At 75.4% G+C, this 57,095-nt stretch carries 53 protein-coding genes (1 of these 53 running past the window's edge); 26 read left to right on the top strand and 27 right to left on the bottom strand.

Going from position 1 to position 57,095, the window contains the following annotated elements:
- The 3 genes in view from ACYVOF_RS01315 to ACYVOF_RS01305 are tightly spaced (each overlapping or abutting the next) and all read right to left on the bottom strand, a layout consistent with a single transcriptional unit that may run on beyond the window.
- Positions 1-717, bottom strand: partial view of an iron-containing alcohol dehydrogenase family protein gene (locus tag ACYVOF_RS01315; protein WP_460863568.1) — the 5' portion only. The gene continues 429 nt to the left of window position 1, outside the view; 717 of the gene's 1,146 nt are visible here — the first part of the coding sequence; it begins with the start codon at positions 715-717; the stop codon falls past the left edge of the window.
- Entirely contained in the window at positions 714-2,219 is a 1,506-nt protein-coding gene (locus tag ACYVOF_RS01310; protein ID WP_460863566.1) for an aldehyde dehydrogenase family protein, read from the bottom strand. The genes ACYVOF_RS01315 and ACYVOF_RS01310 overlap by 4 nt, the downstream gene beginning before the upstream one ends.
- The gene (locus tag ACYVOF_RS01305; RefSeq protein ID WP_460863564.1) at positions 2,216-3,331 is read right to left on the bottom strand and encodes a mandelate racemase/muconate lactonizing enzyme family protein; all 1,116 of its coding nucleotides are present in this window, start codon (positions 3,329-3,331) and stop codon (positions 2,216-2,218) included. The genes ACYVOF_RS01310 and ACYVOF_RS01305 overlap by 4 nt, the downstream gene beginning before the upstream one ends.
- A 170-nt stretch (positions 3,332-3,501) precedes the next feature.
- On the opposite strand from ACYVOF_RS01305, the gene ACYVOF_RS01300 reads away from it, so the two are divergent.
- Positions 3,502-4,311, top strand: coding sequence for an IclR family transcriptional regulator (locus tag ACYVOF_RS01300; protein WP_460863562.1), 810 nt, complete (start codon positions 3,502-3,504; stop codon positions 4,309-4,311).
- A 4-nt stretch (positions 4,312-4,315) separates the two neighbouring features.
- On the opposite strand, the gene ACYVOF_RS01295 is transcribed toward ACYVOF_RS01300, so the two are convergent.
- Entirely contained in the window at positions 4,316-4,918 is a 603-nt protein-coding gene (locus tag ACYVOF_RS01295; protein WP_460863560.1) for a TetR/AcrR family transcriptional regulator, read from the bottom strand.
- A 96-nt stretch (positions 4,919-5,014) separates the two neighbouring features.
- Between ACYVOF_RS01295 and ACYVOF_RS01290 the strand changes: the two genes are divergently transcribed.
- Complete coding sequence (locus ACYVOF_RS01290) at positions 5,015-6,472, top strand: cytochrome P450 (protein ID WP_460863660.1); 1,458 nt, start codon at positions 5,015-5,017, stop codon at positions 6,470-6,472.
- Positions 6,473-6,487: 15 nt separating this feature from the next.
- Here ACYVOF_RS01290 and ACYVOF_RS01285 read toward each other — a convergent pair whose 3' ends face one another.
- The 3 genes from ACYVOF_RS01285 to ACYVOF_RS01275 are packed head-to-tail and all read right to left on the bottom strand — an operon-like array spanning position 6,488 to position 9,498.
- Positions 6,488-7,255 (bottom strand): crotonase/enoyl-CoA hydratase family protein, encoded by a 768-nt coding sequence (locus ACYVOF_RS01285; protein ID WP_460863559.1) that lies wholly within the window; start codon positions 7,253-7,255, stop codon positions 6,488-6,490.
- A 1-nt stretch (position 7,256) separates the two neighbouring features.
- Positions 7,257-8,888 (bottom strand): acyl-CoA dehydrogenase family protein, encoded by a 1,632-nt coding sequence (locus ACYVOF_RS01280; protein WP_460863558.1) that lies wholly within the window; start codon positions 8,886-8,888, stop codon positions 7,257-7,259.
- The gene (locus ACYVOF_RS01275) at positions 8,830-9,498 is read right to left on the bottom strand and encodes a TetR/AcrR family transcriptional regulator (RefSeq protein ID WP_460863556.1); all 669 of its coding nucleotides are present in this window, start codon (positions 9,496-9,498) and stop codon (positions 8,830-8,832) included. The genes ACYVOF_RS01280 and ACYVOF_RS01275 overlap by 59 nt, the downstream gene beginning before the upstream one ends.
- A 102-nt stretch (positions 9,499-9,600) precedes the next feature.
- Here ACYVOF_RS01275 and ppc point away from each other — a divergent pair, with 102 nt between their 5' ends.
- The 3 genes from ppc (at position 9,601) to ACYVOF_RS01260 (ending at position 14,209) form a co-directional block, all read left to right on the top strand.
- Complete coding sequence (ppc, locus tag ACYVOF_RS01270; protein ID WP_460863555.1) at positions 9,601-12,411, top strand: phosphoenolpyruvate carboxylase; 2,811 nt, start codon at positions 9,601-9,603, stop codon at positions 12,409-12,411.
- A gap of 147 nt (positions 12,412-12,558) precedes the next feature.
- A complete protein-coding gene (locus tag ACYVOF_RS01265) occupies positions 12,559-13,365 on the top strand; it encodes an alpha/beta fold hydrolase (protein WP_460863553.1) in 807 nt (268 codons plus the stop codon).
- 25 nt (positions 13,366-13,390) lie between these two features.
- On the top strand, positions 13,391-14,209 hold the full coding sequence (locus tag ACYVOF_RS01260) for a DUF1206 domain-containing protein (protein ID WP_460863551.1): 819 nt from the start codon (positions 13,391-13,393) through the stop codon (positions 14,207-14,209).
- A 36-nt stretch (positions 14,210-14,245) separates the two neighbouring features.
- Here ACYVOF_RS01260 and ACYVOF_RS01255 read toward each other — a convergent pair whose 3' ends face one another.
- From ACYVOF_RS01255 to ACYVOF_RS01245, 3 genes are read right to left on the bottom strand one after another with little or no spacing between them, the layout of a single operon-like run.
- Positions 14,246-15,121: an NAD(P)-dependent oxidoreductase gene (locus ACYVOF_RS01255; protein WP_460863550.1), complete on the bottom strand. Its 876-nt coding sequence runs from the start codon at positions 15,119-15,121 to the stop codon at positions 14,246-14,248.
- A 10-nt stretch (positions 15,122-15,131) separates the two neighbouring features.
- Complete coding sequence (locus ACYVOF_RS01250; protein ID WP_460863548.1) at positions 15,132-15,692, bottom strand: homing endonuclease associated repeat-containing protein; 561 nt, start codon at positions 15,690-15,692, stop codon at positions 15,132-15,134.
- Positions 15,689-16,045 carry a PPOX class F420-dependent oxidoreductase gene (locus ACYVOF_RS01245; protein ID WP_460863658.1) on the bottom strand — a complete coding sequence of 119 codons (357 nt, stop codon included), beginning with the start codon at positions 16,043-16,045 and terminating at the stop codon, positions 15,689-15,691. The genes ACYVOF_RS01250 and ACYVOF_RS01245 overlap by 4 nt, the downstream gene beginning before the upstream one ends.
- Positions 16,046-16,100: 55 nt before the next feature.
- Between ACYVOF_RS01245 and ACYVOF_RS01240 the strand changes: the two genes are divergently transcribed.
- The 3 genes from ACYVOF_RS01240 to ACYVOF_RS01230 all read left to right on the top strand — a co-directional run bounded on the left by ACYVOF_RS01240 (position 16,101) and on the right by ACYVOF_RS01230 (position 18,074).
- Entirely contained in the window at positions 16,101-16,595 is a 495-nt protein-coding gene (locus ACYVOF_RS01240; protein ID WP_460863546.1) for a GNAT family N-acetyltransferase, read from the top strand.
- Complete coding sequence (locus tag ACYVOF_RS01235; protein ID WP_460863544.1) at positions 16,592-17,338, top strand: 4'-phosphopantetheinyl transferase family protein; 747 nt, start codon at positions 16,592-16,594, stop codon at positions 17,336-17,338. Before ACYVOF_RS01240 ends, ACYVOF_RS01235 begins: the two co-directional genes overlap by 4 nt.
- 124 nt (positions 17,339-17,462) lie before the next feature.
- A complete protein-coding gene (locus ACYVOF_RS01230; RefSeq protein ID WP_460863543.1) occupies positions 17,463-18,074 on the top strand; it encodes a PadR family transcriptional regulator in 612 nt (203 codons plus the stop codon).
- A gap of 7 nt (positions 18,075-18,081) precedes the next feature.
- Here the strand turns inward: ACYVOF_RS01230 and ACYVOF_RS01225 are convergent, their stop codons facing one another.
- The 4 genes from ACYVOF_RS01225 to ACYVOF_RS01210 form a co-directional block, all read right to left on the bottom strand.
- A complete protein-coding gene (locus ACYVOF_RS01225; protein ID WP_460863542.1) occupies positions 18,082-18,657 on the bottom strand; it encodes a ribulose-1,5-bisphosphate carboxylase/oxygenase large subunit in 576 nt (191 codons plus the stop codon).
- A complete protein-coding gene (locus ACYVOF_RS01220; RefSeq protein ID WP_460863540.1) occupies positions 18,654-18,932 on the bottom strand; it encodes a DUF6191 domain-containing protein in 279 nt (92 codons plus the stop codon). The genes ACYVOF_RS01225 and ACYVOF_RS01220 overlap by 4 nt, the downstream gene beginning before the upstream one ends.
- A 5-nt stretch (positions 18,933-18,937) precedes the next feature.
- Positions 18,938-19,420 (bottom strand): DUF309 domain-containing protein, encoded by a 483-nt coding sequence (locus ACYVOF_RS01215; protein WP_460863538.1) that lies wholly within the window; start codon positions 19,418-19,420, stop codon positions 18,938-18,940.
- Positions 19,421-19,521: 101 nt separating this feature from the next.
- Positions 19,522-20,442: a cytochrome c oxidase assembly protein gene (locus ACYVOF_RS01210; protein WP_460863537.1), complete on the bottom strand. Its 921-nt coding sequence runs from the start codon at positions 20,440-20,442 to the stop codon at positions 19,522-19,524.
- 105 nt (positions 20,443-20,547) lie between these two features.
- Between ACYVOF_RS01210 and ACYVOF_RS01205 the strand changes: the two genes are divergently transcribed.
- The 6 genes from ACYVOF_RS01205 (at position 20,548) to ACYVOF_RS01180 (ending at position 25,637) form a co-directional block, all read left to right on the top strand.
- On the top strand, positions 20,548-21,066 hold the full coding sequence (locus ACYVOF_RS01205) for an OsmC family protein (protein ID WP_460863535.1): 519 nt from the start codon (positions 20,548-20,550) through the stop codon (positions 21,064-21,066).
- A gap of 1 nt (position 21,067) precedes the next feature.
- A complete protein-coding gene (locus ACYVOF_RS01200; protein ID WP_460863657.1) occupies positions 21,068-22,420 on the top strand; it encodes a DNA polymerase IV in 1,353 nt (450 codons plus the stop codon).
- Positions 22,421-22,431: 11 nt separating this feature from the next.
- Entirely contained in the window at positions 22,432-22,680 is a 249-nt protein-coding gene (locus ACYVOF_RS01195; RefSeq protein WP_460863534.1) for a zinc ribbon domain-containing protein, read from the top strand.
- 127 nt (positions 22,681-22,807) lie between these two features.
- Positions 22,808-23,845 carry an amidohydrolase family protein gene (locus tag ACYVOF_RS01190; protein WP_460863533.1) on the top strand — a complete coding sequence of 346 codons (1,038 nt, stop codon included), beginning with the start codon at positions 22,808-22,810 and terminating at the stop codon, positions 23,843-23,845.
- Positions 23,845-24,615, top strand: coding sequence for an iron-sulfur cluster assembly protein (locus ACYVOF_RS01185; RefSeq protein ID WP_460863531.1), 771 nt, complete (start codon positions 23,845-23,847; stop codon positions 24,613-24,615). Before ACYVOF_RS01190 ends, ACYVOF_RS01185 begins: the two co-directional genes overlap by 1 nt.
- Entirely contained in the window at positions 24,612-25,637 is a 1,026-nt protein-coding gene (locus tag ACYVOF_RS01180; protein WP_460863530.1) for an NAD(P)-dependent alcohol dehydrogenase, read from the top strand. Before ACYVOF_RS01185 ends, ACYVOF_RS01180 begins: the two co-directional genes overlap by 4 nt.
- Before the next feature lie 50 nt (positions 25,638-25,687).
- Here the strand turns inward: ACYVOF_RS01180 and ACYVOF_RS01175 are convergent, their stop codons facing one another.
- Entirely contained in the window at positions 25,688-27,112 is a 1,425-nt protein-coding gene (locus ACYVOF_RS01175) for an AAA-type ATPase lid domain-containing protein (RefSeq protein WP_460863528.1), read from the bottom strand.
- A gap of 132 nt (positions 27,113-27,244) precedes the next feature.
- Between ACYVOF_RS01175 and ACYVOF_RS01170 the strand changes: the two genes are divergently transcribed.
- Positions 27,245-28,141 (top strand): SGNH/GDSL hydrolase family protein, encoded by an 897-nt coding sequence (locus ACYVOF_RS01170; protein WP_460863527.1) that lies wholly within the window; start codon positions 27,245-27,247, stop codon positions 28,139-28,141.
- A gap of 24 nt (positions 28,142-28,165) precedes the next feature.
- Positions 28,166-29,383: an MFS transporter gene (locus ACYVOF_RS01165; protein ID WP_460863525.1), complete on the top strand. Its 1,218-nt coding sequence runs from the start codon at positions 28,166-28,168 to the stop codon at positions 29,381-29,383.
- Between the two features lie 14 nt (positions 29,384-29,397).
- Here the strand turns inward: ACYVOF_RS01165 and ACYVOF_RS01160 are convergent, their stop codons facing one another.
- Complete coding sequence (locus ACYVOF_RS01160) at positions 29,398-31,206, bottom strand: acyl-CoA dehydrogenase (protein ID WP_460863523.1); 1,809 nt, start codon at positions 31,204-31,206, stop codon at positions 29,398-29,400.
- A 304-nt stretch (positions 31,207-31,510) separates the two neighbouring features.
- Between ACYVOF_RS01160 and ACYVOF_RS01155 the strand changes: the two genes are divergently transcribed.
- The gene (locus ACYVOF_RS01155) at positions 31,511-32,665 is read left to right on the top strand and encodes a hypothetical protein (protein ID WP_460863522.1); all 1,155 of its coding nucleotides are present in this window, start codon (positions 31,511-31,513) and stop codon (positions 32,663-32,665) included.
- 187 nt (positions 32,666-32,852) lie between these two features.
- Positions 32,853-34,640, top strand: a complete 1,788-nt coding sequence (locus tag ACYVOF_RS01150; RefSeq protein ID WP_460863520.1) for a M28 family peptidase — start codon at positions 32,853-32,855, stop codon at positions 34,638-34,640.
- A gap of 437 nt (positions 34,641-35,077) precedes the next feature.
- Here the strand turns inward: ACYVOF_RS01150 and ACYVOF_RS01145 are convergent, their stop codons facing one another.
- The 5 genes from ACYVOF_RS01145 to ACYVOF_RS01125 form a co-directional block, all read right to left on the bottom strand.
- A complete protein-coding gene (locus ACYVOF_RS01145) occupies positions 35,078-35,656 on the bottom strand; it encodes a peroxidase-related enzyme (RefSeq protein WP_460863519.1) in 579 nt (192 codons plus the stop codon).
- 10 nt (positions 35,657-35,666) lie between these two features.
- Positions 35,667-37,340: a monocarboxylate uptake permease MctP gene (mctP, locus tag ACYVOF_RS01140; protein WP_460863518.1), complete on the bottom strand. Its 1,674-nt coding sequence runs from the start codon at positions 37,338-37,340 to the stop codon at positions 35,667-35,669.
- Positions 37,340-37,615, bottom strand: a complete 276-nt coding sequence (locus ACYVOF_RS01135; RefSeq protein WP_460863516.1) for a DUF3311 domain-containing protein — start codon at positions 37,613-37,615, stop codon at positions 37,340-37,342. The genes mctP and ACYVOF_RS01135 overlap by 1 nt, the downstream gene beginning before the upstream one ends.
- 83 nt (positions 37,616-37,698) lie before the next feature.
- Positions 37,699-39,561: a hypothetical protein gene (locus tag ACYVOF_RS01130; RefSeq protein WP_460863515.1), complete on the bottom strand. Its 1,863-nt coding sequence runs from the start codon at positions 39,559-39,561 to the stop codon at positions 37,699-37,701.
- Positions 39,562-39,623: 62 nt separating this feature from the next.
- On the bottom strand, positions 39,624-40,262 hold the full coding sequence (locus ACYVOF_RS01125) for an HAD family hydrolase (RefSeq protein WP_460863513.1): 639 nt from the start codon (positions 40,260-40,262) through the stop codon (positions 39,624-39,626).
- Positions 40,263-40,357: 95 nt separating this feature from the next.
- Between ACYVOF_RS01125 and ACYVOF_RS01120 the strand changes: the two genes are divergently transcribed.
- A complete protein-coding gene (locus ACYVOF_RS01120; RefSeq protein ID WP_460863511.1) occupies positions 40,358-41,632 on the top strand; it encodes a hypothetical protein in 1,275 nt (424 codons plus the stop codon).
- A 1-nt stretch (position 41,633) separates the two neighbouring features.
- Complete coding sequence (locus ACYVOF_RS01115; protein WP_460863509.1) at positions 41,634-42,587, top strand: Abi-alpha family protein; 954 nt, start codon at positions 41,634-41,636, stop codon at positions 42,585-42,587.
- Positions 42,588-42,831: 244 nt separating this feature from the next.
- Here ACYVOF_RS01115 and ACYVOF_RS01110 read toward each other — a convergent pair whose 3' ends face one another.
- The 5 genes from ACYVOF_RS01110 to asnB all read right to left on the bottom strand — a co-directional run bounded on the left by ACYVOF_RS01110 (position 42,832) and on the right by asnB (position 51,123).
- The gene (locus ACYVOF_RS01110; RefSeq protein ID WP_460863507.1) at positions 42,832-44,670 is read right to left on the bottom strand and encodes a phosphoenolpyruvate carboxykinase (GTP); all 1,839 of its coding nucleotides are present in this window, start codon (positions 44,668-44,670) and stop codon (positions 42,832-42,834) included.
- Positions 44,671-44,936: 266 nt separating this feature from the next.
- Positions 44,937-45,677, bottom strand: coding sequence for a DUF6802 family protein (locus ACYVOF_RS01105; protein WP_460863505.1), 741 nt, complete (start codon positions 45,675-45,677; stop codon positions 44,937-44,939).
- A 111-nt stretch (positions 45,678-45,788) separates the two neighbouring features.
- Positions 45,789-47,645 (bottom strand): dynamin family protein, encoded by a 1,857-nt coding sequence (locus tag ACYVOF_RS01100; RefSeq protein WP_460863504.1) that lies wholly within the window; start codon positions 47,643-47,645, stop codon positions 45,789-45,791.
- Positions 47,646-47,656: 11 nt separating this feature from the next.
- On the bottom strand, positions 47,657-49,168 hold the full coding sequence (locus tag ACYVOF_RS01095; protein ID WP_460863502.1) for a dynamin family protein: 1,512 nt from the start codon (positions 49,166-49,168) through the stop codon (positions 47,657-47,659).
- A 74-nt stretch (positions 49,169-49,242) separates the two neighbouring features.
- A complete protein-coding gene (gene asnB, locus ACYVOF_RS01090) occupies positions 49,243-51,123 on the bottom strand; it encodes an asparagine synthase (glutamine-hydrolyzing) (RefSeq protein WP_460863501.1) in 1,881 nt (626 codons plus the stop codon).
- 115 nt (positions 51,124-51,238) lie between these two features.
- On the opposite strand from asnB, the gene ACYVOF_RS01085 reads away from it, so the two are divergent.
- Together ACYVOF_RS01085 and mscL are read left to right on the top strand one after the other, a co-directional pair.
- Positions 51,239-51,718 (top strand): MarR family winged helix-turn-helix transcriptional regulator, encoded by a 480-nt coding sequence (locus tag ACYVOF_RS01085; protein WP_460863500.1) that lies wholly within the window; start codon positions 51,239-51,241, stop codon positions 51,716-51,718.
- A 75-nt stretch (positions 51,719-51,793) separates the two neighbouring features.
- Complete coding sequence (gene mscL, locus ACYVOF_RS01080) at positions 51,794-52,282, top strand: large-conductance mechanosensitive channel protein MscL (RefSeq protein WP_460863498.1); 489 nt, start codon at positions 51,794-51,796, stop codon at positions 52,280-52,282.
- Here mscL and ACYVOF_RS01075 read toward each other — a convergent pair.
- A complete protein-coding gene (locus ACYVOF_RS01075; protein ID WP_460863497.1) occupies positions 52,279-52,740 on the bottom strand; it encodes a hypothetical protein in 462 nt (153 codons plus the stop codon). The two genes, mscL and ACYVOF_RS01075, sit on opposite strands and share 4 nt — an antisense overlap.
- A gap of 281 nt (positions 52,741-53,021) precedes the next feature.
- Between ACYVOF_RS01075 and ACYVOF_RS01070 the strand changes: the two genes are divergently transcribed.
- The 4 genes from ACYVOF_RS01070 to ACYVOF_RS01055 all read left to right on the top strand — a co-directional run.
- Positions 53,022-53,288 (top strand): hypothetical protein, encoded by a 267-nt coding sequence (locus ACYVOF_RS01070; protein WP_460863496.1) that lies wholly within the window; start codon positions 53,022-53,024, stop codon positions 53,286-53,288.
- A gap of 31 nt (positions 53,289-53,319) precedes the next feature.
- Positions 53,320-54,027, top strand: a complete 708-nt coding sequence (locus ACYVOF_RS01065) for a tRNA (guanine(46)-N(7))-methyltransferase TrmB (RefSeq protein ID WP_460863494.1) — start codon at positions 53,320-53,322, stop codon at positions 54,025-54,027.
- 20 nt (positions 54,028-54,047) lie between these two features.
- On the top strand, positions 54,048-54,713 hold the full coding sequence (locus tag ACYVOF_RS01060; protein WP_460863491.1) for an NYN domain-containing protein: 666 nt from the start codon (positions 54,048-54,050) through the stop codon (positions 54,711-54,713).
- Positions 54,714-54,721: 8 nt separating this feature from the next.
- Positions 54,722-57,095, top strand: a 2,374-nt coding sequence (locus tag ACYVOF_RS01055) for an MMPL family transporter (protein ID WP_460863489.1), incomplete at its 3' end; no start/stop codon positions are given.

Below are 57,095 nucleotides of genomic sequence, written 5' to 3'. Positions count from 1 at the left end.
GTCGGCGACCGCGGCGCGCAGCGCGGGCACGGTGAGCCGCAACGACTCCCGCGCGAACGACCGCGACACCGGGGTGGCGCCCCGGGACAGCAGCGACTCCACCCCGTGGACGACGGCGTCGAACCCGGTGGCGGCGGTGGCCCCGGGCGGCAGGCCCAGCGTCAGCTCCGGGTCGAGCACCACGGCGACGGGCACGGTGCTCACGTCGCCGAGGTAGACCTTGCGGTGCGCCGCGTCCTCGCACACCCCGAACCCGTTGGTCTCCGCGCCGGTGCCTGCCGTGGTCGGCACCGCGACGACGGGCAGCCCGGGCGGGCCCGCCGTCCCCCGGGCCAGCTCCTCCGCCGAGCCGGCCCGGGTGACCAGCAGCGCCACGGCCTTGGCCGCGTCGAGCACCGACCCGCCCCCGACGGCGACGACCAGCTCCACCCGCGCCTCCCGGGCGTCCGCGGCGGCGACGTCCAGCGCCGCGGTGCTGGGGTTGGCGGGCACCCGGTCGTGGGTGGTGACGACCCGGGTGGCGAGCAGGGCCTCGACGCGGTCGACGATGCCCGCGGCGCGCACCCCGGGGTCGCTGAGGAGCAGGACCCGGTGGGCGTCGCCGACGAGCTCGTCGAGCCGGGCCAGGGTGCCCGGACCGGCGACGACCCGGCCGGTGGCGGGCTCGTCCCACCGGGCGTCGGCCAGGGCTGTGCGCGGCACCGCCGGGGCGGTCACGGTGCGCCCCAGCGGATCCAGGTGGTCTTGCGGGCGGAGTAGGCGTCGAGCGCGTGCAGCGACTTGTCCCGGCCCGCCCCGGTGTCGCCGAACCCGCCGAACGGGGTGACGATGCTCGACTCGTCGAAGGTGTTGACCCACACCACCCCCGCCCGCAGCCGGGCCGCCACGCGGTGGGCGGTGCCCAGGCGCTGCGTCCACACCGAGGCGGCGAGGCCGAAGCGGCTGTGGTTGGCGATCCGCACCCCCTCGTCCTCGTCGTCGAACGTGCTCACGGCCAGGACGGGGCCGAAGACCTCCTCCTGGGCGAGCTCGGCGTCCGGGTGCACGCCGGTGACGACCGTGGGCTCGTAGTAGCTGCCGCCCGCGACGGGGTCCGCGCGCCGCCCGCCGAGCACCACCCGGCCGGCGGCTCGCTGCACGTACCCGTCCACCGCGGCGAGCTGGGTCTCGTCGACGAGCGCGCCGAGGACGGTCGTCGGGTCGAGCGGGTCGCCGGGGACGAACGTCTCGCGGGTCAGCGCGCACACCCGGTCGACGAGCTCGTCGGCCAGCGAGGCGTGCACGACGAGCCGGGAGCCGGCGTTGCAGGTCTGCCCGGCGTTGTAGAAGATCCCCCACGCCACGGCCGAGGCCACCGCGTCCAGGTCGGTGTCACCGCCGACCGCGTCGGCGAGGACGAGCTGGGGGGACTTGCCGCCGGACTCGACGGCGACCTGCTTGCCGTTGGACTCCCCGGCGTAGCGCTGGAACAGCCGGGACACCGCCACCGAGCCGGTGAAGGCGATCTTGGCGACGCCGGGGTGCAGGCCCAGGGCGCGCCCCGCGGTCTCCCCGTGCCCGGTGACGACGTTGAGCACGCCGTCGGGGATCCCGGCCGCGGCCGCGGCCTCGGCGAGGACCAGGGCGGAGAGCGGGGACTGCTCGGCGGGCTTGAGCACCACCGTGTTCCCCGCGGCCAGCGCGGGTGCGATCTTCCAGGCCGCGATCATCGACGGGTAGTTCCACGGCACCACTGCGCCGACGACGCCGAGGGGCTCGCGGGTGACGAGGCCGAGCCGGCCCGCCGGGGTGGGGGCGACCTCGTCGTAGGTCTTGTCGACGGCCTCGGCGTACCAGCGCAGGGTCGCCGACACCGCGGCCGCGTCCACCCGCAGCGCCTCGGCGACCGGCTTGCCGGTGTCGAGGGTCTCGGCCAGCGCGACGTCGTCGGCGCGCAGGTCGACCTCGTCGGCGAAGCGCAGCAGCAGGGCCTTGCGGACGGCCGGGTCGACCGCGGCCCAGGCGGGGAAGGCCCGGGTGGCGGCGGCGACGGCGCGGTCGACGTCGACGGTGTCCCCCGCGGCGACGTCGGCCACGTGCCGGCCGTCGATCGGCGACGTGCTGGCGAAGGTGGCCCCGTCGGCCGCGGGGACGAAGGCCCCGTCGACGAACAGGCTGCGCCGCAGCGTGTGCGACGCGGCCCGGGCGTGCCAGTCGGTGGGCGCCAGCGTGGCGGTCACGCGTCCACCGCCATCGCCGCGACCGCGTCGTCGTCGAGCTCGATGCCGAGACCGGGGGCGTCGGGCACGCGCACGCACCCGTCGCCGTCGATCCCGAGGGGCCTGGTGAGCATGGCGTCCCTCCGCTCCGGGGTCCACCCGGGTGGGTCGTGGGGGTACTCGAAGTAGGGCCCGCCGCCGACGCCGGCGCAGACGGCCAGGTTGGCCAGCACCCCGATGCCGTTGGTCCAGCTGTGCGGGGTGAAGCGGCGACCGGCCAGCAGGGCCCGCTCGGCGACCGTGCGGGCCCGCGACATGCCCAGGGCCAGGACGACGTCCATCTGGTAGACGTCGAGCACGTCGTCGTCGAGCCAGCGGCCCACCTCGGTCAGCGAGTCCTGCATCTCCCCGGCGGCGACGCGGACCCCGGTCTCGGCGCGGAGCCGGCGGAAGCCGTCCGCGTCGGCGTAGGGCAGCGGCTCCTCGACCCAGCACACGTCCAGCTCGGCCAGCGCGGTGACCAGGCGGCGGACCGCGGGGTAGTCGGGGGCTTCGCGCAGGTCGCCGGCCATCCGCCACGACGAGTTGAGGTCGACCATGATCTCCATGGTGTCCCCGACCGCGTCGCGGGTGGCGGTGACGACGGCGAGCCCCTCCGCGGCCCGGTGCGGGTCGACGCGCAGCTTGAGCGCGCGGAACCCCTGCTCGCGCAGGACTATCGCGGACTCCGCCCGTTCCTGCGGCCCCTTGAACTCGCCGGTCGAGGCGTAGGCCGGGACCCGGTCGGCCGCCCCGCCGAGCAGGGTGGCGACGGGCAGCCCCGCGACCTTGCCGAGCAGGTCCCACAAGGCCACCTCCAGCGGCCAGTACCGGCCGCCGTGGGTGTGGATCGACTCCAGCGTGCGGACGTGGCGGCCGATCGCCAGCGGGTCCTCGCCGACGAAGAGGTGGGCGTGCGCCTCGAAGCCGGCCATGGTGTCGCCGGAGCCGATGCCCGTCACCCCCTCGTCGGTCTCGACGAGGACCACGGTGGCGTCGGCGTGGCGGCGGGGCACGGGGTCCCACGCCGCGAGGAAGGGCGGGTCCTCCAGCGGCACGCGCAGGCGCAGCAGCCGGATGTCGGTGATCTTCACGGGTGGTCCAGACGCAGGGGATCGGTGACCGCGTCCACGCTGACAGCGACGACCCGGGTGTGCAACGCTGGTTGCACGAGGATCAACCGCATCCCGCCGGCTCGATGCCGTCGTGGGCCCGCCGGGGGTGCATCGCGCCCGCGGGACGTGGTGACGAGGGGAGGGGTGCGGTGCCGAGCGGACGGAGCTACGGCTCGGGGCTGCGGCGCGACGCCGACCTGCTCGACGTGCTCGCCGACGCCCCGCCCGACGGCCTGGGGGTGACCGCCGTGGCGGAGCGCGCCGGCCGCGACAAGGCCCAGGTCTCCCGGGCGCTCGCGGCGCTGGCCGAGGCCGGGCTCGTCGACCGCGACCCCGACACGCTCACCTACCGCGTCGGCTCGCGGCTGTGGGCGATCGCCTCGCGGTCGGTGGAGACCCAGCTCGAGCGGGTGGCGGCCCCGTTCCTGCGCGAGGTCGTCGACGGCCTGCACGAGACCACCCACCTGTGCGTGCTGCGCTCGGGCGCGGTGCTCACGGTGCGCAGCGAGCTGCCCGCGCACGCCTTCCGCGGCCGCGGCTGGGAGGGCACCAGCGTCGACGCCCGGGCCACCTCCGCGGGGCACGCCCTGCTCGCCGACCTGGGCGGGACCGAGCTCGCCGCGTGGTGGGAGCGCCACCCCGCTCCCACCCCCGTCGTCGCGGGTCCGTCGGTGCTGCCCGCCCGCCCCGGGGCGCGGCCGGTGACCCTGGCCCGGCTCACCGAGCAGGTCACCGCAGTGCGCGCCCGCGGGTTCGCCGCGGTGGACGAGGAGTTCGAGCCCGGCCTGGTCGGTGTCTCCGCCCCGGTGCGCGACTTCCGGGGCCGCGTGGTGGCCGCGCTCAACGTCGCCGCGCCGAAGCCGCGCCTCGGTGAGCACCTCGACGTGGCGGGCGCCTTCACCGCACGGGTCGCGGCCCGGCTCTCCGCCGCCCTGGGCGCGGGCCGGGCAGCCCCGTGAGGTCCTACGCCGGCAGCAGGGACTCCACCGCGGCGAGCAGGCTGCGGGCGCAGAGCTCGCGGACCTCGTCGCGGGTCAGGGTGCGGCGCTCCAGCCAGTCGAGGCTGACGGTGACGACGAACGCCAGCCACCCGCGCACGGCGACGCGGACCACCTCGCTCTCCCCGTCAGGCAGCATCCCGGCCGCGCGCAGGCTGCCCAGGATGGTGTCCTCGTGCAGCCGGTTGTTCGCGGCGACGATGCGGCGGACGTCGAGGTCGGCGGCCAGCGAGGCCCCGTAGACCGCGCGGTAGCCGTCGGCGTGGCCCTCCACGTAGTCGAGGTAGCCGTCCAGGCCGCTGCGCAGCTGCTCGGCCACGGGCAGCGTGGGGTCGACGACGAGCAGCTCGCGCAGCGCGTCGGCCTCGGCGGCGATCATGGCGACGACGAAGTCCCGCTTGGTGGGGAAGTACCGGTAGAGCAGCCCGCGCGAGACCCCGGCGCGCTCGGCGATCTCCTCGATGCGCACCTGGCTGAACGGGGTACGGCTGAACAGCTCGGCGCCCAGGGTCAGCAGCTGGGCACGCCGGGCCTCGGGGGTCAGGCGGGTGCGTCCGGTGCGGGTCATGGCCCGCCGAGCGTACGGCCCCACCACCGTGCTTGACACGCGTTCAGCAGGGCAGCACGATCGTCCCTACTAGTGGACGCGCGTTCAACGAGGAGCCTGCCGGTGGACACCAGCACCCTGCCCCACCCGCCGCACCGGCTGCCGCTGCTGGGCGACGTCCTCGGCGCCCGCGCCTCGACCCCCGTGCAGGGCTCGATGTACTGGGGCTCCCGGCTCGGCCCCGTCTTCGTCCGCCGCATCATCGGCCAGGAGATCGTCTTCGTCTGCCGCGCCGACCTCGTGGCCGAGCTGTGCGACGAGCGACGCTTCGGCAAGGTCGTCGCCCTCGGGCTGCGCGGTCTGCGCCCCGTCGTCGGCGACGGCCTGTTCACCGCCCACACCCGCGAGCCGGCGTGGCGCGCCGCGCACGAGGTGCTGGCCCCCGCCTTCACCAAGCCCGCCATGCAGCGCTACCACGCGACGATGGTCGACGCGGCCCGCGAGCTGACCGACCGGTGGGACGCCGCCGAGGCCGCGGGCCGCCCGGTCGACGTCACCGCCGACACCACCCGGCTGACGCTGGAGACCATCGGCCGCACCGGGTTCGGCTACGACTTCGGGTCGTTCCACCGGGAGGACCCGCACCCCTTCGTCGCCGCCATGGTGCGCACCCTCGGCCACGCCCAGCGCACGTCGCACCAGCTGCCCGGCGCCCGCTGGCTCGCCCGCCGCGCCGAGGCCCGCAACCGGGCCGACATCGCGCTGATGAACGGCGTCGTCGACGAGGTGGTCGACGCGCGGCGCCGCGACGGGGCCACCCACACCGACGACCTGCTGGGCCGGATGCTGAACTCCCCCGACCCGCGCACCGGCGAGCTGCTCGACCCGGTCAACGTGCGCAACCAGGTCATCACGTTCCTCGTCGCGGGGCACGAGACCACCTCGGGCGGGCTGTCCTTCGCGCTCTACTACCTGGCCCGCCACCCCGAGGTGCTCCGCGCGGCGCAGGCCGAGGTGGACGCGACGTGGCCCGGGGAGTGCACGCCGGGGTTCGCGCAGGTGGCCAAGCTGCGGCTGGTGCGCCGGGTGCTCGACGAGGCGCTGCGGCTATGGCCCACCGCCCCGGCGTTCTTCCGGCAGGCCAAGGAGGCCACCGACGTCGGGGAGCTGCACTTCGAGCGCGGGGACTGGGCCAGCGTGCTGATCCCGCTGCTGCACCGCGACCCGTCGTGGGGCCCCGACCCGGAGACGTTCGACCCCGACCGGTTCCTGCCCGCCGCGGTGAAGGCCCGGCCCGCGCACGTCTACAAGCCGTTCGGCACCGGGGAGCGGGCGTGCATCGGACGGCAGTTCGCGCTGCACGAGTCGGTGCTGGTGCTGGCGACGATCCTGCACCGCTACGACCTGACGCCCGAGCCGGGCTACACGCTGCGGGTGCAGGAGCTGCTGACCCTCAAGCCGGAGGGCTTCCGGCTCACCCTGACCCGACGCTCCCGCCCCGCCGCCACCACTGCCACCGCATCGCGCGGGCTCGACGTCGCTGCGGAGCCCGCTGGGGTGCATCCAGCCCGCTGAACGCAGCGAGCGGGCCTACCGTGCGGCCCCGTGGCGGCCCCGTCCGCCGACGAACGACGCGGCCCCGGCCAGGGTGTCGGCGGCGAGCGAGCGCTGCCCGTGCTCCCACTCGTTCTCGATCGCGCCCGCGACGTCCAGCGCGCCCTGCTCGAGCACCGACGCCCGGTCCTCGCGCAGGCACGTCTGGGGCAGCGCGGCGAGCTGCTCGGCCAGCGCCACCGCCTCGGCCAAGGCCTGCCCCGGGGCGCTGACCCGGTTCGCCAACCCCATCCGGTGCGCCTCGTCCGCGCCGACCGCCCGGCCGGTGAGCACCAGGTCGAGCGCGTGGGACTGCCCGACGAGCCGCGGCAGCCGCACCGTGCCGCCGTCGATCAGCGGCACGCCCCAGCGGCGGCAGAACACGCCGAACACGGCGTCCGGGTCGGCCACCCGCAGGTCGCACCACAGCGCCAGCTCGAGCCCGCCGGCCACGGCGTGCCCCTCGACCGCGGCGACGACGGGCTTGCCCAGCGCGAGCCGGGTGGGACCCATGGGCGCAGGCCCGGGCTCCTGCGGTGCCCGCGCCGTCATCCGGCCCTCGGCCACTGCGCCGAGATCGGCCCCGGCGCAGAAGGTCCCGCCTGCCCCGGTCAGCACCGCGACGTGTGCGCCCGCGTCGGCGTCGAAGGCCAGGAACGCGTCGTGCAGCGCCTCGGCGTGCGGGGTGTCGACCGCGTTGCGCACCTCGGGACGGTCGATCGTCACGACCGTCACCGGCCCGCGGCGCTCCACGTGGACGGTCACCTCAGCCGACCTTCGGGGTGTGGCGGGCGATGATCGACGTGGTGTCGACCCCACGGGGCAGGGTGCCGTAGACCCCGGAGTGGTCCCCGGTGAGCCGGCTGGCGCAGAACGCGTCCGCGACCGCCGGGTGGCCGTGCCGCACCAGCAGCATCCCCTGCAGCGCGGTCGCCATGAGCCCCACCACCCGCCGGGCCCGGTGCTCGAGCCCGTCGAGGTCGGCCAGCTCGGTCTTGAGCCGGGCCACCCCCTCGTCGAGCCGCGCGTCCCCGCCCGCCGCGGAGTCCAGCTCGTCGAGCAGCACCGCCACCGTCTCCGGGGAGCGCGCCATGGCCCGCAGCGCGTCGAGCGCGGCCACGTTGCCCGAGCCCTCCCACACGCTGAGCAGCGGCGCCTCCCGGTACAGCTTCGGCATGCCCGACGCCTCGACGTAGCCGTTGCCGCCCAGGCACTCCAGCGCCTCCGCCGCGTGCCCGGGGCCCCGCTTGCACACGTGGTACTTGCTCACGGCCAACGCGATCCGGCGCAGCACCGCAGCCCGGTCGTCGCCCACCAGCGCCGCGTCGGTCAGCCCGGCCAGCCACATCCCCACCGTCGTGGCCGCCTCGGACTCCACCGCGAGGTCGGCGAGCACGTTGGCCATGAGCGGCTGGTCGACGAGCTGGCGGCCGAACGCGGCGCGGTGGGTGGCGTGGTGGACGGCCTGCTGCGCGCCCACCCGCATGCCCGTGGCCGAGCCGAGCACGCAGTCGAGCCGGGTCTGGTTGACCATCTCGATGATGGTGCGCACCCCGCGGCCCTCCTCGCCGACCAGGTGCGCGACGGCCTCGTCGTACTCCACCTCCGACGAGGCGTTGGAGTGGTTGCCCAGCTTGTCCTTCAGCCGCTGCAGCAGCATCGGGTTGCGGGTGCCGTCGGGCAGCACCCGGGGCAGCAGGAAGCACGACAGACCGCCCGGGGCCTGGGCGAGGACGAGGAACAGGTCCGACATCGGCGCGGAGGTGAACCACTTGTGCCCGGTGAGCCGCCACGACCCGTCGGCCTGCGGCACGGCCCGGGTGGTGCCGGCGCGGACGTCGGAGCCGCCCTGCTTCTCCGTCATCGACATGCCCGCGGTCAGCCCCGACTTCGCCAGCGGCGCAGCGCTGCTCGGGTCGTAGCGCCGCGAGGTCAGCAGCGGCTCGTAGGCCGCGGCCAGCCCGGGGTCCGCGCGCAGCGCCGGCACCACGGCGTAGGTCATCGAGATGGGGCAGGAGTGCCCGGCGTCGACGGAGCCCCACACGAGGAACTTCGCCGCCCGCGCGGCGTGGGCGGCCGGGCGCTCGTCGGCCCACGGGGCGCCGTGCAGGCCGTGGCCGACGGCGGTGGCCATGAGCCGGTGGTAGGCCGGGTCGTACTCCACCCGGTCGACGCGGTGGCCGTAGCGGTCGTGGGTCGCCAGCACCGGGGGGTGCGCCTCGGCGAGGTCGCCCCAGCCGCGCGCCTCCTCGCTGCCGGCGAGCCGACCGAGCTCGTGCACCTCGTCGGCGGCCCAGCCGGCCCCGGCGCGGTGCAGCGCCTCGAGCAGCGCGGGGTGCTCAGCCTCGTCGTGCCCCAGCAGCGGCGGCACCTGGTTGGTGACCTCGTGGGTGATCATCGTGGCGGCCTCCGATGGCGCGGGTGGTGAACAGGGTGAGCGAGTCGACGGTGCCGGGGGTGGCGCCGGGCCCGGCGTGCCCGGCGGCGAGCGGGGCCACCAGCGCCTCGGCGATCGCGCCGATCACGCCTGCCGCCGTGGTCGCCGTGTCCTGCGCGGGCACCTGCCCCGCGGCGACGCCCGCGTCGAGCAGGGTGGTGAGCAGGTCCCGGTAGGCGGCGCGGAACGCGAGGCGCTCGACGTCGACGAGCGGGTCCACGGGCTCGACGAGCAGGGCGTGGGCCAGCCGGGGGGCGGCCAGGGCGCGTCGGGCGAAGGTCCCCACCGCCGCGGTCAGCCGGGTGCACACGCAGCCGTCGACCTCCGCGGCGTCGGTGAACGCCCGGACCTCGCGCGCACACGCCACCCGGAACACCTCGGCGAAGAGCTCCCCCTTGCCGGGCCAGAAGCGGTAGACGGTGCCCGTGCCCACCCCGGCGCGGGCGGCCAGCGCGGTCACCGTGCACCCGGCGTAGCCGTGCTCGGCCACCAGCGCGTGGGCGGCGGACAGCAGCTCGGCCCGGGTGGCGTCGAGCCGCGCCTGCACCGCGGGGGTGCGTCGGTAGGCCACGCCAAGCAGTGAACCACGATTCCGAGCTTGCGAGGAACCCCTGAACCCGGGTTCCGATCTTGCGTCACCTGCTCGTCACACGGTCCCGCGAGACTGGGGCCCATGTCAGCCCCGAACAGCCTCCCGCTGCGCCAGGACTCCGACTCCCCGGACACCGACGTCCCGCTGCGCGACGACATGCGCCTGCTCGGCGAGGTCCTCGGCCGCGTGGTCCGCGAGCAGGCGGGCGAGGAGGTCTTCGACCTCGTCGAGACCACCCGCGTCGAGGCCTTCAAGGTCCGTCGCAGCGAGGCCCAGCGCGAGGGCCTGGCCGCCACGCTGGCCGAGCTCAGCGCGCCCGACGCGGTGCACGTGATCCGCGCGTTCAGCCACTTCTCGCTGCTGGCCAACCTGGCCGAGGACCTGCACCACGAGCGCCGCCGCACCCACCACCGCCGGGCGGGCTCGCCGCCGCAGCAGGGCACCCTGGCCGCGGCCTTCGCCGCCATCGACGCCGCCGGGGTCGACGAGGCCACCGTGGTCCGCGAGCTCGCCGGCGCGCTGGCCGCCCCCGTCATCACCGCCCACCCCACTGAGGTGCGCCGCCGCACCGTGTTCGGGGTGCAGCGCCACGTCACCGAGCTCATCCGCCGCCGCGACGCGGGCCTGGTCGAGCCCGACGACCAGGACCGGTGGGACGCCGACCTGTGGCGCAGCGTGCTCACCCTCTGGCAGACCGCGCTGCTGCGGCTGTCCCGGCTGCGGCTGACCGACGAGATCGAGGAGGGCCTGCGCTACTACGGCCTGTCGCTGTTCGAGGTCGTCCCGGCCATCAACGCCGACCTGCGCGCCCAGCTGGCGCAGCGCTGGCCCGACGCCGACCTGCTCCCGCAGCCGATGCTGCGGCCCGGCTCGTGGATCGGCGGGGACCGGGACGGCAACCCCAACGTCACCGCCGACGCCGTCACCCACGCGACCCGCCGCGCCGCGGCCACCGCGCTGGAGCACCACCTCGGCGAGCTCGAGGCCCTCGGCGCGGAGCTCTCCATCTCCGACCGCCTGGTCACCCCCACCCCCGAGCTCGTCGCCCTGGCCGAGGTGTCCGGGGACGACTCCCCCTTCCGCGTCGACGAGCCCTACCGCCGCGCGCTCAAGGGGATGGGCGCCCGGCTGCGCGCGACCGCGGCCGTCGCCGCCGGGCAGGAGCCCGAGACCGACCCCAGCCGGGAGACCGTCTCCGCGCCCTACGCCACACCCGGGGACCTCATCGCCGACCTCGACGTCATCGCCACCTCGCTGCGCAGCCACGGGGCGGGACCGCTGGCCGACGACCGGCTCACCCGGCTGCGCTGCGCGGTGGAGGTGTTCGGCTTCCACCTCTCCAGCCTCGACCTGCGCCAGGGCGCGGAGGTGCACGAGGAGGTCGTCGGTGAGCTGCTGGCGTGGGCGGGGGTGTGCGCGGACTACGCCGGGCTCGACGAGGACGCCCGGGTGGCGCTGCTGGCCGAGGAGCTGACGCTGCGCCGACCCCTGGTGCGGGAGGACGCCGAGCTCAGCGACCTCGCCACCAGCGAGCTGGCCATCGTCCGGGCCGCGGCGCGCGCCGTCCGGGTGCTCGGCCCGCTGGCCGTGCCCACCTACGTGATCTCCATGTGCTCGTCGGTCTCCGACCTGCTGGAGGTGGCGGTGCTGCTCAAGGAGGTCGGCCTGCTGGTGCCGGGCCTCGGCGACGCCCCGCCGACGTGCTCGGTGGCCATCTCCCCGCTGTTCGAGACGATCGAGGACCTGCGCTCGGCCGCCCCCACCCTGCGCGCCGCGCTCGAGCTGCCGCTCTACCGCGCGCTCGTCGGCTCCGGCGCGGACCGCCAGGAGGTGATGCTCGGCTACAGCGACTCCAACAAGGACGGCGGCTACCTGGCCTCGACGTGGGCGCTGTACCGGGCCGAGCTGGAGCTGGTGGAGGTGGCGCGCGAGCACGGGGTCCGGCTGCGGCTCTTCCACGGCCGCGGCGGCGCGGTGGGGCGCGGCGGCGGGCCCAGCTACGAGGCCATCCTCGCCCAGCCGCCCGGGGCGGTGGCGGGGTCGCTGCGCATCACAGAGCAGGGCGAGGTCATCGCGGCCAAGTTCGCCGAGCCCGGCCTGGCCCGGCGCAACCTCGAGGCGCTGGTCGCCGCGACGCTGGAGTCCTCGCTGCTCGACGTCGAGGGCCTCGGCGACACCGCGGAGGACGCCTACCGGGTGCTCGACGACCTGGCCGAGCGGGCCCGGCTGGCTTACCGGGGGCTGGTGCACGAGACGGACGGGTTCGTCGAGTTCTTCAAGGCCGCCACCCCGCTGACGGAGCTGGGCGAGCTCAACATCGGCAGCCGGCCGCCGTCGCGCAAGAAGGGCGACCGCATCGAGGACCTGCGCGCCATCCCGTGGGTGTTCTCCTGGTCGCAGGCGCGGATCATGCTGCCCGGCTGGTACGGCACCGGCACCGCGCTGCAGGACTGGGTCGACGCCGAGGGCCCGGACGCCGCCGACGCGCGGCTGGCGCAGCTGCGGGACCTGCACGGCCGCTGGGGGTTCCTGCGCACGGTGCTGTCCAACATGGGCATGGTCATGGCCAAGACCGACCTGGGCATCGCCGCGGAGTACGCCGGGCTGGTCGAGGACCCGGCGCTCCGCGAGCGGGTGTTCGGGGCGATCACCGCCGAGCACGAGCGGACCCTGCGGATGTACCTGGCCATCACCGGCGACGAGCACCTGCTGGCGGACAACCCGGCGCTGCGCCGCTCCATCCACAACCGGTTCCCCTACCTCGAGCCGCTGAACCACCTGCAGGTGGAGCTGTTGCGGCGGTGGCGCTCCGGGGACCAGTCGGAGAAGGTCAAGCACGGCATCCACCTGTCGATCAACGGCCTGGCCACGGCGCTGCGCAACTCCGGGTAGGCGCCGGCCGTCGTGCTGCCGAGCGCCGGTGTGTCGCGGGCCTGAGGCGGTCCTCGGCGCCACACACCGGCGCTCGACCAGCCCGCCGGGCAGGCTCCCCGGCCGGCTCACAGGCCACGGCCAGGAACCGTCCCTACCGTGGGCCCCGTGAGCGCCTCCCCCGTCCTGCTGCTGCACGGCCAGCCCGGCTCCGGTGCCGACTTCGCCGAGGTCGTCGACGCCCTGCCCGCCGGCACCCGGGTGCTGGCCCCCGACCGCCCGGGCTACGGCGACAACCCGCTGCCCGCCGCGGGGTACGAGGCCAACGCGCGCTGGGCGCTGGCGCAGCTCGACGCGGCCGGCATCGAGCGGGCCGTCCTCGTCGGGCACTCCTGGGGCGGCGGGGTCGCCGTCACCGCCGCGGCCCTGGCCCCGGAGCGGGTGCAGGGACTGGTGCTGCTCGCCTCCGTGGGGCCGGGCTGCGTGGCGCTGAGCGACCGGGTGCTCGCCGGGCCCGTCACCGGCGAGGTCGCCGCCGTCGTCGCGTGGCGGCTGACGCCCTGGCTGGCCCGCCGGGTGGTGCGCCGGCGCGTGCAGAGCCTGGGGCGTCCGCTGGAGGCGCACGAGGACGTCTACTCGCAGACGTGGGCCGAGGCCGGGCACGCCCACGGCGCGGTGTGGCGCAGCTTCCTCACCGAGCAGCGCGAGCTCGTCGCCGCCGAGGCCACCCTCGGCGCCCGCCTCGCCGACGTCCGCGCGCCCACGCTCGTCCTCGGGGACCCCGACGACCAGGTCGTCCCGCACGCCGCGGCCCGCGCGCTGCACGAGGGCATCGCCGGGTCACGGCTGCGGGCCACCCCCGGGTCCGGGCACCACGTGCCGCGCCGGGCCCCGGTCGAGGTGGCCCGGGCGGTCGCGGACGTCACTGCGGTCGCTGCGGACTCTGCGGCCGCTGACGCCCGCACCGCGCCCTGACCGCGGCGCACGGCATGCTGCGGGGGTGAGCGAGGGCCGGGACCTGGGGGAGCGGGCCCACGCCCTCACCGAGACCGACGCCTTCGAGACCGTGGCCCGTGTCGGGTACGCGGTCCGCGGTCTGGTCAACGTGCTGCTCGGCGTCATCGTGGTGCGGGTGGCGCTCGGTGCGCGCGCCGACGAGGCCGAGCAGTCCTCGGCCCTGGAGCAGGTGGCCGGCGCACCGTTCGGCCGGGTCGCGCTCGTCGTCGGCGTCGTCGGTCTGCTGGCCCTGGGCCTGGAGCGGCTGACGGAATCCGTGTGGGGCACCCGCGACCTGCAGGGCTGGCGACGGGTGCTGCGCGGCACCCGCACCGCCGCGAAGGGCGCGGTCTACCTGGCGCTGTCCGTGGTCACCGCGTCGGTCGCGGTGCGCGGCCGGGGCGACGGCTCGCAGCAGACCGTCGACCTGACCACCGTCGCCCTGGCCCAGCCCGGCGGGCGGCTGCTCGTCGGCGCGGTCGGCCTCGGCGTGCTCGGGGTCGCGGTCTACCTGGTGGACAAGGGCGTGCGCCGCCGCTTCCTGCGCGACCTCGCCGGGGGCACCACCGGCGACCTCGGTCGGGTGACGGTCGTCGTCGCCACGGTCGGCTACCTCGCCAAGGGGGTGGCGTACGGGATCGTCGGGGTGCTCGTCGTGGTCGCGGCCGTGCAGGCGGACCCGACGGAGGCCAGCGGCACCGCCGGGGCGGTCGCGGTGCTCGACCGGGCCCCCGGCGGGACCGTGCTGCTGGCCGTGGTCGGCGTCGGCTTCGTCGCCTACGGGCTGTACTGCGCGGTCAGGGCGCGCCACGCCCGGATGTGAGGCTGTGAACGGAACCTCGCGTCCTGGGTCCAGTTGTCACACACGGAAGCCCTCGACGACGGCGGCCATGTCGTCCCCGCCGCGGCCCGCGTCGGACGCCGCGGCCAGCGCCTCGACCACCCCGGCCATGACCCCGCCCTGCAGCGCGTGCGCGGCCAGCGCGTCGTGGATGAGGCGGGCGTCCTTGAGCGCCCCGTCGACGCTGAACGCGACGTCGCCGTAGCCGTCCCCCGCGGCCGCCGCAGCCATGGCCCGGCCCTTGAGCTGGGCGTACTCGCTGTTCTGCGGGCCGCGGGAGATGGCGTCGAGGAACTGGGCCGGGTCGAGGTCGAGCGCCCGGGCCAAGGCCACGGACTGCCCGGTGGCGGCGGTGATGCTGGCGATCCAGGCGTTGCACACGAGCTTGAACCCGCTGGCCGTGCCCGCGTCGGGACCGAGCCACACGGTGCGCTGGCCGATCGCGTCGCACACCGGGGCCACCCGGGCCTCGAGGTCGGGGTCACCGGAGCAGAACACCTGCAACGCGCCCTGCTCGGCGGGCCCGGCCGTGCCCAGGACGGGCGCGTCGACGAAGGCCACGTCGTGCTCGGCGGCGAGCGCGGCCAGCCGGGCGGTGCCCTCGAGGCCGGCGGTGGTGGTCTGCAGCCACACCGCCCCCGCGGGCCAGGCGCCGTCGCCGAGCGGACCGGCCAGGGTGTCGGCCACGGTGGCCGCGTCGAACAGCATGGTGACGACGACCTCGGCGCCGTCCAGGGCCGTCGCCAGGTCGGCCGCGACCCGTGCGCCGTCGTCGGCGAGCGGCGCCGCCTTGTCCGCGGTGCGGTTCCAGGCGGTGACGTCGTGCCCGGCGCGCAGCAGCGAGTTCACCATCCCGGTGCCCATCACTCCGGTGCCCAGCAGGGTGACCCTCATCGCGTGCTCCTCAGCTCTCGTCGTGGCCGGCGGCGAGCGCCGCGGCCTTGGCCTGCGACCAGGTGCCCACCTGGTTGCGCAGCGTCTGCCCGCTCGGGGCGCCCGGGGTGCGCCGCGCCCACGCCTGGTAGTCCACGTAGGACCCGGTGGCGGCGGGGTCGTCGAGGTAGCGGACCACCGCGGCGAGCACCGTCTCCCGGGTGAAGCCGCCCGACCCGCGGGCGCGGCCCTCCCGGACGGCGAGCCCGGCGGCCGCGCAGGCGGCGTTCCAGGACCCGGCGCGCTGCACCACCCGGGCGCTCGACGGTCCACCGTGGACGTCGGCGGCGGCGTCGTAGCGGGCCACCGAGAGCGGCTCCCCCAGGGCGGCCGCGGCCCGGCGCAGCGCGGCGTGCACGTCGGCGTCGGTGAAGTCGGCGGCCCGGGCGCGCACGTCGGTGAGCAGCCGGCCCGCGTCGTCGCCCAGCGCGGCGGTGACGTCCTCGGGGGCGACGCCGAGGGCCTGCGCGGCGGCGGCCCGCGTGGTCCCGGGGTGGGCCCGGACCCAGGCGCGGACCTGCTCGGCCGTCACAGGCTGATCGCGAGGCCCACGGTGCCCGCGCTGCCGCGCCGCAGCCGCGACGCCGTCATGACCAGGAACCCGCGCAGCCCGTACTTGGCCCGGATCGCGCGACGGGCCCGCTCGGTGCCGTCGGCGTCGAGCACCCGCGCGGTGCCGCGGACCTCCGGGCCCTCGGGGGTGCCGCGCACGCTGCACCGGGCCAGGGTGACCTCGCCGGAGCGGCGGACCCGCTTGACCTTGCCGGAGTCGGCGACGGTCCAGACCAGCAGCTCGTCGCCGTCGCGGGCCGCCCACACCGGGGTGGGCACGGCCGCGCCGCTGCGCCGGAACGTCGTCAGCAGCACGTACTCCGCCGCCGCCATGCTCGCCAGGTCCTCGGCCACGGCCCCGATGCTAGGCGTCACTACGGTGGGCGGCGTGACCCGCGCCCCCGCCCCCGAGACCGGCGTCGTGCTGCGCGAGGTGGCCTTCGACGACCCCGCCGCGCGGGCGCTGCGCGACGCGATGGACGTCGAGATGGGCGCGGTGTACGCCGACCGGGCGGCCGGCATGTCCGAGGCCATCCGGGACGCGCTGCACGTCGAGCCGGCGACGGTGGTGCTGACGCTGCTCGCCGAGCTCGACGGCGAGGCCGTGGGGCACGCGGCGCTGCGGCGGCTGCCCGACGGGTCACCGGAGGTCAAGCGGGTGTTCACCACCGCGGCCGCGCGCGGGCGCGGGGTGGCCGACCTGCTGGTGGCGGCGTGCGAGGACGCGGCCCGGCGCGGCGGCGCGGCGCGGGTGGTGCTGCAGACCGGGGACCGCCAGGAGCCGGCCGAGCGGCTCTACCGCCGGCGCGGCTGGACCCCGATCCCGATCTACCCGCCGTACGAGGCCATCACGTTCTCCCGCTGCTACGAGCTGCGGCTGTGACCGAGCCGCTCGCCGTGCCCGCCCCCGTCACGGTCACCGTCGACGTGGCCGAGCCGGACCCGGCCGACGAGGCCGTGCTGGCCCTGCTGCCCGCGGCCGAGGCGCAGCGGGCCGCCCGGTTCCGCCGCCCCGCAGACCGCGCCCGCTTCCTCACCGCACAGGCCCTGCTGCGCCGCGTCGTGGCCCGCGAGCTCGGCGTCGGGGCCGTCGAGCTCGACCGGCGCTGCCCCGGGTGCGGGTCGACCGTGCACGGCCCGCTGGCGGTCACCGGGCCCGACGCCGCCCGCGTCTCGGTCAGCTCGTCGCACAGCGGCGGGCGGGTGGTGGTCGCCGCCGTCGTCGTCGCCGCGGGGACCGCGCCGTCGGTGGGGGTGGACGTGGAGGAGGTGGGCGCGCGGGAGGGCACGCTCTCGGTCGCGCCCACGGTGCTCACCGCGGGCGAGCTGGCCGGGCACCGGGCTGCGGCGGACCCGCACGCCGACCTCATCACCCGCTGGTCGCGCAAGGAGGCCGTGCTCAAGGCGACCCGGCAGGGCCTGACCGTGCCCATGGTCGACGTCGCGGTGAGCGAGCCCGCGGCCGCGCCGGCGGTGCTCGACTGGACCGGGACGCACCGCCCCGCCGGGGTGGGGCCGTCGACGATCGCGCTGGCCGACGTCGACGCCGGGCCCGGCCACCGCGCGGCCGTCGCCGTGCTCACCGACCGCCCGCTGCGCGTGGTCGTGCGTGATGGTCGTGCGTGATTACTGCACCCAGGACGCGAGGTTCCGTCCACAGCCTGGTCAGTCAGGAACAAAAGATATATCGTGATCGTTCATCGAGTAGTGCTCCGGCTGTCGGGGCACCCGATGACCAGGAGGTCACCCCATGATCGGCAACCCTGTGCACCACCCCCACCACCACCCGGAGCACGGCCCGGAGCACGACGGGCCGCACGGCCCCGGCCCCCGCGGTCGCGGCGGGCCGCGGCGCCACGGACCCGGCCGGCCCCACCGCCGCGGACCGGGACGCGGCCGCGCCCAGCGCGGTGACGTCCGCGCCGCCGTCCTGCTGCTCCTGGCCGAGCAGCCCATGCACGGCTACCAGCTGATGCAGGCCATCAGCGAGCGCACCGACGGCACCTGGCGGCCCAGCCCCGGCGCGATCTACCCGACGCTGTCCCAGCTCGAGGACGAGGGCCTCGTCGAGGTCACCCGCGAGCACGGCCGCAAGCAGGCCACCATCACCGACGCGGGCCGGGCCTGGGTCGAGGAGCACCAGCCGGAGGACCCGTTCGCCGCGGCGACGGAGCAGAACACCGACCGGCCCGACCTGCGCGGCCTGCTTGAGGACGTCCACGCGGCGACACGTCAGCTCGGCCGCCGCGGCAGCGACGACCAGGTCGCGGCCGCCGCCGAGGTGCTCACCACCGCCCGCCGCGCGCTCTACCTGCTGCTCGCCGACGGGCCGCAGCCCGGCACCACCACCCCGGAGGCCTGAGCCCGGGTCACTCCTCGGCGCGCTCCTCCGGCTGCTTCTCCGGGTCGATCTTGTGCTCGCCGCGCTTGCGGAAGAACGAGAACCCGGGGATGCCGATGACGGCCTCGCGGACGTCCTTGGCCACGTCGAGCAGGTTGTGGATGTCCGGGCCGACCCGGTCCAGCGTGCCCAGGATCGGCATGATGTCGTCGACCATCGCCTCGGTGAGCGCGGGCAGCTGGTCGACCATCCGGATGGCCGCCTCGAGCTCGTCGGCGTCGAACTCCTCGACGAACCGGCCGAGCATCGGGGCCCCGCGCCGGGCGATCGGCTCGTAGAGCGCCAGCAGCTCCTGCGCCGCGTTCGACGTCTCGTTCGCCGCGAGCACCACCTGCCCCGCCGCCCGCGCCACCCGCTGCGCGTCGCCCACGGTCACCGACGCCTCGTCGACCACGCGGTCCACCTTGGCCAGCAGCGCCTCGACCTGGCTGATCAGCGCGGCCACCCGCACCGGGAGCAGCGCGACGAACACCGCCGCGTCCAGTGCGTACCGGGCCGACCCGCGGGCGGTGACGACGACCTCGCGGGGCGCGGGCAGCCTCACGCGTCCGCCGGGTCGTCGGGCTCGGCGGGGTCGTCGACCGGCACCGCGGGGTCGTCCCCGGTCTCGTCGGACGCCTCGGCGGCGGTGTCGGGCTCGGTATCCACGGTGGACTCCGGGGCGGGCTCGCGGCGCGGCAGGGTCACCGTCATCCGGTCGAGGTCGACGCCGAACGGCGGGGCGCCGGAGTCGGCGTCGTCCACCCGAGTGTGGGCCCGCTCCCGCTCCTCCTGCACGTGGCGCGCGCTGGGGTTGAAGAAGATCTCGAGCCCGGTCACCTGCGTCACTGTCCCCTTGTCGGCCGTGCTGCGCCAGCACGGCCGGGGCGGCGCAGCGCGGGCACGGTGATCCCCGCCGGGTCGGTGCGCGCCCACGCCACGAGCCCGGCGACGTCGACGCCGTGGGGCGGGTCGGCCGCGAACGGGCCGATCGCCGCCGCGCCGCGGGCCAGCAGCGACGACGCCCCGACCGGGTTGCCGCGCCGGGCGTGGGTCAGCCCGACGGCCAGCTGGGCGAGGCCCTGCCACAGCGCGCGCTCGGGGCCCGCGGCGGCCTTCCACGCGTCCTCGAGCACCTCGTGGGCGTGGAACGGCAGACCGTCGTCGAGCAGCTGCTGGGCCAGCTCGAGGGTCTCGCCCGGGGTGCGGACCACCCCCTCCGGCTGACGGGGCACGCCGGGCACGCCGCGGGGCAGGGGGCGGCCCAGCCCGTCGCGCGGCCGGTCGTTGCGGGCCCGCCCGTCCTCGTCCCGCGCCCGGCCCGTCACCCGGCCCACCCTCCCACCCCAGCTGCGCCATTGGAGTGCCAGTGGTCGTCACCGGGGCCTGGAACGCGCCAATGGCACTCCAACGGCCAGGTGAGGGGCCGTCAGCGGCGGCGGAAGCGGGCCGCGATCTCGGGGTCGGCCTCCCACCACAGCGCCGGCGCGGCAGCCTCCCCGGCTGCGGCCGGGGCGGGGACGGCCTCGTCGAGCTCCCGGTCGGCGCGGCGCGCGGCGCGCTCGTCGTCGTGCACCCAGCGCAGGAACAGCACCCCCAGGAACGGCAGCCCCGCCACGTCCCCGCCGATCCACAGCACGCCCGCCCCGATGACCTGGTCGGTGCGCAGGTCCGGGCCCCAGCCCCGGGCGACGCCCGCGTAGTGCGCCGCCGCGATGAGCGGGCCCAGCCACACCACCAGCCCGAGCACCCCGTCGACGACCTGTTCGACGAGGCTGATGGCGAACGACCCCAGGTGCGAGCCCGGCCGCGGCACCGGGTCCACCTGCAGCCGCGTCCAGAAGTAGACGAACCCGCAGCCGACCAGCAGCACGCGCGCCGCCGCGTCGGCCACCGGCGAGTCCAGCGTGGCCGGGTAGGCCGCGGTCAGGTACAGCACCGGCAGCGGCCCGACGAGCAGCACGGTCACCACCGCGGGGAAGGTCAGCCGCCGCGCCCACGCCGAGCGGCCCGCCGCCCGCAGCCGTGCCGCGACCACCGGTGGTGCCGCGGCCAGCACCACCGTCACCGGCCGGCCCAGCGCCAGCAGCAGCGGGACGACGAGCAGCAGCAGCACGTTCTGCAGCGCCCGCACCCAGAACAGCGTGTCCTGGTACACCCCGAGGACCGACGCCCCGACCAGCGCGAGCACCCCGCACCCGGCCAGGAACGACACCACCGCGCGCCGGTCGACCGCACCCGTCTTCCGGACGGCCACGAGGTACGCGACGGCCAGGAGCGCGGCGGGCACGGTGACGGCGGGCTGCGGCGTCCAGGAGGTCAGCAGCGCGACACCGGTCAGGGGAGGCACGGCCCCGATGGTCCTCGCGCGGTGTGAGGTGGGCAGCAGGGAGCAGGATGGGGTGCGACACACCGAGCACCAGCGCGCACCCACCCGCGCAGCGAGGAGAGCACCGTGGACAGGGACACCCTGCGGGCCACCCAGGCCCCGCTCAAGGACCGCTACCGCGACGACGCCGGCTCGGCCGTCGTCACCCTGCAGGCCACCGGCACGCTCGAGGGCGCCGGCATCGCGTGCTCCGTGCAGACCGGCCGTGCGCTGGTGGAGGCGGGCCTGCACCCGGCCTCCGGCGGCGACGGCACCCAGGCCTGCTCCGGGGACATGCTGCTCGAGGCGCTCGTCGCCTGCGCCGGGGTGACGCTGCGCTCGGTGGCCACCTCGATGGAGGTCGACGTCCGCTCCGGCACCGTCCGCGCCGAGGGCGACCTCGACTTCCGCGGCACGCTCGGGGTGAGCAAGGAGGCCCCCGTCGGGCTGCGCGACGTGCGGCTGAGCTTCGAGCTCGACACCGACGCCGAGCCCGCCACGGTGGACAAGCTCGTCGAGCTGACCGAGCGCTACTGCGTCATCTACCAGACCCTGGCGAACCCGCCGCAGCTCTCGGTCTCCCACACCGCCACCGCGGGGGTCTGACCTGGGGATCGTCCACCTCGACGCCGACGCGTTCTTCGCCAGCGTCGAGCAGCGCCAGAAGCCCAGCCTGCGGGGCCGGCCCGTGCTGGTCGGCGGGGTGGGCGGGCGCGGGGTCGTGGCCACCGCCAGCTACGAGGCCCGCGTGTTCGGCGTCGGCTCGGCCATGGCCACCGAGACCGCGCGGCGCCGCTGCCCCGACGGGGTGTTCCTCGCCCCCCGCTTCCCCGCCTACCGGGCCCACTCGGTGGCGATCATGGCGGTGGCGGCACACTTCTCGGAGCGCCTCGAGCAGGTCAGCGTGGACGAGGCCTACCTGGACCTGGGCCGCCGCGACCCCGCCGAGGTCGTCGCCCCGCTGCGGGAGGCGGTCCACGCCGCGACGGGGCTGTGGGTCTCCGTCGGCGGCGGGCGCAGCAAGCTGACGGCCAAGCTGGCCTCGGAGGCGAGCAAGCCCCGCGGCGCCCTGGTGGTCCACCGCGCCGACGAGCGCGCCTTCCTCGACCCGCTGCCCGTCGGTGCGCTGCCCGGGGTGGGCCCGGTGGCCGCGGCCAAGCTCGTCGAGCTCGGCATCGGCACCGTGGCCGAGCTGCGGGCCGTCGGGGCGCACACCCTGGGCCGGGTGCTCGGCCAGGCCAACGGCGCGGCCGCCGCGGCCATGGCGGTGGGCGAGGACCCCCGCGCGGTGACGACGGACCGGGTCGCGAAGTCCATCTCCGCCGAGCACACGCTGCCCCACGACGAGACCGCCGACCGGCTCGTCCCGCACCTGCGGGAGACCGTCGCCCAGGCCCACCGCCGCCTCGTCGCCGCCGGGTCCGCGGCCCGCACCGTGACCGTCAAGCTGCGGACGGCGGAGTTCGCCTCGCTCTCCCGCGCGGTCTCGCTGCCCCGCGCCACCACCGACCTCGCCGCGCTGCGGGGCGCGGCCGACGCCGCGCTCGACGCGGTGGTCACGGCGGCCGGGGTGGCGCTCGACGTGGAGGACACCCGACCCGGGGTGCGGCTGCTCGGCGTGGCCCTCGGCGGGCTCTCCGACGAGGAGCAGCTCCTGCTGCCCGGCCTGCTCCCCGGCCGGCTCCCCGACGGTGCGCCCGAGCCGGACCCGGGCACCACCACGACCGACGAGCCGGCCGAGCCCCCGGCGCCCCGGCTGGCCCCCGGCGCCGACGTCGAGCACGCGGTGCACGGGCGGGGGTGGGTGGTGCGCAGCAGCGAGCCCGACGAGACGCCCGCCGTCGTCACCGTCCGCTTCGAGCACACCCGCAGCCGCAGCGCGGTGCAGCGCCGACTGCCGCCCGCCGAGGTGATGGCCGCGGCACCGGAAGACCCTCTGCCGGCCGAGCCCACCCCGTAGCGTCGGCAGCCGTGATCCTCTTCGGGTGGCGCACCACCGTCTCGGTCGTCCTGTCCCTCGTGCTGGGCTGCGGGCGCTGCGGCCGCACCGCGGCGCACCACCTGGAGAAGCGCCGCCGGTGGTTCACGCTCTTCTTCGTGCCGCTCATCCCGCTGTCGACGAGCTACGTCGACACCTGCCTCACCTGCGGCTTCCAGCACGCAGTGCCGAAGGCGGAGGCCGAGGGCGCGGTCGCCGCGCACCGCCCGCAGGCCGCCTGAGGCACCGGTCCGGGTGTCTCAAGGTGAGACACCCCGGCCCCCTCGACGTGACCGCCGCCACAGCTAGCGTCGGCCCGGGCGCCAGCACCGACGCAGCGCCGGGCAGGCCAGGGGCCGAGGAGGACCGATGTACAGCAAGGACGGCGAGAGCTACTTCATCGTGGACAGCCACATCGCGCTGTGGGACGCACGACCGGAGAACCAGCGCAACATCCACGGCAAGCAGTTCATCGACTGCTTCTACGACTACCACCGCAACCTCAGCCCCGAGTCCGAGGTGTGGTCCTACGAGGACTACCTGTACCAGGGCGGCGAGCGGCTGAAGAAGGACCTCTTCGTCGACGGCTACGTCGACCACGCCATCTTCCAGCCGGCCTACCTCCACGAGTTCTACGAGACCGGCTTCGGCCAGTCCGAGGAGGCCTACGCGCTGGCCAAGGCCAACCCCGACAAGCTCACCTACAACCACAACTTCGACCCCCGCAACGGCGAGCAGGGCCTCGACCAGCTGCGTGCGGACCACGAGCGCTTCGGCGGGCTCAAGGGCGTCAAGCTCTACACCGCCGAGTGGCACGGGGAGTCCCGCGGCTGGAAGCTCGACGACCCCTGGGCCTACCGGTACTTCGAGCTGTGCCGCGAGCTGGGCATCAAGAACATCCACGTCCACAAGGGCCCCACGATCCGCCCGCTGGACCGCGACGCGTTCGACGTGGCCGACATCGACCACGTGGCGAGCGACTTCACCGACCTGAACTTCGTCGTCGAGCACGTCGGCCTGCCCCGGCTCGAGGACTTCTGCTGGATCGCCACGCAGGAGCCCAACGTCTACGGCGGCCTCGCGGTGGCCATGCCGTTCATGCACACCCGGCCCAAGTACTTCGGCCAGATCATGGGCGAGCTCCTCTACTGGATCGGCGAGGACCGCATCATGTTCTCCTCCGACTACGCCATCTGGACCCCCAAGTGGCTGGTCGAGCAGTTCGTCGACTTCCAGATCCCCGCCGAGCTCACCGAGTACGCGCCCATCACCACCGACCAGAAGCGCAAGGTGCTGGGGCTCAACGCCGCCAAGCTCTACGACATCCCGGTGCCCGCCCACCTGCAGGTGGCCGACGCCGCCGAGACGGCCACCGGCCCGCGCGAGCCCGAGGCGGCGATGGCCTGATGACGGCGACGCTGAGCGCGGTCACCGAGGAGGCGGTCCGCGCCGCCCTGGACGCCGTGGTCGACCCGGAGCTCGACGAGCCCGTGACCGACCTGGGCTTCGTCCGCTCGGTCACCGTGGACGGGGCCGACGTCGAGGTGCACCTGCGCCTGCCCACGTCGTTCTGCGCCCCGAACTTCGCCTGGCTCATGGTCTCCGACGCCCGCGACGCCGTGCGCGGCGTCGCCGGGGTCGGCCGGGTGACGGTGGCGCTCGACGACCACCACGACTCCGACCTCATCAACCGCGGCCTGGCCGCGGACGAGGACTACCGCGGCACGTTCGGCCACGAGGCCGACGTCGGGCTCGACGAGCTGCGCGCCACCTTCCACCGCAAGGCGCACACCGCCGCCATGGAGCGCTGCCTGACGGGCTGGCTGCGGGCCGACCCGGCGCGCGGCGAGACCGAGGTGGGGGAGGTCGTCCTCGGCGACCTGCCCGACGAGCCCACCACCGAGGCCCTGCTGCGCCACCGGCAGAACCTCGGGCTGCCGGTCACGGCCGGCTCGCCGGTGCTCGTCGCGGCCGACGGCAGCCGACCCGAGCCCGAGGCCGTGGCGATCACGCTGCGCAAGGCCCGGTCGGTGCGGATCTCGGTGGACGGCAACGCCCACTTCTGCCGCGGCCTGCTCACCACCCGCTACCCCGGCAGCGAGGACGACCAGGCCCCCCGGCACGGGTCGCGTCCGCTGCTCCCCCTCATCGTCGAGAGAGAGAAGGTCGCGCCATGAAGGCGGTCCGCGTCACCGGGTACCACCAGAAGCTGGAGATGACCGACGTCCCGGAGCCGACGGTCACCGGCCAACACGACGTGGTCGTCAAGATCGGCGGGGCGGGGGTGTGCCGGACCGACCTGCACATCCTCGAGGGGCAGTGGGCGGAGAAGTCCCAGGTCGAGCTGCCGTACACGATCGGGCACGAGAACGCAGGCTGGGTGCACGCCGTCGGCGACGCCGTCACCAACGTGGCCGTCGGCGACAAGGTGATCCTTCACCCGCTGGCCACCTGCGGGCTGTGCCGCGCCTGCCGGGCGGGTGACGACGTGCACTGCGAGAGCTCGGACTTCCCCGGCATCGACAGCGACGGCGGGTACGCCGAGTACCTCAGGACGACGGCGCGCAGCTGCGTCAAGATCGACGACTCCCTCGAGCCGGCCGACGTGGCCGCGCTGGCCGACGCCGGGCTGACCGCGTACCACGCGGCGGCGAAGGCGGCGGCCCGGCTCCGGGCCGGCGACCGCTGCGTCATCATCGGGGCGGGCGGACTGGGGCACATCGGGATCCAGGTCATGCACGCCATCTCGGCCGCCGAGCTGGTCGTCGTCGACCGCAACGCCGACGCGGTCAAGCTGGCGCTGACCATGGGGGCCGACCACGCGGTCGTCGCCGACGGCAGCCAGGTCGACCAGGTCATGGAGCTGACCGACGGCAAGGGCGCCGAGGTCGTCATCGACTTCGTCGGCGAGGGCGGCTCCACCGCGCAGGGCATCGCCATGACCCGGCAGGGCGGGGACTACCTCATCGTCGGCTACGGCGAGAACATCGACGTGCCGACGATCGACCTCATCTCCACCGAGATCAACATCGTCGGCAACCTGGTCGGCTCCTACAACGACCTCGTCGAGCTCATGGCGCTGGCGGCGCAGCAGAAGGTCACGCTGCACACCCAGAAGTACGCGCTCGACGACTTCCAGTCGGCGATCGACGACCTCGACGGGGGCCGCGTCCGCGGCCGGGCGATCCTCACGCCCTGACCCCCGCACCGCAGCACGGCACGCACGGTGGCCCGCTGCCGCCCGGCCCCTCAGTGGGCCAGGCGGTAGTGGGCCACCTTGCGGTACAGGGTCGCCCGGCTGATCCCCAGCTGGCGGGCGGCCCCGGCCATCGTCTGCCCCGGGGTCGCGAGGACCCGGGCGATCTCGTCTCGCTCCACGTGCTCGATGCGCGACAGGCCGCGCCGCGGGCCGTGCACCACCTCGGCGGGCAGCAAGGCCACGTCCACCACGTCGGCGTGCGCGGCGGCCTCGGTGACGACGTGGCGCAGCTGGGTGACGTTGCCGGGCCAGGGGTACGCGGTGAGCGCCCGGGCGGCCGCGGCCGTCAGCGGCACCTCCCGGCCCCGCGCCTGCGCGACGAGGTGCGTGGCCAGCGGCAGCACGTCCTCGGGGCGCTCCCGCAGGGCGGGCACTTCCACCACCGTCTCGACCAGGGCGGCGAGCCGGGCGGGCACGTCGGCGAAGCGCTGCGCCGTCAGGGCCAGCGTCACCGCCGTCCCGCGGGTCTCCACGACGGCCCGCAGCCGCTCGGCCACCGACGCGGACAGCGCGTCGGCGTCGCGCACCACCACCGCGGTGTGCGGCGCGTCGAGCTCGGGGCGCCACAGGTCGAGCCACGCCTCGGTGTCGTGCTCGGCGGGCGGGCGCGCGCTGAGGATCCGGTCGTGCGGGGCGGCGCGGCGCTGCGCCTGGGCGAGCAGGCAGGCCCGGCCCGACCCGCGCTCCCCCACCGCGAGGACCACCCGGCCGTGGTCCAGGGCGTCCTCGACGCGGCGGCGGGCGTCGGTCCACGCCGCGGAGAGGCCCACCAGCGAGCCCGTGCCCGGCTCCAGTCCGGCGCCCATCACGCGGAACACCTCGCCGCGCGGGGTCGGCCGGGCGGTGCGCCCGCGGGAGCGCGCCAGCATCAGCGCGGCGGTGCTGCTGGCCGCCGACTGGGCCAGGGCGAGCAGCAGCCCGGACGACGACTGCGACCACGTCGTCAGGTTCACCGCACCCTCGAGCCGGCCGGTGATCGGGTCGAGCACCGGGACCGCGGCGCAGGTGTAGACGCACAGGCTGGTGTTGTAGTGCTGTGCGGCCGCGACGACGGCCGGGGCCCGGTCGGCCAGGGCCAGGCCGAGGCCGTTGGTGCCCGCCTCGCGCTCGGAGAAGGCGAAGCCGGGGGCCAGGTGCACCGCGTCGAGGGCGCGCAGCAGGGAGGTGTCGCCGCTGCGCCGCTCCAGGACCAGGCCGTCGGCGTCGGTGAGGACGAGACTGACGGGCTCGTCGAGCAGGGTGCGGTGCAGGTCGGTGATGACCTCGCGGCCGCAGTCGAGGAACAGCGACTCGTCCGGGTCGGTGCCGGCGAACACCGGCTCGACGACCTCGCGGGTGACGCCGTAGGCCTCGCTGCGCTGCCAGGACGCGGCGAGGCGCCCGCTCGGCACCAGCCCGCTGCCGGGTCGTCCCATGCCCACCCCCTTGTGTGACCCAGGTTACGCGCCGGTGACGGCGGTCACGAGGTGTCGGGTGTACCTTCCGCCTGAGCTCGACCGGTCGGCCGCCCGCGCCGCCGGGGGTGGGTAGGGGCAAGGGAGCCTGGCATGAGGATCGGACGCGCCCTCGGCGCACTCGTGGTGTCGCTCGGCCTTCTCACGGCCGGGGCCTCCGTCGCCCAGGCCCAGACCACCGGCGCGCCCGCGCCGTCGACGTACTACCTGTCGCTGGGTGACTCGCTGTCCCAGGGCTACCAGCCCACCGGGACCGAGGTCGGGTCGCCCGGGGTGAACACCGACAACGGCTACGCCGACGTCCTCTACCAGCGCCTGCTGCCTGCCGAGCCCGGCCTGGTGCTGGAGAAGGACGGCTGCTCCGGGGAGACCACGACCTCGATGCTCAACGGTGGGCCCTACTGCGCGAACCAGCCCGGCGGCCCGCAGTACGCCGGCACCCAGGTCGCGAAGGCCGTGCAGTTCCTCACGGACCACAAGGGCCAGGTGACGCACCTGACGCTCGACATCGGCGCCAACGACGTGCAGAGCTGCGCCACCTCGGCCGGCATCGACTTCGCCTGCGTCGGCCAGGGCCTGGTCGCCATCAGCCAGAACCTGCCGAAGATCCTCGCCCAGCTGCGCGCCGCGGACCCGGCCGTCCACATCACCGGGTCGACGTACTACAACCCGTTCCTCGTCTACTGGCTGGGCAGCGGCTCGACGGACAAGTTCCTCGCCCTCGGCTCGTCGGTGCTGCAGGTGGTGCTGAACCAGATCCTCACCAGCAGCTACAGCGCGTACGGGGCAGCGACCGCCGACGTGGCGGGCGCCTTCAAGAGCTACGCCTACGTCCCGTTCGTGGCCTCGCCGTACTCGCCCGACGCGGCCGTCCCGCTCAACGTCGCCACGCTGTGCGAGCAGACCTACATGTGCCGCCAGCAGAACATCCACGCGACGGACAGCGGCTACGTGCTCATGGCCGACGCGTTCCAGCGCGCGGGGGCGTGACCGCGCCCGGACGCGGGTAGCGCGGTGTCGCGCTGGCGGGTGCTCGCGGTCGTCCTGGTCGCGCTGAACCTGCGGCCGGCGATCGTGGCGCTGGGTCCGGTGCTGGAGACCATCCGCGCCGACACGGGCCTCTCCGCCACGCTGGCCGGACTGCTCGCCACCCTCGGCGTGCTGTGCCTGGGCCTGTTCTCCCCGCTCGGGCCGGTGCTGGCCCGCCGCGTCGGCCTCGAGGTCGCCGTCGCGCTCGGACTGGTCGTCATCGCCGGTGCGCTCCTGCTGCGGCTGGCCACCCCGGTCCTGCTGCTCTTCGTCGGCACCGCGCTGGCCGGGGCGGGGATCGCGGTGTGCAACGTGCTCATCCCCGCGCTCATCAAGCGCGACGCGCCCTCCCCCGGCCCCATCACCGGGGTCTACTCCTCGGCGCTCAACGTCGGCGCCGGGCTGTCCGCCGGGCTGACGGTGCCGCTCATGCTGGCCCTGGGCCTGGGCTGGCGGACCGCGCTCGCGTCGTGGGCGCTGCTGGCCGGGGTCGGCCTGCTGGCCTGGGCGCCGCTGGTCCGCTCGGCCCGCGCCCGCCGCGAGGAGCGCGAGCGGGGCGTGTCCGCGGCCGACCTGGCCGCCGACCGCGACCTGGGCCAGCTGGCGCTGCTGCGCGACCCGCTCGCCCGCCGGGTGGTGCTGTTCCTCGGGCTGCAGTCGGTGGAGTTCTACTCGTTCGCCGCCTGGTTCCCGACGCTGCTGCAGTCCGACGGCGTCGACCCCGGCCGGGCGGGGACGCTGCTGGCCGTGTCCAACGTGCTCGGGGCGGTCGGCGCCGTGGTCGTCCCCTCGCTGGCCGGGCGGTTCGCCACCCAGCGGCCGCTGGTCGCGATCGTCGGCGTCGCCTACGTCGTCAGCCTCGTCGGGCTCGTCGTCGCCCCCGCCGCCGGCGCCCTCGCGTGGGCGGCCGTGTTCGGCGCGGCGCAGGGCGCGGGGTTCGCCCTCGGGCTGACCCTGGTGGTGCTGCGCAGCCCCGACCCGGCCGTCGCCGCCGTGCTCTCCAGCGTGGCCCAGCTCGGCGGGTACGTCATCGCCTCCGCCGGACCGGTGGTGCTGGGTGCGGTGCACGACGCGACGGGGGGCTGGACCGTGCCCGTGCTGATCCTGCTGGCCCTCGTCGCACCCATGCTGTGGGCCGGGCACGGCGCGGGGCGGGTGGCGCACGTGCAGCACCCGCACCGCGCCCCCGTCACCGCCCCCTGACCGGGGCCCCGCGCCTAGAGCCAGGCGGGGTCGACGTCGAGCAGCGTGGTGTCCAGCGAGTCGAGCAGGTCGAGCTGCGGCCCGGTGCGCGGCAGCTCCCAGCGGAAGAAGTACCGACCGGCGGCGCGCTTGCCGTCGTAGAAGTCGCCGTCCTTCCCGGCCGCGGCCAGCAGCTGCTCCAGCCACAGCCACGCCACCACGGTGTGCCCGACGACCTCGAGGTAGACCGCGGCGTCGGCCATCGCCAGCGCCGGGTCCCCCGTGCCGTGGAGCCGGGCCGTCGTGGCCGCGATCCGCTCACCGACGGCCTGCAGCTGCGCACCGAGGTCGGCCAGGTCGGTCCCGGCGGTCCGGTCCACGGTGGACTGGACGGTCGCGAGCAGCGCCTGCAGCCCGGCCCCGCCGGCCATCGTCATCTTGCGGCCCAGCAGGTCCGCGGCCTGGATGCCGAACGTGCCCTCGTGGATGGGGTTGAGCCGGTTGTCGCGGTACATCTGCTCGACGGGGTAGTCGCGGGTGTAGCCGTAGCCGCCGTGGACCTGGATGGCGTGGTCGTTGGCCAGCAGGCACCACTGCGAGGGCCAGCTCTTGGCGACGGGGGTGAGCACGTCGAGCAGCAGCGCCGCCCGCGCCCGCGCGTCCTCGGTCTCCGCCGTCTCGGCCTCGTCGACGAGCCGGGAGCAGTAGAGCCCCAGCGCGAGCCCACCCTCCACGTAGGACTTGGAGGCCAGCAGCATGCGGCGCACGTCCGGGTGCGCGGTGAGCGGCACCTGCGGGGTGCTGGGGTCCTTCTCCCCCGCCGGGCGGCCCTGGGTGCGCGTGCGGGCGTACTCCAGCGCGTGCAGGTACCCGGTGTACCCGAGCGCGGTCGCGCCGAGACCGACGCCGACGCGGGCCTCGTTCATCATGTGGAACATGTAGGCCAGGCCGTGGTGCTGCTCGCCGAGCAGGTAGCCCACCGCGCCCGCGCGGCCCCCGGGGGTGTGCTTGCCCTCGCCGAAGTTCAGCAGGGTGTTCGTCGTGCCGCGGTAGCCCATCTTGTGGTTCAGCCCGGCCAGCACCACGTCGTTGCGCTCGCCGAGCGTGCCGTCCTCGGCCAGCAGCACCTTGGGGACGATGAACAGCGAGATCCCCTTCACCCCAGGGGGTCCGCCGGGGATCTTGGCCAGCACCAGGTGGACGATGTTCTCGCTGAGCTGGTGGTCGCCGCCGGAGATCCACATCTTGTTGCCGGTGAGGCGGTAGGTGCCGTCGTCCTGCGGCTCGGCCCGGGTGGTGATGTCGGCCAGCGACGAGCCCGCCTGCGGCTCGGACAGGCACATGGTGCCGAAGAAGCGGCCCTCCGTCATCGGCCGCACCCAGGTGTCCACCTGCTCCGGGGTGCCGTGGGCGACGAGGAGGTTGGCGTTGGCCATGGTGAGGAACGGGTAGGCCGACGTCCCGACGTTGGCCGCCTGGAACCAGCTGAGCACGGCCTTGCCGACGACGCTGGGCAGCTGCAGCCCGCCGAGCTCCTCGTCGAGCTGGCCGGCGAGCAGCCCGGCCTTGGCGAACACGTCGAGCGCCGCGCGGACCTCCGGGATGATCTCGACGGTGCCGTCGTGGTGCATCACCGGCTCGTGGGCGTCGGCCAGGGCGCTGTGCGGGGCGAAGTGCTCGGTCGCGATCTCCTCGCCGAGGTCGAGCACCGCGTCGAAGGTCTCGCGGGAGTGCTCCGCGAAGCGGGGGCGGCTCGTCAACGAGGAGACGTCGAGCCACTCGTGGAGCAGGAAGTCCAGGTCGCGCCGGGACAGGATGAGCGAGCTGCGCGTGCCGGCCGCCATGGCCAGCCCCCTTTCGTCGGACGTCCCCGCGACGGTAGCGCTGCCGCGGTTCCCCGACCGGCCGCGCGGCCCGACTGGACCATTTCTTGGGAACTACTTTGCGTGAACACGGTCGCGCGACCGAGTCGTGCGGCCCGTGCCCGGGCGGCCGTGCTCCGGTGACACTGCGTGCTGGTGATCTTGGAACTGCCCCTGACCTGCGACGATCCGGCGCGAGGTGGGGTTGGTTCTGTCGGTGTCGCGTGCCACCCTGCGTGCGCCGGACAGGGGGTCCGGCGTTCCTCGACCACACAAGGGGTGGATCTTGCGTACTTCCGACTTCCGGACGACGACGTCCGGGACCTCGCGGCTGCGGGCCGCTGCCGGCGCGACCGCCGTCGCCGCCGTCTCCGTCGCGGGCCTCGTCCTCGGCTCGGGATCCGCCTCGGCCAGCACCTTCGTGCCCGGCACGACGACGGTCTCGAACGAGCAGCTCGCCAACTCGTGCGACGCCGTCAGCCCGTCGGGCTTCTGCTCGATCGCGAGCGGCGGGGCGACGACCGGGTCGGTCCCCGACGCCAACGCCATTCTCGGTGACGAGTCTCTGGCGCTCCAGGCAACGGGTGGCGGCAAGTCGGCGGCGTTCTCCCAGCAGTTCGCGGGTCGCCAGCTGTCGGACATCACCGACCTCGAGTACCAGACCTACCTCGACACGTTCGCCGCGACGGAGTTCCAGGCGCCGGCTCTCAACATCGCCGTCAACCCGATGAAGGCGGACGACACGTACACCACGCTCGTGTGGGAGCCGTACTACACGACAGCACCGGCCAACCCCGTCGTGCTCGACCAGTGGCAGAAGTGGACGCCGTCCGAGGGCACCGAGGGCAAGGGCGGTTGGTGGGCCAGCGACTCGGTGACGTCGACCGGCTCGGACAACAAGTACGGCTTCGGCACGTACACCGCGACCTTCGACGAGGTCAAGGCCGCTATCCCGAACGCGGTCGTCCTGCAGGTCGGGGTGAACGTCGGCAGCGGCAATCTCGGACTGTCGGGCCTCGTCGACGGGCTCACCGTCAACGACACGACCTACAACTTCGAGGTCGCGCAGCCCCCGGCCGCCGGTCCGGCCGACCTGACGGTCAAGGTCACCGCGGGCCCCGCCGCGTCGGGCAGCCCGACCGACGTGCAGGTCGTGATCACCAACAACGGTGCCAACCCGTCCGGCCCCACCACGGCCACCGCCCTCGCCCCCGGCTACGCCATCGCGGACCCGGGGACCGGGACGCTGAACGACAACGGCTCGGTCACCTACGGCGTGCCCTACCTGGCGCCCGGTGCGAGCGCGACCTTCAGCCTCACCACGGAGGCCGTCACCGGGTTCCGCTTCGGCCTCGCCGGCGCGATCGTGCTGCCGGCCCCGGGCCAGCCGGACCCGAACATCTTCAACAACCTCTCGGTCGTCCCGCTCATCACCCGTTAGGCCCCGCTCGACCCGAGCCCCCGTCCGCGACCTCGCGGACGGGGGCTCGGTCTTGTCCTGACCTGGTCCAATCATTTGCCAGACCTTGACCTGGTTGTGATCATCCGCCAGCATCGACGCACTTCGATCCGGCAACGAACGAGCAGCGAGACCCGCCCTCGTCCCGTCCACGACAGGAGCACCACCTGTGCGCACGTCCCTGAGAACGGCGGGCCTCGCCGTCGCCGCCTGCACCGCCCTCGGCACCGGTCTCGCGCCGGCGGCCGCGGCCGCCCCCGAACCCGGCTCGCTCGCCGAGCAGCTCGTCACCGACGTCACCGTCGACGGGGTCGTCCGCCACCTCGAGGCGCTGCAGGCCGTCGCCGACGACAACGACGGCACCCGCGCGGTGGGCACCCCCGGCTACGACGCGAGCGTCGAGTACGTCGCCGGAGCGCTCCGCGACGCCGGCTTCACCGTCGACACCCCCACCTTCGACGTGCAGACCGAGACGGTCGAGCGCGCCGTGCTCACCCTGGCCGGGGCCGAGGACGTCGAGATCGTCCCCATGACGAGCAGCCCCAGCTCACCCGAGGGCGGGGCCACCGGGCCGCTGGTCGTCGTCCCCGGCGACGGCTGCGAGGCCGCGGACTACACCGGCCTCACCGCGACGGGCGCGATCACGCTGATCGCACGGGGCGCCTGCTCGTTCCAGCAGAAGCAGGCCGTCGCCGCCGGGGCGGGCGCCGTCGCGGCGATCGTCTCCAACAACGAGGCGGGCCCGCTCAACGGCACCCTCGGCGACACGATCGGCCAGATCCCGACCGTCGGGGTGTCCCAGGACGACGGCGCCGTGCTGCGCGGGCTGGACGGCGGCCGGGCCACGCTCGACCTCCAGATCACCCGCACCACGGTCAGCACCCGCAACGTCGTCGCCCAGACCAGCACCGGCCGCACCGACAACGTCGTCATGGCCGGCGCCCACCTCGACTCCGTGCCCGAGGGCCCGGGCATCAACGACAACGGCAGCGGCACCGCCGGCCTGCTCGAGACGGCGCTGCAGCTCGGCTCCGCACCCGACACCGAGAACGCGGTGCGCTTCGCGTGGTGGAGCGCCGAGGAGCTGGGCCTGCTCGGTGCCGCGGACTACGTCGCCGGGCTCGACGAGCAGGGCGTCGCGGACATCGCCGCCTACCTCAACTTCGACATGATCGGCTCGGACAACGCCGGCTACTTCGTCTACGACGGCGACGACTCCGACGGCGAGGGCGAGGGTCCCGGCCCCGACGGCTCCGCCGCGATCGAGTCGTCCTTCGTGGACTACCTCGCGGGCGTCGGCATCCAGACCGAGGGCACCGACTTCGACGGCCGCTCCGACTACGGCCCCTTCATCGAGGCGGGCATCCCCGCCGGCGGGCTGTTCACCGGGGCCGAGGACCTCAAGACCGAGGCGCAGGCGGTGAAGTGGGGCGGTGAGGCCGGGGTGGCCTTCGACCCCTGCTACCACCAGGGTTGCGACACCCTCTCCGGCGTGAATCGGGTGGCCCTGGAGCGCAACGCCGACGCGCTGGCCAACACCGTCGGCGAGCTCGCGGCGAGCACGGCCGCCGTCAACGGCGAGGGCCCCGTGGACGGCCCGGCCGACCTGGCCGCGGCGGTCACCGCGCCGCTGTTCTCCGCGCCGGGCACCGAGATCCCGGTCGAGGTGACGGTGACGAACAACGGCCCCAGCACGTCCGGTGCGACCACGGTGACGGTGCTGACGCCCGGCTACGCCGTGGCCGACCCGGGCACGGGCACGGCCGGTCCCGGCGGCGCCGTGCGGTTCCCGGTGCCGGTGCTGGCCCCCGGGGCGAGCACGGTGGTCACCCTGAGCGCCACCGCGGCGCCGGGCCTGGCGTTCGGGCTCGCCGGCGCGTTCGTCGCCCCGGCCCCCGCCCAGCGCGACACCGCCCTGCTGAACAACCTGTCGGTGGTCCCCGCGATCACCCGGTAGGCCCGCCCGCCCGAGCCCCCGGTCGCCCCTGCGGCCGGGGGCTCGGTGCGCCCGGGCACGGGGAACTACTCAGCCGGGACGGGTAGCGACCCCCAGCTGCCCGTGGGCCCCGCCGACGTCTCATGGGGGCACGGCGAGAACGGCGACGGTGACCCCCGACCCCGACGAGGGGTGGGGCCGGGGTCACCGGGCCCGAGAGGGAGGGAGGTCGGCCGGACGGGGGCGCCCTGGGAGGGAGCGCACCCCGGACCCGCGCCACGCCGTGCGCCGTGAGCCCGCGGGCCGGTCACCACGACCGGTCCGCGGGCCTCGCGCCGTCGCCAGGCCGCGCGACGTGGGCGAAGCGCGGCCCGCGAGCCCGCTGGAGCGCGGGGTGTGGGCGAAACGCGGCCCGGCAGCCCGGTGGGCAGCGGGACGTGGGCGAGACGCAGGGGGCCCTAGCGGCCGAGGGTGTCGAACTCGTCGTTGGGTCGCATGGCTGCGAGGTGCGCGAGCCGGTTGCTCATCGCGAAGAACGCGGTGATCGCCCCGACGTCCCAGATCTCGTCCTGCGTGAGCCCAGCCGCGGCCGCGGCGTCGACGTGGGACTGCGCGAACCGCTCCGGCTCCCGGGTCAGGGCCAGCGCCAGGTCGACGACGGCCCGTCGCCGCGGGCTCAGCTCGGCGGTCCACGGGTCGATCGCCACCCGGTCGGCCCGGGGGTCCTTGTCCCGCACCCGCAGGATCGCCCCGTGCGCCACCACGCAGTAGGTGCAGTGGTTGGCCCCCGAGGTCGCGACGACGACGAGCTCGCGCTCCGCCTTGGTCAGTCCCGTGCCGTCCTCGCCCGGGCCCTTGTCCATGAGCGCGTCGTGCTGGTCGAGGAACGCCCGCAGCTCGTCGGGCCGGTGGGTCAGGGCGAGGAACACGTTGGGCACGAAGCCGGACTTCTCGGCGATCGCGTCCACCCGGGCCCGCAGCGCCGCGTCGAGCCCGTCGAGGCCGGCCAGCGGGAACCGGCTGATCGGCGCGCTCACCGGGTGCCGCTCACGTCGACGAGCCCGGCACCAGCGGCGTCGCGGGCAGCGCCTCGGCGGGCGTCGTCTCCGGGCCGTCGTCGGCGTGGTAGTCGGCGGGCACGGTGGCGTCGGCCCCGTTGGAGACCGAGGTCGCCCGCAGCACCAGCGACACGACGAGCACCACCACGAGGTTGACGAACAGCGCGACGAAGCCGACGTAGATCGAGGTGGTCGAGGCGCCGAAGGGCTGCCACCCGAACACGTCGATCTTGCTCAGCGCCAGGCCCGAGCCGCCGAAGTGCTTCTTGCCCGTGGCCGCGTTCGGGATCGTGTAGAGCAGCCACAGCCCGTACGCCAGGCCCGCGGCCCACCCGGCGAGCAGCGCCCAGCGGTGCAGGAAGCGGGTGTAGAGCGCGATGCCCACCGCCGGCAGCGTCTGCAGGATGATGACCCCGCCGATGAGCTGCAGGTCGATGGAGAACTGCGGGTCGATCGCGATGATCGCCAGCACGGCGCCGAGCTTGACCACCAGCGACGCGAGCTTGGCCTGCCGCGCCTCCTGGGCCGGCGTCGCGTCCTTCTTGAGGTACTCGACGTAGATGTTGCGGGTCCACAGGTTGGCCGCCGCGATGGACATGATCGCCGCGGGCACCAGGGCGCCGATCCCGATGGCCGCGTAGGCGATCCCCGCGAACCAGGCCGGGAACTGCTGGTCGAACAGCACGGGGATGACGGTGTTGGTGTCCGGCTTGCCGGTGGCGCCGTTGGTCAGCGGGGTGACGCCCGAGGCGATCGCCGCGTACCCGAGCAGGGCCAGCAGGCCGAGCAGGAACGAGTACGCGGGCAGCGCCACCATGTTCCGCTTGATGACGTTGCGGCCCCGGGAGGCGAGGATGCCCGTCAGCGAGTGGGGGTAGAGGAACAGCGCCAGCGCCGAGCCCAGGGCGAGCGTCGCGTACTGCAGCTGGTTGCCGGCGTTGAGCAGGATGCCGTCGGCCTTGGAGTCGGTGCCCTGGAACTTGGCGTCGGCGGCGTCGATGATCGAGCCCCAGCCGCCGAGCTGCGAGGGCAGGTAGATCACGGCGGCGATGATGACGACGTAGATCAGCGCGTCCTTGACGAAGGCGATGAGCGCCGGCGCCCGCAGCCCCGACTGGTAGGTGTAGATCGCCAGCACGAGGAACGCCACGAACAGCGGGAGGTGCCCGCCCAGGCCGCCCGCGTTGAGGCCCATGGTGCGCAGCACCGCCTCGAGGCCGACGAGCTGCAGGGCGATGTACGGCATCGTCGCGACGATCCCGGTGACGGCGATGACCAGGGCCAGGGTGGGCGAGTCGAAGCGGCCGCGGACGAAGTCGGCGGGGGTGACGTAGCCCTTGGCCCGGCAGACCGACCACATGCGCACCAGCGGCAGGAAGACGATGGGGTACAGCACGACCGTGTACGGCAGGGCGAAGAACCCGATGGCCCCGGCGCCGAAGACCAGCGCGGGCACGGCCACGAACGTGTACGCGGTGTAGAGGTCACCGCCGACGAGGAACCAGGTGATCCAGGAGCCGAACTTGCGCCCGCCCAGGCCCCACTCGTCGAGGCTGGCCATGTCGGCGGAGGCCTTCCACCGCGACGCCATGAAGCCCATGACGGTGATGAGCAGGAACAGCGCCCCGAAGACGATCAGCTCGGTGACCTTGATGTCGCCCATCAGCGGTCCCTCGTCATCACGTAGACGATCCCGACGCTGACCACGCCCACCGGCACCCACAGGAACTGGTACCAGTAGAAGAAGGGCAGGCCGAACAGCCGCGGGCCGTCGGAGTTGAAGAACGACGTGACGAGCATCAGCAGCGGCACCAGCAGCAGCAGGTTCCACGCGCTCGGCTTGATCGACGGCACGACCGCGGCCGAGCGGGTCGCGCCGGCCCCGCGGACCGCCTCCCGCTCACCCCGTCCGGGCCGGTCCTGTCCCCTGGTGCTCATCGCGTCCCCTCAGTCCCACCGGTGTGATCGGGAGCACTGTAGACCGTGGTGATCAACCGCAGGGCCACCCCGGCGCCGCGGGGTCAGCGCTCGCCGATCACCGCGGGCGCGACGAGCGGCAGGTCGCCGACCAGCTCGGCCGAGTGCTCGGGCGAGACGAGGTAGTCGGCGCGGCGGTGCTCCCCGCCGCCACCCTTGCCGCGGCCCCCGGCGCCGCCCATCATCGGCATCCCGCCGACGGCGCCGCGACCCCCCTCCGCGCCCTCCGCGCCGGCCGCGGCCGCACCTGCCACCGGACGGGACACCATCCCGGCGGCGGCCGTGCCGGGCGAGCCGGCGCCGTGCAGGCCGGGGACGGCCCCACCGCCGGCGCTGCCACCCCCGGCGCGGGCCGGCGACGGCGGGGTGCCGAAGGTGCCCGAGGCGGACCCGGACGGCCCGAAGCTGCCCGCCGCCCGGGTGCCCCCCAGCGCGGACGCACCCCCGGTGCCGAGGCCCGCCGAGCGCAGCAGCGACGCGGCCGACGGGCCCGAGCCCGTGCCGGCGGGCCCGGACCGGCCCAGCAGCCCGGCGAGCGAGGGGTCCGACGTGGCGGCGTGGGCGGCGGCCGGGGTCCAGGCCCCGGCCCCGGTGCCGGGGGTGCCGAGCAGCGCCGACGGCGTCGCTCCGGTCAGCGCGGCCGCGCTGGTCCCGGCCGGCACCCCGGTCGCGCCGGTCCCGGTGGTGTCGCAGCAGCCCTCGCAGCAGCAGCCGCCGTCGTGCGAGCCGCCGGGGACGGTGGCGCCCGGGTCGGTCGCGCCCGGTCCGTGCGGGCGGGTCGGCCCGGTCAGCAGGTCGGCCCCGGGCGTGCCGGCACCCGGTGCGCCCGGCTGGGCCGGGGCACCACCGGGCGCCGGGGCCCCACCGGGCATCGGGACGCTGCCCTGCGGCGCGGTGGGCCCGCCGGGCACCGGCCCGGTCGGCAGGGGGCCGCGGGGGTCGGGCAGCTGCGGGTCCCCGGGCGCCGGCGTCGGCGTGGGGGTGCCGGGGTCGGCCGGCGAGCTCGGGACGCCGACGACGGGGCTCGCAGGGGCCACCAGCACCGGGAGCCGGCCGCTGACGGTGAGGTCGCCGGAGCGCCACGTCTCGGCGACCTGCACCGCGTGCTGGTGGGTCTCCTCCTGGCGCTGGTAGGCGTCGTACAGGTCGGGCAGCAGCGTCCCGCCGCTGAACGGCAGCGAGCCCAGGGTGGCCTCGAGGACGCTCCCGGCGTCGAACGGCTCGGGCTCGCCGACGGTCTGCTGCGCCTGCCGGGCCACCGACGCGGTCTCCCGCAGCGCGAGGCCGACCTCGTCGATGCTCGCCGCGAGCTGGGCGCAGCGGCCGAGGTAGTCGGTGGTGGCCGCGCTCGCGGCGGACGCCGAGACGCCCTCCCAGCCCGCGCCGATGATGGAGGTGAGGTCGGCCTGCAGGGCACGGACGTCGTCGGAGAGCAGGCCGGCGACGGTGCTGACCTCGTCCGCGCCGGCGCTGATGCCGGCCACGTCGATCCCGTCGAGCATGTCCTTGATGGCCTGGTGGCTCCACTGCTCGAAGTCCTCGTCGGGGCCGGGGAACAGCGGCACGTCGGCGAGGTCGGTGGCGGTGGTCGCGCCGTCGCGCGTCTGCAGCGCCTGACGCGCGGCGTCGATGCCGGACCGCTCGGCCTCGCCGGCCGCCACCGCCGCGGCCTGCTGGGCCGCGAGCCGGTCGCGCTCGTCGTCGTCGCCGTGCCCGGTGAGCCGGTCGATCAGCCCGCCCGCCGCGTCCACCAGGGTGCCGCCGACGGCGCCGACGGCGCGGCGATCGGCGTCGAGGACGTCCCCCGCGACGTCGGCGACCCCGGTGACGGTGTCGACCGCGTTCGACGCCACGTCGCTCAGCACGCCCCCCGCCGCGTCCGCGAGGTCGTCCAGCCCGAAGCCCATGTCCTGCTCCTCCGCCCCCGGGCGCCACCGCGCCCGTCCTGGCTGTGACGCAGCGGCGGGGGTCACGGTTCCGCGGCGGGGTCCGGGAGTCGGGCCCGGTCGAGCCAGCCGGGCAGCTCGGTGAGGTCGGCCAGCACGTGCTCGGCCCCGGCGGCCCGCAGCGTCCCGGCGTCGGACGAGCCCGTGGCCACCGCCAGCGCCCGCGCCCCGGCCGCCAGGGCCCCGGCCACGTCACCCGGGTGGTCGCCCACGTAGACCCCCACCCCGTGCTCGCGCAGCGCGGCCGCCTTGCCCTCGGCGAACAGCCCGCCGACGGCGACGTCGACCAGCAGCCCGACCCGGTCCAGCACGAGGTGCACCACCTCGGTCGGCTTGGCGCTGACCACCACGCTGCGCGTCCCGCGGCGGCGCAGGTCCGCCAGCGCCCCGGCCGCCCCGCGCATGGCGGTGACGTCGGCCAGGCCCCGCTCGGCGTAGCGCGCGCGGTACTCGGCCACCGCCACGTCGACGTCCCCGGCGGGCAACCACCGGGCCAGGAGGAGCTCGACGGGCACCCCCACCTCGGCCTCGAGCTGCGCGCGGTCGAGCACCACGCCCCGCCCCGCGAGGACGGCGTGCTGGGTGTCGACGATGCCCGTGGCGGAGTCGACGAGCGTCATGTCGAGGTCGAAACCGACGGCCGGGACCGGGGTGCCCACCACGGGTGTCACGGTAGCGGTGACCGCGGTCACGCCGGGTCGCGGCGCTTGCGATAGGTTCTCCCCCGGCCTACCAGCCGGTAACCCACGGAGGCGCGGTGGACAGCAAGCTCATCTTCGAGCTCATCACCGTGCCCTTGTTCACCGGCGTCATCGGGTACGTCACGAACTGGACCGGCGTGCTCATGCTGTTCAAGCCGGTGCGGTTCCGCGGGTTCCACGTCCCCGGCCTGAAGATCATCTTCCCCATCATGCCCCGCCGGTTCCAGGTGGTGCCGCTGTTCCGGTTCGACGGCGCCGTCGGTTGGCAGGGGATCGTGCCCTCGCGGGCGGACAAGATGGCCTCCATCGCCGTGGACAAGGGTCTCGCCAAGCTGGGCAGCGTCAGCGACTTCTACGCCGAGCTCGACCCCGACAGCCTCGCCCAGCACCTCGCCGTCGTCGCGCAGTCGGAGATCTCCGACGTCATCGAGACGATCATGCGCCGCGAGCACCCCACGATCTGGTCGCAGCTCCCGCCCGCGGTGCGCGAGACGGTGCACTCCCGGGTGCGCAAGCAGCTGCCCAGCATCGTCAAGGAGATCACCGAGGAGATCGGCCAGAACGTCGACCAGCTCATCGACGTCAAGCTCATGGTCATCCGCCACTACGAGGCGCACCCCGAGCTGCTCGAGACGCTGTGGGTGACCATGTGCGAGAAGGAGCTGCGCTTCATGCGCATGTTCGGCATCTACTTCGGGGTGCCCGCGGGCTTCGTGCTCGTCGCGATCCTGCACGTGCTGCCGCAGTGGTGGGTGCTGCCCGTCGGTGGGGTCATCATCGGCTGGGTGGCCAACTACCTGGCCATCACGATCGTGTTCGAGCCGGTGTTCCCCAAGCGCTGGGTGCCGTGGAAGCAGGGGCTGATCATCCGCCGCCAGCACGAGGTCACCGAGTCCTACGCCACGCTCATCGCCGACGACGTCATCACCGTGGAGAACATCGGCCACGAGCTGCTGCACGGCACCCGGTCCGACCGCACCCAGCAGATGCTGGAGGACGCGGTGCGCCCGGCCGTGGACCGCACCGTCGGGCCGATGCGGGCGCCGCTGCGGGTGGCCCTGGGCACCAAGGACTACCGCAAGATCCAGGACTCCTTCGCCGTCGAGGCCACGTCGTTCGCGCCCGCCGCCTTCAGCGACGAGGAGTTCAACAAGGCGCAGTCGAAGAAGATCTACTCGTTCGTCTCCACGCAGATGGGCAAGATGGGGCCCGACGACTACACCGAGCTGCTGCGCGCCGCGATCCGGCAGGACGAGTGGCTGCTCTTCGTCCACGGTGGTGTGCTGGGCCTGTTCGCCGGCTTCCTGCACCTGGCGATCTTCGGGGTCTGAGGTGTCGACACTGGCGTACTCCGGGGACGGTGGACCGGACGACGGCCCGGAGGGCGAGGAGGGTCCCGTGGTGGTGAACCTGGTCAAGGCGACGCCCGGCCTGGTGCGGGTCGCGGCCGTCGGCTGGTGGCGGGTGAGCACGTGGGCCGCGGCCGGCGCGGTGAGCGTCACCGGCACCGTCGTGCGCCGCACCCTGGACGGGGAGCCGCCCACCGCCCTGCTCGACGACGCGGCGGGGCAGCTGCGGCTGGCCGCACGCCGGCTGCTCGACCTCGACGCCGAGCCGGGGTACGGGGCGCGCGAGCAGCAGGCCCTGGCCGACCGGCGCCCCGACCCGCAGCCCGCGCTGCCCGGTCCCGACGGCACGCGCGACGGGAAGCCGGTGACCGCGGCCGAGACGGCGGCCTCGCGCGACCTGCGCTCCGAGGGGGCCGCCCTGCTGCGCCGCTCCGCCGACGTCGACGCGGCCGACAGCACCCACCCCGCCTACGCCCGCATCCTCGCCGAGCTCATGCCCGACGAGGCCCGGGTGCTGCGGCTGCTCTACCTCGAGGGGCCGCAGCCGTCGGTCGACGTGCGCACCACCCGGCCGCTGGGCATCGGCTCCGAGCTGGTGGCGGGCGGGCTCAGCATGATCGCGGAGCACGCGGGCTGCCGGGACCCCGACCGCATCGGGCCGTACCTGACCAACCTCAACCGGCTGGGGATGGTCGACTTCTCCAAGGAGCAGGTGGAGAACCCGCAGCGCTACCAGCTGGTCGAGGCCCAGCCCAAGGTGGCGGAGGCGATGAAGCACGCCGGCCGGGTGCCCAAGACGGTGCACCGCAGCATCCGGCTCAACGCCTTCGGGCAGGACTTCTGCCAGGCCGTGCTCCCGCTCGACGGCAGCCGGCCCGCCCCGCTGACCCGCTCCCGCGCGATGACCGGCGACCAGCCCACCGGCGACGACGACTGACCCCTCCCGTGCGTCCCCTCGTCGCGCACGACGTGGGCGAGACGCGGCGTGGCGCCGCTCCCGAGAGCGGGACGTGGGCGAATCGCGACCTGACGCCGCTCCCGAGAGCGGGACGTGGGCGAATCGCACCTGAGGTCGGGGGGGAACGACGACGGCGGGTGCCCGGCCCACCAGGACCGCGCACCCGCCGTCAGCACCGGGCGGTCACCTCGTCGTGCCCACCCGGAGACCGGGCACCGCTACGTCACTCGAGGACGCCGAGGCGCTGCTTGAGGATGTCGAACTCGTCGCGCAGGCCGCTGGGCAGCTTGTCCCCGATCTTGGTGAACCACTCCTCGATCATGGGCAGCTCCTCGCGCCACTCCGCCTCGTCGACCACGAGGGACGCCTCGATGTCCTCGCGCGGGTCGTCGAGGCCGCCGAGGTCGAGGTCGTCCGCCGTCGGCACGTGGCCGATGGCGGTCTCCTGCGCGGCCGAGGTGCCCTCGAGCCGGCCGACGACCCACTTGAGCACGCGGGAGTTCTCGCCGAACCCGGGCCACAGGAAGCGGCCGTCGTCGCCGCGTCGGAACCAGTTGACGTAGAAGATCTTCGGCAGCTTCTCGGCGTCGGCACCCTTGCCCATGTCGATCCAGTGCTGGAAGTAGTCGCCCACGTTGTAGCCGATGAACGGGATCATGGCCATCGGGTCGCGGCGCACGTTGCCCACCTGGCCCTCGGCCGCGGCGGTCTGCTCGCTGGAGAGCGTGGCGCCCATGAACACGCCGTGCTGCCAGTCGCGGGCCTCGTTGACCAGCGGCACCGTCGTCTTGCGCCGGCCGCCGAACAGGATGGCCGAGATCGGCACGCCCTTCGGGTCGTTCCACTCCGGGGCCAGGATCGGGCACTGGTCCATCGGGGTGCAGTACCGCGAGTTCGGGTGGCTGGACAGCGCGTCGGAGTCCGGCGTCCAGTCCTGGCCCTTCCAGTCGCGCAGGTGGCTGGGCTCGCCCTCCATGCCCTCCCACCAGATGTCGCCGTCGTCGGTCAGCGCGACGTTGGTGAACAGCGAGTTGCCCTGCTCGATGGTGCGCATGGCGTTGGGGTTGGTCTTCCAGTTGGTGCCCGGGGCGACGCCGAAGAAGCCGTTCTCGGGGTTCACCGCGTAGAGCTGGCCGTCCTCGCCGAAGGTCATCCACGCGATGTCGTCGCCGAGGGTCTCCACGCGCCAGCCCGGGATCGTCGGCTCGAGCATCGCGAGGTTGGTCTTGCCGCACGCGCTGGGGAACGCGGCCGCCACGTAGTGGACCTTCTGCTCGGGGCTGACGAGCTTGAGGATCAGCATGTGCTCGGCCAGCCAGCCCTCGTCGCGGGCCATCGCCGAGGCGATGCGCAGCGAGTAGCACTTCTTGCCCAGCAGCGCGTTGCCGCCGTAGCCGGAGCCGAACGACCAGATCTCGCGGTCCTCGGGGAACTGGGTGATGTACTTCGTCTCGTTGCAGGGCCACGCCACGTCGGCCTCGCCCTCGGCCAGCGGCGCGCCCAGGGAGTGCAGCGCCTTGACGTAGGGGGCGTCGGTGCCCATCTTCTCCAGGGCCTTGGTGCCCATCCGCGTCATGATCTTCATGCTGACCACGACGTACTCGGAGTCGGTCAGCTCGACGCCCAGCTTGGGGTTCTCCGCCTCGAGCGGACCCATGCAGAACGGGACGACGAACATCGTGCGACCGGCCATGCAGCCGCGGTAGAGCTCGGTCATGATCGACCGCATCTCGCGCGGGTCCATCCAGTTGTTCGTCACGCCGCAGTCGGCCTCGTCGCGCGAGCAGATGAACGTGCGCGACTCGACCCGGGCCACGTCGGACGGATCGCTGTTGGCCAGGAACGAGTTCGGCTTCGTCGCCGGGTCGAGCTGGGTGAAGGTGCCGGCCTCGACCAGCTGCTTGGTCAGCCGGTCCCACTCCTCGTCGGAGCCGTCCACCCACACCACGCGGTCCGGGGTGGTGAGCTCGGCGACCTCGGTCACCCAGGCCAGCAGCTCCGCGTGCCTGGTCGGCGGGGTGCCGTCGGTGGTGGTGAGACCGGGGGTGGTCGCTGCGGTCATGTGGCTCTCCATCTGCGGACGCGCCCGGTGGCGCTCCACCGACCGCGGCCCGCTCGCGAAAGGGGCAGACCCGGCTGCGACCCCGTGCTGCTCGGGCCGCTGCTCGTGAGCACCGTCGTGGTGCCCCGGGCGCCGGGTGTTGATGGATCGAGGCTAGCGGCAACGGATCACCGAGCACCCGACGAGGTGTGTCGAGGTGGTCACAGGAACGATTTCGGAACCGATCCAGACCACGGTCCCGGGGCGGGTCGGACAGGTCCGGACGATCAGCCCGGCGGGGTGCCCGGGGCCGGCCTGCCGCTGCCCGTCGGGGCGGCCGTCCCCGGGTCGTCGACCCCCAGGGTGCCGCTGTCCACCACTGTCCACTCGGCGCCGCCGGTGTGCTCGAACGAGGTGTAGGTGCCGTCGTGGCCCACCTCGGTGACGTAGTCGGCGCGGCCGTCCCCGTCGACGTCGGTGACCACGACCGTCGAGCCGTCGTCGGTGGTGGCGACGGCGGTGTCGGCCACCCCGTCCCCGGTGGTGTCGTAGCTGGCCACGCCCGCGTCGGCCGGGCCGCCGGGCCCGTCGACGACGATGGAGCTCGGCGCGGCCCCGGTGGCGTCGGGGGCGGTGTCGACCCCGGCCGAGGCCGGCGCGGCGCCCGGCTCGGCCCGCATCTCGTGCAGGTCCCCGGCCGCCACCTCGCGCCACTGCCCGCTGGCCGCGTCGAAGGTCGCCTGCCCGACGACCCCGCCGTGGGCGTCGTACTCGGTCAGGGTGTCGGCCACCCCGTCACCGGTGGTGTCGGTGTAGTCGTAGGACCCGGCGGTGGGGTCGTCGGGCCCCGCGTCGACGTGCACGGTGTCGGCCACGCCGTCGCCGTCGAGGTCGGTCGTCGCGGCGTGGTCGTGCACGACGCCGTCGACCGTGATGCTGAGGTCCGGGCCGGTCGTGCCGTCCGCCGCCTCGACGTCGCCGCCGACGTCCGTCTCCGGGTGCGCGTCCCACCCACCATCGAGCTCCATGCCGGTGCCTCCCGTCCCGTGCGCCACGTCCCGCCGCACCCCCGTGCGACGCACCACCCGGGCCGTCGGTTCCCGTACCCGGCCGATCCCCGGCTGATCCTCGCGCACCCGTCAGCCGGTGACCACCCGGACCCGGGCGGTGCGCAGCGCGGCGAGCAGGTCGTCGACCCGGCTGCAGCCCGCCCCCAGCGACGCCCCCAGCCGGGCGAGCTCGCGCGCCGCCTCGGCCCGCTCCCCCGCGGCGAGGCGCAGCGCGGCGTCGACGTCGCGCAGCTCGGCGTCGACCCGGTCGACCTGGCGGCCGACCGCCTCGTCCAGCGCCGCCCCCAGCTGGTGCTCGACCTCGATGAGCTGGGCCGCGACCACCTCCTCGAGGGCGGACCGCGCCTCGGCGACCGCGTCGGCACCCCACTGCCGCACGTGGGCCTTGTCGGCGACGTGGGCGCGGGCCCGGGCCATGAACCACGCCGCGCCGGCCCCGAGCCCCAGGGTCAGCGGCACCAGCAGCACGTTGAGCCCAGGCACCAGCACCAGCGGGGCGACGACGAGCCGGCCCAGGCCCACCCCGCCGGACGCGCCGGCCACGACCATGAGCTTGTCGTCGCTGCCCGACGCGCGCGGCCCTGCCGGCCGGGTGGCGGGCACCAGCGGGGCGCGACGGCCCAGCACGTCGGCGACCTGGGCCCGCTCGTCGGGGGTGAACAGCTCGCCGAGGACCTCCTCGACCAGGGCCGAGACGCGCCCGGCCATGCCCGCGCTGAGCCGGGCGGCGACCACGGCCAGCGCCGGGTCGAGCTCGGCGGGCAGCCGCGCCAGGCCCGCACGGTCGGCGGCGTCGACGCGCGCCCGGAACCACGCCGTCAGCCCGCGGCACTCCCGGGCCACCTCGTGGGTCGACTCCACCCGGGCCCGCGCGACCAGCGCCCGCAGCCGCAGCTGGTAGCCCCGCCCGCTGCCGCGCCGGGCCGCCACCAGCTCCTCGCGGCGGGTGCGCAGCGCGGCCACCCGGGCGTCTTCGGCCGCGGAGCCGGTGCGCAGCGCGGCCTCCCGGGCGGCGACCGCGGCCCCCACCTGCCGCAGCTCGGTGTGCAGCGCGCGCAGCACATTGGCGTGGTGCAGCAGCGCCGCCCGCTCGGACACCCTCGTGCGCAGCACGTCCCGCAGCGCGTCCACCCCGGACTGCTCGGCCAGCGCCGCCCGCAGCTCGGCGGTCGCGGCCGAGCCCGCGAGCGCGGCGAGCCGGGCCGAGACGGGGTGCAGCGTCGCGCCCGCGAGGCGGGGGGCGTGCCGCGCCAGCAGCGCGGCGTCCTCCGCCGCCACCGCCCGCCAGTCCGGGTGGGCGTCGGTGCGGCCCAGGGCGACCACGACGGTCTCCACCCGCTCGGCCAGCCAGGTGCAGAACTCGAGCTCCCCGCGGCCGGCCGGGGCCCCCGCGTCGAGCACCACGAGCAGCGCGGTGGCGTTCTCCGCCGCGCGGGCCGCGAGCTCCGCGTGGCGGCCGTCGAGCCCGCCGATGCCGGGGGTGTCGACGAGGGTCAGACCGCGCAGCAGGTCCGCGGGCACGTCGACCTCCAGGTGGCGCGGTGGCGGGAGGCCCTCGGGAAGACCCCCACCCACCCCGTCCCCGCTGTCCCCGAGCGCCCAGTCCGCGAGCCGGTCCGGGGCGACCTCGACGGGGGCGCGGCCGTCGGCGAACCAGGCCCGGGCGGCGAGCACGTCGCCGTGGCGCAGCACCACCGGCACGGCCGTCGCGGCCCCGGCGGAGACCGGGGAGAGGCCCTCGGTGTCGAGCAGCGCGTTGACCAGGGAGCTCTTGCCGCGCAACGTCTCCCCCACCACGACCAGCGTGGGCACGCCCTGCGCCGCGGCGCGCGCCCGGCGCACCCGGGCGGCGGCGTCCGGGTCCGCCGCGGCGAGGGTCTCGGTGACCTCGTCGAGGCAGCGGCGCACCTGCTCCGGCAGCGGCACCGGCCCACCCGTCACGACCCGCCCCCGCCCAGCTGCTGCCACAGCAGGAAGTACGCCCGGTGCACCTCGTGGGCCAGCCGGGCCTGGGCGGGCGAGGCGCCCAGCCCGGCCCAGGAGCGCCACCAGCCCGCCCGCTCCAAGGCCCGCGCGGAGAGCTGGGCCGGGGTGGCGCCCGGCGCGGCGAGGCGCACCGCGGGGGCGGTGTCCGCGCCGACACGGACCACCTCCGCGGCCAGGTCCTCGGGCAGCGCCACCGCCCCCGAGGCCAGCTGGGTCAGCACCTGCACCAGCCGCAGCCGGTGCGCCTCGGGGCGGGCCAGCAGGGCCTCCACCCCGTCGGTGACGACCGCGGCCAGCACCGGGTCGTCCGCGGCCAGGGCGGTCAGCGACGCCAGCGCCGCTGCGGCCTTGATGACCTCGCTGCGCGCGCCCAGCACCGAGTCCAGCCGGGCCCGCAGCGCGGAGAGCCCCGTCGCCGCGTGCAGCCGGGCCCGCAGCGCCCCGGTGCCCACCCCCGGGTCCGCGGCCAGCACGTCGAGGCCCACCCGCACGCCGTGCAGGCCCAGCCGGTGCAGCAGGGCCGAGCGGGCGGCCTGGTCCACCCCGCAGGGCAGGGTCGTGAACAGGTCCGCCGAGGCCAGCATCGCCTGGAGCACAGCGGGGTCCACCGCGGCGAGTGACCGCAGCACGGCCGCGTCGGGGTCGCCGAACGCCCCCGTGGTCACCGACTGCGCGAGCAGCCCGACCACGGGCAGGACGTCGGCCACCCGGGGGCCCAGCGCCCGCGCCTGCCGAGCGGCCAGCCGCTGCGCCGCCGCCCAGGTCCGCTCCGGGCTCGCGGCACCGGCGCCGCCGTCGGGCACCACCGTGTCCGCCTTGTTCAGCACGGCCAGGGCGTTGACCGGCCCGGAGTCGCGCCCCGCGGTGGCGGCGGTGAAGGTGGCGAGCACGTCGGCGTCGTCGGCCCGCACGCCCTGGGTGAGCACGTAGAGCACCGCCTCCGCCCCGGTCAGCGCCCGGCGGGACACGTCGTCCAGGCCCCCGTCCAGCACGGCCGTCGTGCGCCCGACGAGCTCGTCGTCGGCGCCGGCGAGGCCGGGGGTGTCGACGACGGTGAGCCCGGTGAGCAGCGCCGCGGAGAGCCGCACCTCGAGGTGCGACACCGCGGCCGGGGCCACCCCGAGGCGCGCCGAGACCGCCTCGGTCACCGACCCGTCGGCCTCGAAGGGCAGTGCGCGGGTGGTGCCGTCGCGCAGCACCACCTCCACCCGCTCCACCTCGGCGTGGGTGAAGCGGGTGACCAGGCGGGTGCACTCACCCGCGGCGGTGGGGGCGACCCGCCGGCCGACGAGGGCGTTGACCAGCGTCGACTTGCCCGAGCTGGTGCGCCCGGCCACCGCCACCTGCAGCGGCGCGGCCAGCCGGGCCCGCACCGCGGCCACCCCGTCGGCGGCCGGGCCGGGGGCAGCGGACCGCGCCACCGACGCGCACAGGTCGTCCACGGCGCGGCGCAGGTCGAGCACGGCGGGCCTCCCCCCAGCGGCGACGGCGGCGGCCCGCCGGGTGCGGGCCGCCGCCATCCTCCCCCGCCGCGGGCCTACCCGGGCAGGACCACGTCGTAGGTGCGCGCCCAGTCCTCCATCTGCACGACGCGCTCGGCCTGCGAGCGCGCCCCCGGGGACTCGTCGGTCCCCGCGGCGAGCGCCTGCGCGGCGTCGCGATCCAGCAGCCCGCCGACCCGGGCGGTGGGGTCGTCGAGCACCTGGCCGAGCTGGGCGCTGATCGCCTTGCCGTAGCCCGGGTCCTGGGTGGACGGGTACGGGCTCTTGACGCGCTGGACGACGCTGTCGGGCAGCAGGTCCGCCGTCGCGGCGCGCAGCAGGGACTTCTCCCGGCCGTCGAAGGTCTTGTGCGACCACGGGGTGCCGAAGACGTACTCCACCAGGCGGTGGTCGCAGAACGGCACGCGCACCTCGAGGCCCACGGCCATGCTCATCCGGTCCTTGCGCTCGAGCAGGATGGGCAGGAAGCGGGTGAGGTAGAAGTAGCAGACCTCGCGCATCCGCGCCTCGTGCCCGGTCTCTCCGTCGCGGCGCGGCACCTCGGCCAGGGCCCGGCGGTACTGGTCCTCCAGGTACCCCTCGAGGTCGAGCTCGCGGGCCAGCCCGGCGGAGAACGGACCGCCGCCGGAGACGCCGGCCGTGCCGTGCGAGCGCGCCATGGCCCCGGCCAGCCAGGGGAACGTGTCCGCCCCGACGGCCGCGGGGTCGTGGAAGTCGGAGTAGCCGCCGAACACCTCGTCGGCGGACTCCCCGCTCAGCGCCACGGTGGACCGCTCGCGGACGGCCTTGAACAGCAGGTAGAGCGAGGTGTCCATGTCCCCGATGCCGGGCAGGTCGCGGGCGCGGAGCACGGCGTCGCGGGCGACGGGGTCGAGCAGGTCGTCGTTGCTCAGCACGATGTCGGTGTGGTCGGCCGCGACGTGGCGGGCGACGTCCTGCACGAACTGGGTGTCGGGGGCGTCGCGCAGGCCGTCGGCGCGGAAGTTGTCGGCGTAGCCGGCGAAGTCGACGGAGAACGAGCGCACCGCGCCCTTCCCGTCGGCGGCCAGCCGACGGGCGGCCAGCGCGGTCAGTGCCGAGGAGTCGAGCCCGCCGGAGAGCAGGGTGCACAGCGGCACGTCGGCGACGAGCTGGCGGGCGGCGGTGTCGTCGAGCAGCTCGCGGACGTGGGCGACGGTGGTGGGGACGTCGTCGGTGTGGGGGTGGGCGTCGAGCGCCCAGTACCGCTCCTCGCGCAGCCCGGCCCGCGAGATCCGCACGACGTGGCCCGGCGGCACCTCGCGCATGCCCTCGTAGACGGCGTTGGACGGGTCGTAGCAGAAGCCCAGCAGCCGGCGCAGGCCGTCGACGCCGACGCGCCGGCTCGCCAGCGGGTTGGCCAGGATGGCCTTGGGCTCGGAGCCGAACAGGACGCCGTCCGGGGTCTCGAGGTAGTAGAGCGGCTTGACGCCCAGCCGGTCGCGGACGAGCACGAGCTCCTCGGCCGCGGTGTCCCACAGGGCGTAGGCGAAGATCCCGTTGAGCTCGCGGACGGCGTCGCGCGGGTCGCGCGTACCCCACTCGGCGTGGGCGTGGAGCACCACCTCGGTGTCGCTGGAGGTCTCGAAGCGGTGCCCGGCGGCGGCGAGGCGCTCGCGCAGCTCGCGGAAGTTGTAGGTCTCGCCGGAGTAGACGAGCACGCTGCGCTCACCGCCGTCGGCCTCCGGACGGCCCAGCACCATCGGCTGGTGGCCCAGCGGCAGGTCGATCACCGCGAGCCGGCGGTGGCCCAGCACCGCGTGGGGCGAGGTCCACAGCCCCTCGTCGTCCGGTCCCCGGTCGGCCATGGTCCGCGTCATCGCCCACGCCACCTCGCGGTCGGGACCCGGCCCCGACAGGTCCCGCTCGAAGGACACCCAACCCGCGACTCCGCACACGACTGCCTCCTGGTGATCTTGGTGTTACCTGCTGTAACACGATTTCACCACGCAACGTTCCGCTTAGCAACGCGAAACAAGTACCTGGTCGGGGTCGGCGCAGTAGCATCGAGCGATGACGACGAGTCCGATTCGTCCGGATGCCCACCCGGAGTCCGTCACGGTCATCGAGCGCGAGATCACGCTGCTGCTGCGGCGCACCCTCGAGGAGGTGTGGGCGCAGGGGTACGGCGCGGGCACGGCGGTGACCCGGTACAGCTACCCGCTGCTGGTCCTGCTCGAGCAGTCCGGGCCGCTGCGGCTCGGCGCGCTGGCCGACCGGCTGGGCGTCAGCAAGCCCACGGTCTCCCGCCAGGTCACCCGGCTGCGGGCGGAGTCGCTGGTGCTGGTCGCCGACGACCCCCACGACTCCCGGTCCGGGCTGGTGACGCTGACCGAGCCCGGCCGCGAGCAGGTCCTGGCGGTGCGCAGCCGCCGGATGGCGCCGCTGCGGCAGGTGCTCGACGGCTGGGACGGCGACGAGCGCGAGACCTTCGCCCAGCTGCTCGCCGAGTTCAACCGGGGGCTGGACACCCGACGCGCGGGAAACGCCTGACGGACCGCCCCGGGGTGCGATGATCCCCCGCGTCGGGCCCGCACCGGTGGGCCCCGCGACCCCCCGGGAGGCACCGTGGTCAAGGGTTTCAAGGACTTCATCCTGCGCGGCAACGTCATCGACCTGGCCGTCGCGGTCGTCATCGGCGCGGCCTTCGGGGCCATCGTCACCGCGTTCACCGGCAGCATCATCAAGCCGCTCATCGCCGCGATCGGCGGGGCGGAGAGCCCGGGGCTCGGGTTCACGCTGCGCGCCGGCAACGAGAACACCTTCGTCGACTTCGGGGCCGTCATCACCGCGGCGATCAACTTCCTCATCGTCGCCGCCGTCGTCTACTTCATCCTCGTGCTGCCGATGAACAAGCTCAAGGAGCGCCGCAAGGCCGGCGTCGAGGACGGACCCGCGGAGCCGACCGACGTCGAGCTGCTCATCGAGATCCGGGACCTGCTGGCCCGCAGCGACGCTGCGGGCACCGGCGCCGGCACCACCGCCGGCATCCGGCCGGGCACCATCACCACCGACGACGCGCCCGGCGACACCGGCCGCCACGGGACGGGCCGCTAGCCGGCGGCCCACCCCAGCCGCGCCGCGGCACAGTCGGCCCGGGCCGTGCGCAGCGCCGCCTCGACCCGGTCCCGGCCGGGGCCCACCACGCGCGGCACCGCGGTCGCGTGGGCCTCGAGCTGCTCGCCGAGCCAGCCGAGGTAGGCGTGCCAGTGCTCGGCCGTCCCGGCGAGCCAGCCGCGCCTGCCCCCGTCGCCGGCCCGGCGACCCGCCCTGGCGGTGAGCCGGGCCTGCTCGGAGACGGCCTCGAGCGCCGCCAGCAGCGTCTCGGCCGGGACGGGTGCGTGCGCGTCCCAGCCCGCCGCGCGGTCCAGCGCGCTGCGCTGCTCGGAGCCGACGAGGGCCAGCCCGGTGAGCACCTCGCCCGCGAGCAGCATCCGGTGGTGCACCGTGTCGGGGGTGCCGGCCGGGGCGGGGCTGACGGCCGGGGCGGGACGCCGCCAGGTGTAGGACCTCACCCGGCTGCCCGGGAGGTCCGAGGCACGGCACGGTCACGCAGCGTGTCGACGACCCCGGTCTCAGTCACCCCCCCACCGTAACCCGCGGTGATCAACACCCGCGCGCGGCCGAGGTCGCGATCCGGTCACCGGTCCCGGTCTCCTGGGCGGTTGACCAGGACCTCCCCGGTGGGGCAGGGTCTCCCGATCGGGGCTCCGCGACCGCGGACCCGCCACCGCTACCGTCCGCCTGCCCACCCCCGCCGGCACGACGGCCGGACCATCGGGAGGAGGCGAGCGTCGTGCCCGACTCGACGGCCCTGCCGAGCTCCGCCGTGGTGGTGGACCAGATCGAGACCCTCGGCTACGACGGCCGGGTGTGGGTGGACGTCGAGGCGCTGGTCGCCTCGTTGCGCGGCCGCGCCCACGCCCTGGCCGCAGCGGCCGGCACCGAGCCCGACGCGCTGGAGCGGGCCACCCTGCTCGCCCGCGGCCTCGAGCTCGAGGGACGCGCGGACGCCCTCGCCATCGGGCTGCTCGACGAGGCCGCCCCGCCCGACCACGGCTGAGCGTGCACGGCCCGTGGGGGACCATGGCCCGGTGAGCCTGCCCCCGACCGACCGCCCCCTCGCCCGGGTCGTCAGCTTCCGCTCGCGCCGCGACGCGCTGACCGCCCGGCAGCAGCGGGCGTGGGACACCTGGTGGCCGAGCCGGGGCGCGCACGTCGACGACGTCGTCACCGCGGGCGGGCTCGACACCCGGGCCTGGTTCGGCCGGACCGCCCCGCTCGTCCTCGAGGTCGGCTGCGGGACGGGTGTCGCCACGGCCGCGCTGGCCGAGTCCGAGCCGGGGCTCGACGTGCTCGCGGTGGACGTCTACCGCCCCGGCCTGGCCCAGCTGCTCGCGGCCTGCGACGAGCGCGGCGTCGGCTCGGTGCGGGTGCTGCACGGGGACGCAGTGCCGCTGCTGGCCGAGGGCCTCGCCCCCGGCTCGCTGACGGCCGTGCGCGTCTTCTTCCCCGACCCGTGGCCGAAGCAGCGCCACCACAAGCGCCGGCTGCTCTCCCGCGCCACGCTCGGCCTCGTCGCTTCCCGGCTGCGCCCGGGCGGGGTGCTGCACGTGGCCACCGACGTGGCCGACTACGCGGCCTTCACCCGCGCCGAGGCCGCGGCGGTGCCCGAGCTGGTGGACCACGAGCCGGGGGCGGACGCGCCCGTGCGCCTCGACCGGCCGGAGACCAAGTTCGAGCGCCGCGCCGGGGCGGCGGGCTCGGCCGTCACCGAGATCGTGCTGCGACGCCGGTCCTGACGGGGGGCCACGGGCGCGTCATGGGGGAGGATGGGGCCGTGACGTCCCCCACCGGCTCCCCGTCCGCCCCGCCCCGGGTGCTCCTGGTCTGGGACGCGCCGAACCTGGACATGGGCCTCGGGTCGATCCTCGGCGGGCGGCCGACGTCGGTGCACCGGCCCCGCTTCGACGCCCTCGGCCGGTGGCTGCTGACCCGCACCGACGCCCTCGAGGAGGCCACCGGGGTCAGCCTGGAGCCCGAGGCCACGGTGTTCACCAACGTCGCCAAGGGCGGCGCCGAGCAGGTGCGCCCCTGGGTCGAGGCGCTGCGCAACGTCGGCTTCGCCGTCTTCGCCAAGCCGAAGATCGACGAGGCCTCCGACGTCGACGACGACATGCTCGACCACATCGAGCTGCGCGCGGGCACCCCCGGCCTGGCGTCGGTCATCGTCGCCTCCGCCGACGGGCAGGCCTTCCGCGAGCCCCTCGAGGAGCTCGCCGTCGCCGGCATCCCGGTGCAGGTCATCGGGTTCCGCGAGCACGCCACCTGGGCGCTGACCTCCGACGTGCTCGACTTCGTCGACCTCGAGGACATCCCCGGGGTGTTCCGCGAGCCGCTGCCGCGGATCCACCTCGACAACCTGCCCGACTCCGGCGCCTGGCTGGCCCCCTTCCGGCCGCTCTCGGCGCTGCGCTCGGGGCGCTGAGCCGCCGCGTGTTCGCGAGCTGGGGCGCGCTCGTCCACCGCAGGCGGTGGGTGGTGCTGGTGGTCGTCCTCGTCGCGGCGCTCGGGTCCGGCGCGTGGGGGCTGGGGCTGTTCGACCGGCTCACCCAGGGCGGGTTCGCCGACCCGGCCAGCGCGTCCGCGCAGGCCGACGACCTGGTGCGGGAGACGTTCGGCCGCACCAGCGCCGACGTCATCGCCGTCTACACCGCCCCGGCAGGCACCACGGTGGACGACCCGGCGCTGGCGGCCGCGGTCGGCGACCGGCTGGCCGCGCTGCCCGCCGACGACGTCGCCTCGGCCACCTCCTTCTGGGCCACCGGCGCCCCCACCCTCGTCAACGCCGACCGCACCCGCGCGCTGGCCGTGGTGACCCTGCGCGGGGACACCGACGCGGCGGTGCTGCAGGCCTACGAGCGGGTGGCCGACGACTTCACCGTGGACGCCCAGGTGCCGGGGGCGACGGTGGCGCTGGCCGGGTTCGGCCCGCAGAGCACCGAGCTCAACCAGCGCACCGAGGCCGACCTGGTGCGCGCCGAGACCGTCTCCCTGCCCGTCGTGCTCGTGCTGCTGGTGCTGGTGTTCGGCGGGCTGGTGGCCGCGTCGCTGCCCGTCGTCGTCGGGCTGCTGACGATCCTGTTCTCCCTCGGGGTGCTGCGGCTGGTGTCGCTGGCGGTCGACGTCAACTCGTTCTCCGTCAACGTCGTGACGCTGCTCGGCCTCGGCCTGGCCATCGACTACGGCCTGTTCACCGTCAGCCGCTTCCGGGAGGAGCTGCAGGGTGGCGCCACCACCGCCCACGCGGTGCAGCGGACGGTCGCGACCGCCGGGCGGACGGTGGCGTTCTCCGCGACCCTGCTCGCCGTCGCGCTCTCGGGGCTGCTGCTGTTCCCGCAGGGGTTCCTCAAGTCGCTCGGCTACGGCGGGATGGCCGCGGTCGCGATGGCGGCGATGGTCGCGCTCACCGTGCTGCCGGCGACGCTGGCCGTGCTGGGCCCCCGGGTCGACGCCGCCCGCGTGCCCCGGGCCGGGCTGCGCCCGCACGCCGTGCCCGAGGTCAGCTTCTGGGGCCGCACCGCGGGCGCCGTCATGCGCCGGCCGCTGCTGGTGGCCGTCCCCATCACCGCCGTCCTGGTGCTGCTGGCGCTGCCCTTCGGCGGCGCCCGCTTCGGCGACGCCCAGGAGCGCGCGCTGCCCCCCGCCTCGCAGACCCGGCTGACCACCGAGCTGCTGCGCGCCGAGTTCCCGTCCCTGGTGGCGGACTCGGCCACGCTCGTCGTCACCGGCGGCACCCCGGCCGAGCTCGCCGCGCTCGGGGCCGCGGCCCAGGGGGTGGCCGGGGTGAGCGCCGTGGCCCCCACCCAGCAGGGCACGGCCCCGGACGGTACGGCCGTGACCGTGCTGACCGCGACGCTCGACGCCACCGGCGCCACCCCGCAGGAGGCGGTGCGCAGCCTGCGGGACCTGCCCGCACCGGCCGGGGCGGGGGTGCTGGTGGGCGGCTCGGTCGCCTCCACGATGGACAGCCTGGACGCCGTGGGCTCGACCCTGCCGGCCATGGCGCTGCTGCTGGTGGTGGCGACGCTGGTGCTGGTGTTCCTGGCGTTCGGGTCGGTGCTGCTGCCGATCAAGGCCGTGGTGATGTCCGCGCTGAGCCTGGGCGCCACGTTCGGCCTGCTCACGTGGGTGTTCGTCGACGGGCACGGGGCCGGAGTCCTGGGCATCACGCCCGGCCCGCTCGAGGCTGGCGTCGTCGTGATGATGGTGTCGGTCATCTTCGGCCTGTCCACCGACTACGAGACGTTCCTGCTCTCCCGGATGGTGGAGGCGCGGGCCGCGGGGGTGGACACGCAGCGGGCGATCCGCCGCGGCACCGGGCAGACCGGTGGCGTGATCAGCGCCGCGGCGGTGCTGCTGGCCGTGGTCGCCGGGGCGTTCGCGTTCTCCGACGTGGTGCAGATGCGGTTCATCGGGCTCGGCATGATCGTCGCGCTGGTGCTCGACGCCACCGTGGTGCGGATGCTGCTGGTGCCGACGGTGATGGCCGCGATCGGCGACCGCATCTGGTGGGCCCCGGCCTGGCTGGTGCGGGTGCAGCAGGCCGTCGGGCTCGGCGAGGTCGAGGCCCCAGCGACGGCCCCGGCCGCGCCCGCGGCGGCGCCCCGCCGGCGGCCCACGCCCCGGCCGCGGGTGGAGGTGCCGGGGCTCGAGGAGACCCAGCCCTTCCCCGCCCTGCCGGACCCGCCGGCCCGGCCCGAGCCCGCGACCCCGCGCGGCGGTCCCGCCCCGCGCCCGGACTACTTCCCCCGGCCGACCCCGGCCCCCGCCCGGCCGCCGTGGCGCGGCGAGCCCGCGGCCCCGCCGC

The organism is Rhodococcus aerolatus (genome assembly GCF_054783215.1).
Note: the sequence above shows the minus strand (reverse complement) of the source record. Positions and strands in the feature narration are given on the sequence as shown.

Excerpts from the sequence above, each read along its gene's own strand:
- ACYVOF_RS01180 (WP_460863530.1), top strand. The coding sequence starts at position 24,612 with ATGAAGGCGGTCCGCGTCACCGGGTACCACCAGAAGCTGGAGATGACC.
- ACYVOF_RS01160 (WP_460863523.1), bottom strand. The coding sequence starts at position 31,206 with ATGGCGGCCGGCACGCGCAGCTCGCTCATCCTGTCCCGGCGCGACCTG.
- ppc (WP_460863555.1), top strand. The coding sequence starts at position 9,601 with ATGTCAGCCCCGAACAGCCTCCCGCTGCGCCAGGACTCCGACTCCCCG.
- ACYVOF_RS01280 (WP_460863558.1), bottom strand. The coding sequence starts at position 8,888 with ATGATCACCCACGAGGTCACCAACCAGGTGCCGCCGCTGCTGGGGCAC.
- ACYVOF_RS01175 (WP_460863528.1), bottom strand. The coding sequence starts at position 27,112 with ATGGGACGACCCGGCAGCGGGCTGGTGCCGAGCGGGCGCCTCGCCGCG.
- ACYVOF_RS01255 (WP_460863550.1), bottom strand. The coding sequence starts at position 15,121 with ATGAGGGTCACCCTGCTGGGCACCGGAGTGATGGGCACCGGGATGGTG.
- ACYVOF_RS01110 (WP_460863507.1), bottom strand. The coding sequence starts at position 44,670 with ATGACCGCAGCGACCACCCCCGGTCTCACCACCACCGACGGCACCCCG.
- ACYVOF_RS01085 (WP_460863500.1), top strand. The coding sequence starts at position 51,239 with ATGACGACGAGTCCGATTCGTCCGGATGCCCACCCGGAGTCCGTCACG.
- mctP (WP_460863518.1), bottom strand. The coding sequence starts at position 37,340 with ATGGGCGACATCAAGGTCACCGAGCTGATCGTCTTCGGGGCGCTGTTC.
- ACYVOF_RS01130 (WP_460863515.1), bottom strand. The coding sequence starts at position 39,561 with ATGGGCTTCGGGCTGGACGACCTCGCGGACGCGGCGGGGGGCGTGCTG.
- ACYVOF_RS01105 (WP_460863505.1), bottom strand. The coding sequence starts at position 45,677 with ATGGAGCTCGATGGTGGGTGGGACGCGCACCCGGAGACGGACGTCGGC.
- ACYVOF_RS01295 (WP_460863560.1), bottom strand. The coding sequence starts at position 4,918 with ATGACCCGCACCGGACGCACCCGCCTGACCCCCGAGGCCCGGCGTGCC.
- ACYVOF_RS01190 (WP_460863533.1), top strand. The coding sequence starts at position 22,808 with ATGTACAGCAAGGACGGCGAGAGCTACTTCATCGTGGACAGCCACATC.
- ACYVOF_RS01185 (WP_460863531.1), top strand. The coding sequence starts at position 23,845 with ATGACGGCGACGCTGAGCGCGGTCACCGAGGAGGCGGTCCGCGCCGCC.
- ACYVOF_RS01060 (WP_460863491.1), top strand. The coding sequence starts at position 54,048 with ATGGGGGAGGATGGGGCCGTGACGTCCCCCACCGGCTCCCCGTCCGCC.
- ACYVOF_RS01135 (WP_460863516.1), bottom strand. The coding sequence starts at position 37,615 with ATGAGCACCAGGGGACAGGACCGGCCCGGACGGGGTGAGCGGGAGGCG.
- ACYVOF_RS01170 (WP_460863527.1), top strand. The coding sequence starts at position 27,245 with ATGAGGATCGGACGCGCCCTCGGCGCACTCGTGGTGTCGCTCGGCCTT.
- ACYVOF_RS01230 (WP_460863543.1), top strand. The coding sequence starts at position 17,463 with ATGATCGGCAACCCTGTGCACCACCCCCACCACCACCCGGAGCACGGC.
- ACYVOF_RS01245 (WP_460863658.1), bottom strand. The coding sequence starts at position 16,045 with ATGGCGGCGGCGGAGTACGTGCTGCTGACGACGTTCCGGCGCAGCGGC.